Annotated in this window: 54 protein-coding genes (1 of these 54 running past the window's edge); 39 read left to right on the forward strand and 15 right to left on the reverse strand. The window is 68.3% G+C overall.

Annotation, left to right across the window (positions count from 1 at the left end):
- From H0523_RS11650 to H0523_RS11725, 16 genes are all read left to right on the forward strand, one after another.
- Positions 1-1,255, forward strand: a 1,255-nt coding sequence (locus H0523_RS11650) for a response regulator (protein WP_257225110.1), incomplete at its 5' end; no start/stop codon positions are given.
- A gap of 15 nt (positions 1,256-1,270) precedes the next feature.
- Positions 1,271-2,116, forward strand: coding sequence for a CheR family methyltransferase (locus tag H0523_RS11655; RefSeq protein WP_054428860.1), 846 nt, complete (start codon positions 1,271-1,273; stop codon positions 2,114-2,116).
- Positions 2,113-2,724, forward strand: a complete 612-nt coding sequence (locus H0523_RS11660) for a chemotaxis protein CheB (protein ID WP_054428861.1) — start codon at positions 2,113-2,115, stop codon at positions 2,722-2,724. Before H0523_RS11655 ends, H0523_RS11660 begins: the two co-directional genes overlap by 4 nt.
- Before the next feature lie 20 nt (positions 2,725-2,744).
- Complete coding sequence (locus H0523_RS11665) at positions 2,745-3,881, forward strand: hybrid sensor histidine kinase/response regulator (RefSeq protein ID WP_054428862.1); 1,137 nt, start codon at positions 2,745-2,747, stop codon at positions 3,879-3,881.
- A gap of 194 nt (positions 3,882-4,075) precedes the next feature.
- Positions 4,076-4,621 (forward strand): RNA polymerase sigma factor, encoded by a 546-nt coding sequence (locus H0523_RS11670; RefSeq protein ID WP_054428863.1) that lies wholly within the window; start codon positions 4,076-4,078, stop codon positions 4,619-4,621.
- Positions 4,618-5,289, forward strand: coding sequence for an anti-sigma factor (locus tag H0523_RS11675; RefSeq protein WP_054428864.1), 672 nt, complete (start codon positions 4,618-4,620; stop codon positions 5,287-5,289). The genes H0523_RS11670 and H0523_RS11675 overlap by 4 nt, the downstream gene beginning before the upstream one ends.
- Before the next feature lie 59 nt (positions 5,290-5,348).
- Positions 5,349-6,248, forward strand: coding sequence for an alpha/beta hydrolase (locus H0523_RS11680; RefSeq protein ID WP_054428865.1), 900 nt, complete (start codon positions 5,349-5,351; stop codon positions 6,246-6,248).
- Between the two features lie 2 nt (positions 6,249-6,250).
- A complete protein-coding gene (locus H0523_RS11685; RefSeq protein WP_054428866.1) occupies positions 6,251-7,015 on the forward strand; it encodes a hypothetical protein in 765 nt (254 codons plus the stop codon).
- A 68-nt stretch (positions 7,016-7,083) separates the two neighbouring features.
- A complete protein-coding gene (locus H0523_RS11690) occupies positions 7,084-8,016 on the forward strand; it encodes an acyl-CoA desaturase (RefSeq protein WP_054428867.1) in 933 nt (310 codons plus the stop codon).
- Positions 8,017-8,018: 2 nt separating this feature from the next.
- The gene (locus tag H0523_RS11695; protein ID WP_054428868.1) at positions 8,019-9,284 is read left to right on the forward strand and encodes an NAD(P)/FAD-dependent oxidoreductase; all 1,266 of its coding nucleotides are present in this window, start codon (positions 8,019-8,021) and stop codon (positions 9,282-9,284) included.
- The gene (locus H0523_RS11700) at positions 9,281-10,057 is read left to right on the forward strand and encodes a DUF1365 domain-containing protein (protein WP_054428869.1); all 777 of its coding nucleotides are present in this window, start codon (positions 9,281-9,283) and stop codon (positions 10,055-10,057) included. The genes H0523_RS11695 and H0523_RS11700 overlap by 4 nt, the downstream gene beginning before the upstream one ends.
- Positions 10,054-11,328, forward strand: a complete 1,275-nt coding sequence (locus tag H0523_RS11705; RefSeq protein ID WP_054428870.1) for an SAM-dependent methyltransferase — start codon at positions 10,054-10,056, stop codon at positions 11,326-11,328. Before H0523_RS11700 ends, H0523_RS11705 begins: the two co-directional genes overlap by 4 nt.
- Positions 11,328-11,840, forward strand: a complete 513-nt coding sequence (locus H0523_RS11710; RefSeq protein ID WP_054428871.1) for a DUF2878 domain-containing protein — start codon at positions 11,328-11,330, stop codon at positions 11,838-11,840. The genes H0523_RS11705 and H0523_RS11710 overlap by 1 nt, the downstream gene beginning before the upstream one ends.
- Complete coding sequence (locus H0523_RS11715) at positions 11,837-12,604, forward strand: DUF1295 domain-containing protein (RefSeq protein WP_054428872.1); 768 nt, start codon at positions 11,837-11,839, stop codon at positions 12,602-12,604. The genes H0523_RS11710 and H0523_RS11715 overlap by 4 nt, the downstream gene beginning before the upstream one ends.
- A gap of 11 nt (positions 12,605-12,615) precedes the next feature.
- Complete coding sequence (locus H0523_RS11720) at positions 12,616-13,698, forward strand: SAM-dependent methyltransferase (protein ID WP_054428873.1); 1,083 nt, start codon at positions 12,616-12,618, stop codon at positions 13,696-13,698.
- 10 nt (positions 13,699-13,708) lie between these two features.
- Positions 13,709-14,224: a lipocalin family protein gene (locus H0523_RS11725; RefSeq protein WP_054428874.1), complete on the forward strand. Its 516-nt coding sequence runs from the start codon at positions 13,709-13,711 to the stop codon at positions 14,222-14,224.
- Between the two features lie 47 nt (positions 14,225-14,271).
- On the opposite strand, the gene H0523_RS11730 is transcribed toward H0523_RS11725, so the two are convergent.
- The 7 genes from H0523_RS11730 to H0523_RS11760 form a co-directional block, all read right to left on the reverse strand.
- The gene (locus H0523_RS11730; protein WP_054428875.1) at positions 14,272-16,545 is read right to left on the reverse strand and encodes a TonB-dependent receptor; all 2,274 of its coding nucleotides are present in this window, start codon (positions 16,543-16,545) and stop codon (positions 14,272-14,274) included.
- A gap of 127 nt (positions 16,546-16,672) precedes the next feature.
- Complete coding sequence (locus tag H0523_RS11735; protein ID WP_054428876.1) at positions 16,673-17,674, reverse strand: siderophore ABC transporter substrate-binding protein; 1,002 nt, start codon at positions 17,672-17,674, stop codon at positions 16,673-16,675.
- A complete protein-coding gene (locus H0523_RS11740; protein ID WP_054428877.1) occupies positions 17,671-18,447 on the reverse strand; it encodes an iron ABC transporter ATP-binding protein in 777 nt (258 codons plus the stop codon). Before H0523_RS11740 ends, H0523_RS11735 begins: the two co-directional genes overlap by 4 nt.
- Entirely contained in the window at positions 18,444-19,391 is a 948-nt protein-coding gene (locus H0523_RS11745) for an iron chelate uptake ABC transporter family permease subunit (protein ID WP_054429253.1), read from the reverse strand. The genes H0523_RS11740 and H0523_RS11745 overlap by 4 nt, the downstream gene beginning before the upstream one ends.
- Positions 19,391-20,332, reverse strand: a complete 942-nt coding sequence (locus H0523_RS11750; RefSeq protein ID WP_054428878.1) for an ABC transporter permease — start codon at positions 20,330-20,332, stop codon at positions 19,391-19,393. Before H0523_RS11750 ends, H0523_RS11745 begins: the two co-directional genes overlap by 1 nt.
- Positions 20,332-22,101, reverse strand: coding sequence for an ABC transporter ATP-binding protein (locus H0523_RS11755; protein ID WP_054428879.1), 1,770 nt, complete (start codon positions 22,099-22,101; stop codon positions 20,332-20,334). The genes H0523_RS11750 and H0523_RS11755 overlap by 1 nt, the downstream gene beginning before the upstream one ends.
- Positions 22,095-23,894, reverse strand: a complete 1,800-nt coding sequence (locus tag H0523_RS11760; protein ID WP_054428880.1) for an ABC transporter ATP-binding protein — start codon at positions 23,892-23,894, stop codon at positions 22,095-22,097. Before H0523_RS11760 ends, H0523_RS11755 begins: the two co-directional genes overlap by 7 nt.
- Positions 23,895-24,034: 140 nt before the next feature.
- On the opposite strand from H0523_RS11760, the gene H0523_RS11765 reads away from it, so the two are divergent.
- Positions 24,035-24,655, forward strand: coding sequence for a TetR/AcrR family transcriptional regulator (locus H0523_RS11765; protein ID WP_054428881.1), 621 nt, complete (start codon positions 24,035-24,037; stop codon positions 24,653-24,655).
- A gap of 13 nt (positions 24,656-24,668) precedes the next feature.
- Here H0523_RS11765 and H0523_RS11770 read toward each other — a convergent pair whose 3' ends face one another.
- Positions 24,669-25,613, reverse strand: coding sequence for a LysR family transcriptional regulator (locus H0523_RS11770; RefSeq protein WP_054428882.1), 945 nt, complete (start codon positions 25,611-25,613; stop codon positions 24,669-24,671).
- Positions 25,614-25,748: 135 nt separating this feature from the next.
- Between H0523_RS11770 and H0523_RS11775 the strand changes: the two genes are divergently transcribed.
- The 11 genes from H0523_RS11775 (at position 25,749) to H0523_RS11825 (ending at position 36,798) form a co-directional block, all read left to right on the forward strand.
- The gene (locus H0523_RS11775; RefSeq protein ID WP_054428883.1) at positions 25,749-26,603 is read left to right on the forward strand and encodes an oxidoreductase; all 855 of its coding nucleotides are present in this window, start codon (positions 25,749-25,751) and stop codon (positions 26,601-26,603) included.
- A 147-nt stretch (positions 26,604-26,750) separates the two neighbouring features.
- Positions 26,751-27,359, forward strand: a complete 609-nt coding sequence (locus tag H0523_RS11780) for a TetR/AcrR family transcriptional regulator (protein ID WP_054428884.1) — start codon at positions 26,751-26,753, stop codon at positions 27,357-27,359.
- Positions 27,356-28,576, forward strand: a complete 1,221-nt coding sequence (locus H0523_RS11785; protein WP_054428885.1) for a multidrug effflux MFS transporter — start codon at positions 27,356-27,358, stop codon at positions 28,574-28,576. Before H0523_RS11780 ends, H0523_RS11785 begins: the two co-directional genes overlap by 4 nt.
- A gap of 67 nt (positions 28,577-28,643) precedes the next feature.
- Positions 28,644-29,318: a lysozyme inhibitor LprI family protein gene (locus tag H0523_RS11790; RefSeq protein WP_054428886.1), complete on the forward strand. Its 675-nt coding sequence runs from the start codon at positions 28,644-28,646 to the stop codon at positions 29,316-29,318.
- A gap of 29 nt (positions 29,319-29,347) precedes the next feature.
- A complete protein-coding gene (locus H0523_RS11795; RefSeq protein WP_054428887.1) occupies positions 29,348-29,755 on the forward strand; it encodes a VOC family protein in 408 nt (135 codons plus the stop codon).
- Positions 29,756-29,890: 135 nt separating this feature from the next.
- A complete protein-coding gene (locus H0523_RS11800; RefSeq protein ID WP_054428888.1) occupies positions 29,891-30,442 on the forward strand; it encodes a carboxymuconolactone decarboxylase family protein in 552 nt (183 codons plus the stop codon).
- Between the two features lie 11 nt (positions 30,443-30,453).
- Entirely contained in the window at positions 30,454-31,248 is a 795-nt protein-coding gene (locus H0523_RS11805; RefSeq protein ID WP_054428889.1) for an ABC transporter ATP-binding protein, read from the forward strand.
- Positions 31,245-32,072, forward strand: a complete 828-nt coding sequence (locus H0523_RS11810) for an ABC transporter permease (RefSeq protein ID WP_054428890.1) — start codon at positions 31,245-31,247, stop codon at positions 32,070-32,072. Before H0523_RS11805 ends, H0523_RS11810 begins: the two co-directional genes overlap by 4 nt.
- A gap of 9 nt (positions 32,073-32,081) precedes the next feature.
- Positions 32,082-33,041 carry an ABC transporter substrate-binding protein gene (locus H0523_RS11815; RefSeq protein WP_054428891.1) on the forward strand — a complete coding sequence of 320 codons (960 nt, stop codon included), beginning with the start codon at positions 32,082-32,084 and terminating at the stop codon, positions 33,039-33,041.
- Positions 33,042-33,212: 171 nt separating this feature from the next.
- Positions 33,213-34,520 carry a chloride channel protein gene (locus tag H0523_RS11820; protein ID WP_054428892.1) on the forward strand — a complete coding sequence of 436 codons (1,308 nt, stop codon included), beginning with the start codon at positions 33,213-33,215 and terminating at the stop codon, positions 34,518-34,520.
- Positions 34,521-34,530: 10 nt separating this feature from the next.
- The gene (locus H0523_RS11825; RefSeq protein WP_054428893.1) at positions 34,531-36,798 is read left to right on the forward strand and encodes an FdhF/YdeP family oxidoreductase; all 2,268 of its coding nucleotides are present in this window, start codon (positions 34,531-34,533) and stop codon (positions 36,796-36,798) included.
- A gap of 45 nt (positions 36,799-36,843) precedes the next feature.
- On the opposite strand, the gene H0523_RS11830 is transcribed toward H0523_RS11825, so the two are convergent.
- Positions 36,844-37,941, reverse strand: coding sequence for an alpha/beta hydrolase (locus H0523_RS11830; protein ID WP_054428894.1), 1,098 nt, complete (start codon positions 37,939-37,941; stop codon positions 36,844-36,846).
- Between the two features lie 152 nt (positions 37,942-38,093).
- Here H0523_RS11830 and H0523_RS11835 point away from each other — a divergent pair, with 152 nt between their 5' ends.
- Genes H0523_RS11835 through H0523_RS11845 form a run of 3 tightly spaced genes read left to right on the forward strand, consistent with a single transcriptional unit; the run spans position 38,094 to position 41,871 of the window.
- A complete protein-coding gene (locus tag H0523_RS11835) occupies positions 38,094-38,576 on the forward strand; it encodes a sigma-70 family RNA polymerase sigma factor (RefSeq protein WP_054428895.1) in 483 nt (160 codons plus the stop codon).
- Positions 38,573-39,532: a FecR domain-containing protein gene (locus H0523_RS11840; protein ID WP_180180060.1), complete on the forward strand. Its 960-nt coding sequence runs from the start codon at positions 38,573-38,575 to the stop codon at positions 39,530-39,532. Before H0523_RS11835 ends, H0523_RS11840 begins: the two co-directional genes overlap by 4 nt.
- A gap of 47 nt (positions 39,533-39,579) precedes the next feature.
- The gene (locus H0523_RS11845) at positions 39,580-41,871 is read left to right on the forward strand and encodes a TonB-dependent siderophore receptor (protein WP_180180061.1); all 2,292 of its coding nucleotides are present in this window, start codon (positions 39,580-39,582) and stop codon (positions 41,869-41,871) included.
- Positions 41,872-41,908: 37 nt separating this feature from the next.
- Here H0523_RS11845 and H0523_RS11850 read toward each other — a convergent pair whose 3' ends face one another.
- The 4 genes from H0523_RS11850 to H0523_RS11865 form a co-directional block, all read right to left on the reverse strand.
- On the reverse strand, positions 41,909-44,524 hold the full coding sequence (locus H0523_RS11850) for a fimbria/pilus outer membrane usher protein (RefSeq protein WP_082404307.1): 2,616 nt from the start codon (positions 44,522-44,524) through the stop codon (positions 41,909-41,911).
- Positions 44,525-44,606: 82 nt separating this feature from the next.
- Positions 44,607-45,335 carry a fimbrial biogenesis chaperone gene (locus H0523_RS11855; RefSeq protein WP_231689720.1) on the reverse strand — a complete coding sequence of 243 codons (729 nt, stop codon included), beginning with the start codon at positions 45,333-45,335 and terminating at the stop codon, positions 44,607-44,609.
- Between the two features lie 92 nt (positions 45,336-45,427).
- On the reverse strand, positions 45,428-45,964 hold the full coding sequence (locus tag H0523_RS11860) for a fimbrial protein (protein WP_054428898.1): 537 nt from the start codon (positions 45,962-45,964) through the stop codon (positions 45,428-45,430).
- Between the two features lie 191 nt (positions 45,965-46,155).
- Positions 46,156-47,265 (reverse strand): fimbrial protein, encoded by a 1,110-nt coding sequence (locus tag H0523_RS11865; protein ID WP_054428899.1) that lies wholly within the window; start codon positions 47,263-47,265, stop codon positions 46,156-46,158.
- 262 nt (positions 47,266-47,527) lie between these two features.
- Between H0523_RS11865 and H0523_RS11870 the strand changes: the two genes are divergently transcribed.
- On the forward strand, positions 47,528-48,913 hold the full coding sequence (locus H0523_RS11870; RefSeq protein ID WP_180180062.1) for an EAL domain-containing protein: 1,386 nt from the start codon (positions 47,528-47,530) through the stop codon (positions 48,911-48,913).
- A 294-nt stretch (positions 48,914-49,207) separates the two neighbouring features.
- A complete protein-coding gene (locus tag H0523_RS11875; RefSeq protein WP_156333531.1) occupies positions 49,208-49,384 on the forward strand; it encodes a hypothetical protein in 177 nt (58 codons plus the stop codon).
- Positions 49,385-49,630: 246 nt separating this feature from the next.
- Here H0523_RS11875 and H0523_RS11880 read toward each other — a convergent pair whose 3' ends face one another.
- Entirely contained in the window at positions 49,631-50,509 is an 879-nt protein-coding gene (locus H0523_RS11880; protein ID WP_054428901.1) for a DUF4272 domain-containing protein, read from the reverse strand.
- 316 nt (positions 50,510-50,825) lie between these two features.
- On the opposite strand from H0523_RS11880, the gene H0523_RS11885 reads away from it, so the two are divergent.
- The 4 genes from H0523_RS11885 (at position 50,826) to H0523_RS11900 (ending at position 55,133) form a co-directional block, all read left to right on the forward strand.
- The gene (locus H0523_RS11885) at positions 50,826-51,500 is read left to right on the forward strand and encodes a lysozyme inhibitor LprI family protein (protein WP_054428902.1); all 675 of its coding nucleotides are present in this window, start codon (positions 50,826-50,828) and stop codon (positions 51,498-51,500) included.
- 488 nt (positions 51,501-51,988) lie between these two features.
- A complete protein-coding gene (groES, locus tag H0523_RS11890) occupies positions 51,989-52,276 on the forward strand; it encodes a co-chaperone GroES (RefSeq protein WP_006221616.1) in 288 nt (95 codons plus the stop codon).
- Positions 52,277-52,313: 37 nt separating this feature from the next.
- Positions 52,314-53,954, forward strand: a complete 1,641-nt coding sequence (gene groL / locus H0523_RS11895; RefSeq protein ID WP_006391317.1) for a chaperonin GroEL — start codon at positions 52,314-52,316, stop codon at positions 53,952-53,954.
- Positions 53,955-54,155: 201 nt separating this feature from the next.
- Positions 54,156-55,133, forward strand: coding sequence for a YihY/virulence factor BrkB family protein (locus H0523_RS11900; RefSeq protein WP_054428903.1), 978 nt, complete (start codon positions 54,156-54,158; stop codon positions 55,131-55,133).
- Between the two features lie 47 nt (positions 55,134-55,180).
- Here H0523_RS11900 and H0523_RS11905 read toward each other — a convergent pair whose 3' ends face one another.
- Positions 55,181-55,666, reverse strand: coding sequence for a MarR family winged helix-turn-helix transcriptional regulator (locus H0523_RS11905; protein ID WP_054428904.1), 486 nt, complete (start codon positions 55,664-55,666; stop codon positions 55,181-55,183).
- A gap of 123 nt (positions 55,667-55,789) precedes the next feature.
- Here H0523_RS11905 and H0523_RS11910 point away from each other — a divergent pair, with 123 nt between their 5' ends.
- Entirely contained in the window at positions 55,790-56,323 is a 534-nt protein-coding gene (locus H0523_RS11910) for a sigma-70 family RNA polymerase sigma factor (RefSeq protein ID WP_054428905.1), read from the forward strand.
- On the forward strand, positions 56,313-56,942 hold the 5' portion of the coding sequence (locus H0523_RS11915) for a FecR family protein (RefSeq protein ID WP_054428906.1). 366 nt of this gene lie beyond the right edge of the window; the window shows 630 of its 996 coding nt (coding positions 1-630); the start codon lies at positions 56,313-56,315; the stop codon falls past the right edge of the window. Before H0523_RS11910 ends, H0523_RS11915 begins: the two co-directional genes overlap by 11 nt.

Here is a 56,942-nt window from a genome sequence, read left to right on the forward strand (position 1 = left end):
CGCCGCGCCCGCCCCGGCGCCGGTGGCCGAGCCCGCCCAGCCGGAGCCGGAGCCGTCCCGCGACGCCGGCCGCACCATCCTGGTCATCGAGGACGATGAACGCTTTGCCGCCATCCTCGGCGACCTGGCGCGCGAGATGGGCTTCGGCTGCCTGGCCGCGCACACCGCCACCGACGGCCTGGCGCTGGCGGCGCAGCGCCGGCCCGACGCCATCGTGCTCGACATCAACCTGCCCGACTTCTCCGGCCTGGGCGTGCTGGACCAGCTCAAGCGCAATCCCCACACCCGCCACATCCCGGTGCACATTGTCTCGGTGGCCGACTACGCGCAGGAGGCCATGGGCCGCGGCGCCATCGGCTACGCGCTCAAGCCGGTCAAGCGCGAGGAACTGACGCAGGCGCTGCGGCGCCTGGAGGCCAAGTTCACCCAGAACGTGCGGCGCGTGCTGGTGGTGGAGGACGACGACCGCCAGCGCGAAAGCGTGCGCGAGCTGCTGGCGCGCGACGACGTCGAGATCGTGCCGGCCGCGACCGCCAGCGCCGCCCTCGACCTGCTGCGCGAGACCACCTTCGACTGCGTGGTCATGGACCTGAACCTGCCCGACATCAGCGGCTACGAGCTGCTGCGCGAGATGGCCGAACAGGAAAGCGTGTCGTTCCCGCCCGTGATCGTGTACACCGGCCGGGCGCTGTCGCGCGATGAAGAGCAGCAGCTGCGCCGCTTCTCCAAGTCGATCATCATCAAGGACGCGCGCTCGCCCGAGCGCCTGCTCGACGAGGTGACGCTGTTCCTGCACCAGGTCGAGGCCGACCTGCCGCCGCAGCAGCGCCAGATGCTGGAGCTGGCGCGCAGCCGCGACAGCACGCTGGAAGGCCGCACGGTGCTGGTGGTCGAGGACGACGTGCGCAACGTGTTCGCGCTGTCGAGCATCCTGGAGCCGACCGGCCTGCGGGTCGAGATCGCGCGCAACGGCCGCGAGGCCCTCGAAGCGCTGGATCGCGTCGGCGTGGACGGCCACCCGGCGATCGACCTGGTGCTGATGGACATCATGATGCCCGAGATGGACGGCTACACCGCCATGCGCGAGATCCGCACGCGGCCCGAGTGGCGCCGCCTGCCGATCATCGCGCTGACCGCCAAGGCCATGAAGGACGACCAGGAGAAATGCCTGGCCGCCGGCGCCAACGACTACATCGCCAAGCCGCTGGACGTGGAGCGGCTGCTGTCGCTGGTGCGCGTCTGGATGCGCAAGTAGCGCGGCCCCGCGACCATGCCCCAGTCCCCACCGAACAAGGCGCAGACCGACGATATCGAGCAGCGGCTGCTGCTCGACGCGATCTATCACCAGTACCACTACGATTTCCGCGCCTACGCGCAGGCCTCGCTCAAGCGGCGCCTGCAGAGCGCGCTGTCCCACTTCGGCTGCAAGACCCTGTCGCAGCTGCAGGACCGCGTGCTGCATGAGCCTTCGGTGTTCACCGGCCTGCTGCAATTCCTGACGGTGCAGGTCAGCGACATGTTCCGCGACCCCAGCTACTTCCGGGCGCTGCGCCGCGAAGTGGTGCCGATCCTGCGCACCTATCCCTCGATCAAGGTGTGGGTGGCCGGCTGCAGCGCCGGCGAAGAGGTCTATTCGCTCGCCATCCTGCTGCACGAGGAAGGCCTGCTGGACCGCGCCCTGATCTACGCGACCGACATCAACCCGCAGGCGCTGCGCGCGGCCGAACAGGGCGTGTTCGACCTGGAGCGGGTCGCCGCCTTCACCCGCAACCACGCCGAGTCCGGCGGCCACGGCTCGCTGTCCGACTACTACACCGCGCGCTACGGCCGCGTGGTGTTCGACAAGCAGCTGCGCGAACACATGGTGTTCTCCGACCACAGCCTGGCCACCGACAGCGTGTTCGCCGAGGTGCACCTGGTGTCGTGCCGCAACGTGCTTATCTATTTCGAGCGCGATCTGCAGAACCGCGCGCTGCGCCTGTTCCATGACGCGCTGGTGCATCGCGGCTTCATGGGCCTGGGCTCGCGCGAATCGGTGCGCTTTTCCGCCCAGGCCGACGGCTTCGACGACTTCGTGCTCGAAGACCGCATCTACCGCAAGAAGGCGGGCCTGTGAGCGCCCCGACGCCGGATCGCCGCGACGCGGCGGGCGCCTGGGACGCCATCGTCATCGGCGGCTCGTCGGGCGCCATCGAGGTCCTGAACCTGCTGCTGCCCGCCCTGCCGGCCGGCCTGCGCGCGGCCGTTATCGTGCTGCTGCACCTGCCGCGCGACCGCCGCAGCCTCTTGGTCGACATCTTCCGCGACCGCTGCGCGCTGCCGCTGTGCGAGGCCGAGGACCAACAGGCGATCCAGCCGGGACAGCTGTATTTCGCGCCGCCCGACTACCACCTGCTGGTCGACCACGGGCCGCGCCTGGCGCTGTCAATCGGCCCGCTGGTGCATTTCTCGCGGCCGTCGATCGACGTGCTGTTCCAATCCGCCGCCGACGGCTACGGCGAGCGGCTGCTGGGCATCCTGCTGTCGGGCGCCAATGAGGACGGCGCCGCCGGCCTGGCCGCGATCCACGCCGCCGGCGGCCGCGCCGTGGTCCAGGCGCCGGACACCGCCGCCGTGCGCGCCATGCCCGACGCCGCCCTGGCGCGCATCGACGCCCCCCTGGTCCTGGCGCCTGACGCCATCGCGGCGCTGCTGTCGCAATTGCCCGCGCAGCCGCGGCCCTGATCCCCCTACTCCAAGACACCATGCTATTGACACCTGCCAAACCCTCGGACGACCGCATCAAGTGCCTATTGGTCGACGATGTGCCCGAGAACCTGGTGGCGCTGGAGGCGCTGCTGGCGAGCGACCGGGTCGACGTGCTCAAGGCGCAGTCGGGCCCGCAGGCGCTGGAACTGCTGCTGAACCACCCAGACGTGGCGCTGGCGCTGCTCGACGTGCAGATGCCCGACATGAACGGCTTCGAGCTGGCCGAGCTGATCCGCGGCAGCGAACGCACCCGCCACATTCCGCTGATCTTCATCACCGCCGGCTCGCGCGAACAGAACTGGCAGTTCCGCGGCTACGAGAGCGGCGCGGTGGACTTCCTCTACAAGCCGGTCGACCCCTACATGCTGCGCAGCAAGGCGAACGTGTTCTTCGAGTTGCACGAACGCCGGCGCGCGCTGGCGCAGCAGCTGGAAGCGCGCACCGAGGCCCTGCGGGTCAACGACATGTTCATGGCCGTGCTCAGCCACGACCTGCGCACACCGCTGCAGGCCGTCATCATGGGCGCCTCGATGCTGGAGCGCCAGGGCGGCGACGCGCGCGTGGTCAGCCTGGCGCAACGCATGCTGCAAAGCGGCGAGCGCATGAAGCACCTGATCGAGGACCTGCTCGACGTGACGCGCATCCGCCAGGCGGGCGGCCTGGCCCTGGCGCCCGCGCGCATCAGCATGGAAACGCTGGTCAGCCGCACGCTGGATGAATTGCGCACCGGCTTCGCCGACCGCCAGATCGAGGCCGAATGCCACGGCGACCCGGTCGGCGACTGGGACGGCGAGCGCATCGCGCAGGTGCTGGCCAATCTGCTCGGCAACGCCCTGCACCACGGCGCCCGCGACGTCCCGGTGCGGGTCGAGGTGGACGGCTCCGCCGCCGATCGGGTGGTGGTCACGGTCAGCAACGGCGGCAGCATTCCCGCGGAACTGCTGCCGCAGCTGTTCAACCCGTTCCGCAGCGGCGCGCGGCCGGCCGGGGGCCATCGCGGCCTGGGCCTGGGGCTGTTCATCGCGCAGCAGGTGGCGCAATCGCATGGCGGCCGCATCAGCGCCGAATCGCGCGACGCCATCACCCGCTTCCGCGTGGCGCTGCCACGGCAGGCGTCGACCGCTCAGGGTTGAGGCCCGGCCCCGCGCCCCATGAGCCCCGCGCGCCCGGGCCAAGGCGGCGCGCATCGCCGGATCGGGGACCTGGACCGCGCAACGACGCCGGAGTTTTCGGTAGTATGTCGCCATGGTGCCGCGGCGCGTTCCCGCCGCCGCCCCCCTCCCGCGCATTCTGCGGCCGCACGCCAATGTGACCCCGGATATTCGTCATGCCCGACCCGATACGTCTGCAGGCCTTGATACAGGATTGCGCGCGCGGCCAGGAATCCGCGCTGGCCGAACTCTATCGCCAAACGTCCCCGCATCTGTTTGCCCTCGCCGTCCGTATATTGCGACGAAGCGACTGGGCGGAAGAAGTCCTCCAGGACAGCTTCATCAATATCTGGCGCAACGCCGCCCGCTATTCTTCGGAACAGAGCCAAGTCATGACCTGGATGACCCGCATCGTGCGCAACCGCTGTATCGACCTGCTGCGCAGGCCGGACCTGGAGCGCCCGGACGCCGACGGCGAACTGACGCTGGCCTGGGCGGATGACGCGCCCGGCCCCTTCGAGCGCCTGCAGACCGACCAGGACGCCCGGCGCCTGGCCGACTGCCTCAAACAGCTGGAAGGCCAGCAGCGCGCGGCCATCGCGCTGTCCTTCTTCGATGACCTGAGCCACAGCGAGATCGCCCGGCGCCTGCAGGCGCCGCTGGGCACGATCAAGAGCTGGGTGCGGCGGGGCATGGAACGGCTCAAGAGGTGCCTGTCATGAACTACCGCGATCCGCAATTGCGCGCCCGGCTGGCGGCCGACTATGTCTCGGGCGCCATGCGCGGCGGCGCCCGCCGCCGCTTCGAGGGCCTGATGGCCGCCGATGCCAACCTGCGCCGGCAGGTGCGGGGCTGGGAAGACGACATCTACCCCCTGCTCTGGTCGCTGCCGGGCAGGACGCCGCCTGGCCGCGTCTGGCGCGCCATCGAATCGCGCCTGCGCCCCGGCGCCGCCCCCTGGTGGCGCGGCCTGGCGTTCTGGCGCATCGCCAGCGGCGCGCTGGCCGCCCTGCTGGTGGCCGGCGTCGTCATCTACCCCATGCAGGTGGACCGCGCCGCCCGCGCGCAGCTGATGGCCGTGCTGCAAAGCCCCGAGGCGCAGGCCATGCTGGTGGTGCGCGCCGATGAAGCCGGCGGCCTGCGCATCCAGGCGCTGCAGAACCTGGCCACGCGCGCCGGCGACAAGGCGCTGGAACTCTGGGCCATCCCGCCCGGCCAGGCGCCGCAGTCGGTCGGGCTGGTGTCGCCCGAGGGCCTGACGGCGCTGCGCCGCGCCCAGGGCCTGGCCGGCGTGCAGCAACTGGCCATCACGCTGGAACCGCCGGGCGGCTCGCCCACCGGCGCGCCCACCGGACCGGTCATCATGAGCGGCGACGTGCTCAGGATCTGACCCGCATCCAACCCGGGCCCCGGCCCGTATAGAGGGGTGTCCCCGTTGCGGAGCACCCCATGTCTTCCTGGATCGGCCCGGGCCCGCGCGGCCTGCTGGAGATGCTGCTGGCGGCCGGCCTGGCGCTGTGCCTGCTGGCCGCCTGTTCGCCCCTGACCCTGCTCAACGGCGCGGTGCCCGACGGCGCCAGCCGCGCCACATCCGGGCTGGCCTATGGCCCGCTGCCGCGCCAGCGCCTGGACATCCACGCCCCGCTGAACGCCGCCGGCGCGCCGGTGGTGGTGTTCTTCTACGGCGGCAGCTGGCGCAGCGGCGAACGCGCCGACTACCGCTTTGCCGGCGACGCGCTGGCCTCGCGCGGCATCATTGCCGTCATCGCCGACTACCGCCTCTACCCCGAGGTCGCCTATCCCGAATTCCTGCGGGACGCCGCGCTGGCGGTGGCCTGGATTCAGCGGCATATCGGCGCCTATGGCGGCGACCCGGGCCGGCTGTTCGTGGCCGGCCACAGCGCCGGCGGCTATATCGCCGCCATGCTGGCGCTGGACCCGCGCTGGCTGCGGGATGCCGGCTCCGCGCCTGGCACGCTGGCCGGCTGGATCGGCCTGGCCGGCCCCTACGACTTCCTGCCGATCACCGCGCGCGACGTGCGACCGGTCTTCCTGTTCCCCGACACGCCGGCCGATTCGCAGCCCATCCGCCACGCCAGCGCCGCGGCCCCGCCGGGCCTGCTGTTGACCGGCGCCGCCGACACCGAGGTGGACCCGCAACGCAACAGCGCCGCCCTGGCGCGCACCCTGCGCGCCGCGGGGGCCTGCGCGCGCCTGGTCGAGTACCCCGGCCTCGGCCACAAGCTGCTGGTCGGCGCGCTGGCGCGGCCCCTGCGCTGGCGCGCGCCGGTGCTGGACGACATCGCCGCCTTCGTGGCCCGCCCCTGCGCGCCCTCTCCAGGAGAATGACCATGCGCCCCGACCTGCCGCTGGCTCTGCTGCTTGCCCTGATCCTGCCGCTGGCACCGCTGGGCGCCCAGGCGGCCAACGAACATTACCTGGGCTACGCCTATGCCGCGCACGGCGGCGCCGAGCGCTACCGCGAGGAGCACTGGGTCGTCAGGGACGGCGCGCGGCAGACCCGGCTGGTGCTGTACCGCTGTCCGGACGGCGCCGCCTTCGCGCGCAAATGGGTGCGGGGCGGCGTCGACGATCCCGCGCCCGATTTCGCGCTGTTTGACCAGCGCGACGGCTACCGCGAAGGCGTCAGCAGCCGCGGCGCCGAGCGCCACGCCTACGTGCAGGCGCGCGCCAGCGCCACCACGCGCAGCCAGGCGCTGCCGCCGGCCGAGGATGCCGTGATCGACGCCGGCTTCGACGCGTGGCTGCGCGCGCACTGGGATCCGCCCGCCACGCCCTTGCGGTTCCTGGTGCCCAGCCGGCTGGCCCTGATGCCGCTGGAGGTCCAGGCGCGCGATGTGCCCGGACAGCGCGAGCGCGTGTTCCGGCTGCGGCTGGATGCCTGGTACGGCTTCGCCGCGCCCCCGCTGCGCGTGACCTACGACCGCGACAGCCGGCGCCTGCGCCGCTTCGAGGGCCCCAGCAACCTGCGCGACGGCAACGGCGGCACCCAGACCGTGCGGATCGAGTTCCCCGCCGACGCCGAACTGGCCCCGCCCACGCAACAGGACATGGACGCCGCCGCGGCCACGCCGTTGACGGGGCGTTGCGACTAAGGGTTTTCACTAGCGCATCCAGCCGGCGCGCCCGCCCGTATATCCCCGCAAGCCTCGAACAGGACACGATGATGCGCCCCGAACTCTCTCGCTGGACCGCCTCGATGCGCCGCTGGGTCGATACCCAGGCGGCGAGCGCGTCCGACGGCCCGCCCGACCGCATCGACTGGACCCGCGCCCTGCCCTTCGCGCTGCTGCACGCGGGCTGCCTGGGGGTGATAGCGACCGGCGTGTCGCCGGTGGCGCTGGCCGTGGCGGCGGCGCTCTACGTCCTGCGCATGTTCGCCCTGACCGGCTTCTACCACCGCTATTTCTCGCATCGCACCTTCCGCACCTCGCGCGCCATGCAGCTGGTCTTCGCCATCCTCGGCGCCTCCTGCGCCCAGCGCGGTCCCCTGTGGTGGGCGGCGCACCACCGCCACCATCATCGCCACGCCGACGACGACCAGGACCTGCACTCGCCCGCCCGCCACGGATTCTGGTGGAGCCACATGGGGTGGTTCCTGACGCCGCGCGCCTTCGCCACCGACCTGGCGCGCGTGCCGGACCTGCGCCGCTACCGCGAACTGCGCTGGCTCGACCGCTTCGACGCCGCCGTGCCCATCGCGCTGGCGCTGCTGTGCTACGCCCTGGGCGCCGCGCTCGAACGCCTCGCCCCCGGCCTGGGCACCAGCGGACCGCAGATGCTGGTGTGGGGCTTCTTCATCTCGACGGTGGCGCTGTTCCACGCCACCGTCACCATCAATTCGCTGGCGCATCGCTACGGCAAGCGCCGCTACGACACCGCCGACGACAGCCGCAACAACGCCTGGCTGGCGCTGCTGACCTTCGGCGAAGGCTGGCACAACAACCACCATTTCTATCCCGGCTCGGCGCGCCAGGGCTTTCGCGCCCGCGAAATCGACCTGACCTGGTACGGGCTGCGCCTGCTGGCGGCCGCCGGCCTGATCTGGGACCTGAAACCCGTGCCGGCCTGGGTGCTGGCGCGCGCCAAGGAATGACCATGCGCATCGCCATCATCGGTTCGGGCATCGCGGGGCTGGTCTGCGCCTGGAAGCTGGGCCGGGACCATGATGTGACGCTGTACGAGGCCAATGACTACCTGGGCGGCCACACGCACACCCACGACGTCGAGCAGGACGGCCAGCGCTACGCGGTCGACAGCGGTTTCATCGTGCACAACCCGGTCAACTACCCGCATTTCACGGCCATGCTCGACGAGCTGGGCGTGTGCTCGCAGCCCACCACCATGAGCTTCTCGGTGCACCAGGAGGCCAGCCGCCTGGAATACAACGCGACTTCGCTCGACACCCTGTTCTGCCAGCGCCGCAACCTGCTGTCGCCGCGCTTCCTGGGCATGGTGCGCGACCTGCTGCGCTTCTACCGCGAGGCGCCGGCGCTGCTGGCCGGCGACGAGCCCGGCCCGACGCTGGGCGAGTACCTGGCACGGCACCGCTACGGCCAGGCGTTCCAGGCCGACCACCTGATCCCGATGGCGTCGGCGCTGTGGTCCTCGCCCGCCGCGCGCATCCTGGAATTCCCGGCTCGCTACCTGGTGCAGTTCATGGCCAACCACCAGATGCTGCAGGTCGACCCGCGGCCCCAATGGCGCGTGGTGCAGGGCGGGTCCAGCCGCTACATCCGCGCCCTGCGCGAGCGCTGGAACGTGCGGGTGCGCCTGAACTGCCCGGTGTACCAGGTCACGCGCCAGGCCGACGGCGTCACCCTGGCCTCGTGCGAGGGCCGGCCGCGCTACGACCAGGTGGTGTTCGCCTGCCACAGCGACCAGGCCCTGAAACTGCTGGCCGCGCCCAGCGCGGCCGAGCGCGAGGTGCTCGGCGCGATCACCTATCAGCACAACGACGTCGTGCTGCACACGGATGCGCGCTTGCTGCCGCGCCACCGCAAGGCCTGGGCGGCGTGGAATGCCTACGTGCCGGCCGATCCCTCGGCGCCGTGCTCGGTCAGCTACTGCATGAACCTGCTGCAGGGCCTGCAATCGCGCCGGCCGTTCATCGTCACGCTCAATCGCGGCGACGCCATCGATCCGGCGCGGGTGCTGGCCCGCATGCGCTACCACCACCCGGTCTACACGCTGGCGTCGGTGGCCGCCCAGGCGCGCCGCGACGAGATCTCCGGCCGCCAGCGCTGCTGGTACGCGGGCGCCTACTGGGGCTGGGGCTTTCACGAAGACGGCGTGGCCAGCGCGTTGGACGTGGTGCGCGGCATCCAGTCGCGCGCCGCGGCGCTCTCGGCGGAGGCCGCATGAACGGCCACAGCGCCCTGTACGAAGGCCGCGTGACGCACCGGCGCCACGTGCCGCATGCGCACGGCTTCAGCTACCGCATGGCGCAGCTCTATCTGGACCTGGACGAGGTCGACCAGGTGTTCAAGGACCGCTGGCTGTGGTCGGTGGACCGGCCCAACCTGGCCGAATGGCGCCGCCGCGATTATCTCGACGGCGATGCCGGACTGCCGCTGGCGCAGGCCGTGCGGGCGCGGCTGCGGGCCGACCTGGGCGAAGCGCCGGCCGGACCGATCCGGCTGCTGGCCCATCCGCGCTACGCCGGCTATGTCTTCAACCCGGTCAGCTTCTACTACTGCTACGAAGCCGACGGCGTGACCCTGGCCGCCATCCTGGCCGAGATCACCAACACGCCGTGGAAGCAGCGCCATTGCATCGTCCTGCCGGTCGAGAGCGCCGACCGCCGCGGCGACGCCATGGCCTGGCGCTTCGACAAGCGCTTCCACGTCTCGCCCTTCATGCCGATGGACTGCGTCTATGACTGGCGCTTCAACGCGCCGGGCGAGGACCTGCGGGTGCATATGCGGGTCAACCGCCAGGGCCAGCCGCAATTCGACGCCCGCCTGCACCTGCAACGCCGCGCACTCGACGGCGCGGCGCTGGCGCGCCTGCTGTGGCGCTTTCCCCTGATGACTCTGCAGGTCATCGGCGGCATCCACTGGCAGGCCTTGCGCCTCTGGCTCAAACGCAACCCGATCCACGACCATCCCGGCACGCCCGACGGAGAACCGCAATGAAAGCCATGACGCCATCCGAACAGGCCGCCATCGCGGCGACCCGCCCGCCCGGCGCGCTGGAGCGCCTGCTGCGCAAGCGCCTGTTCGCCAGCCTCTCGACGCTGACCGGCGGCCGGCTGGCGATCGAGGACAGCCTGGGCAGCGCCACGCTCGGCCAGGGCGAGCCGGTGGTGCGCCTGACCATCCGCGACATGGCCTTCTACCGCCTGGTGGCCACGCAGGGCAGCGTCGGCGCGGGCGAGGCGTATGGCGACGGCATGTGGACCTGCGACGATCTGGTCGCCCTGGTGCGCCTGCTGGTGCGCAACCGCGACACGCTGGACGGCATGGAATCCGGGCTGGCGCGCGTGGCCGGCTGGTTGCTCAGGCGCTGGCATGCCGGCAACCGCAACACCCACGAAGGCAGCCGCCGCAACATCGCCGCGCACTACGACCTCGGCAACGATTTCTTCTCGCTGTTCCTGTCGCCCGACCTGATGTATTCATCGGCCCTGTGGGCCGGCGCCGACGACACGCTGGAAGAGGCGTCGCGGCGCAAGCTCGACACCATCTGCCGCAAGCTCGAACTCGGCCCGCGCGACCGCGTGGTCGAGATCGGCAGCGGCTGGGGCGGTTTCGCCATCCATGCCGCGCGCCACTACGGCTGCCACGTCACCACCGCCACCATCTCGCGCGAACAGCACGCCCTGGCGCTGGCGCGGGTGCGCGCCGCCGGCCTGGACGATCGCGTCAGCGTGGTGCTGCAGGACTACCGCGACCTGCAGGGCCGCTACGACAAGCTGGTGTCGATCGAGATGATCGAGGCCATCGGCGCGCAATACCTCGAGACCTATTTCGCCAAGGTCACCGACCTGCTCGCGCCGCACGGCCGCGCATTGATCCAGGCCATCACCATCGAGGACCACCGCTACCAGCAGGCGCTGGGCGAAGTGGATTTCATCAAGCGCCACATCTTCCCCGGCAGCTTCATCCCCTCGATCGAGGCGATGCTGCGCGCCAAGACGCGCGCCAGCGACCTGGCCCTGGTGCACCTGGAGGACTTCGGCCTGTCGTACGCGCGCACCCTGCAAGCCTGGCGCCAGCGCTTCCTGGCGCACCTGCCCGAAGTGCGGGGACAGGGCTTCGACAGCCGCTTCTGCCGCCTGTGGGAGTTCTACCTGGCGTACTGCGAAGGCGGCTTCCGCGAACGCTCCATCGGCGTCTCGCATCTGTTGCTGACCCACCCCGGCGCCCGCGGCACGGGCGAACGCTGGGTCCAGGCGGGTGTGTGATGCGCTTCTGGGCCAACCTGCTCGGCTACCAGCTGGTCTGGTTCAGCGCCGTCATCGGCGCCGGCCGCGGCCTGGCCTGGCCGGGCGTGGCCTCGGCCCTGGTCTTCATTGCCGCGCAACTGGCCTGCTCGGTCACGTGGCGCGCCGACCTGAAGCTGGCCGCCGCCGCGCTGCTGTGCGGCTGCCTGCTCGATGGCGCGCTGTCGGCGCTGGGCTGGTCGGTCTACGCCGCCGATGCCTGGCCCGCGCCGCGCTGGATCCTGGCGCTGTGGGCGGCCTTCGCCCTGACGCTGAATCATTCGCTGGCCTACCTGCGGCCGCGCCGCTGGCTGGCCTGCGGGTTCGGCGCCATCGGCGGGCCATTGGCCTACTGGGGCGCCGCGCGCGGCTGGCAGGCGGTGCAGTTCGACGCGCCCGCCTGGCGCGCCGTTGCCGCGCTGGCGCTGGGCTGGGGCCTGATCCTGCCCGCGCTGACCCGCTGGGCGCAGCGCTGGACGCGGGAGGCCGCATGAATCCCCTGTCGCAATGGCTGATCATCGCCGTCGTCATGGTCATCGCCATGGCGCTGGCCTGGGCCTGGCAACGCCGCCACGCCAACGCGGGCATCGTCGACGTGGTCTGGGCCGCCGGCATGGGCGCCAGCGCCCTGCTGGCCGCCGCCACCGGCCAGGGCGACTGGGCGCCCCGGGCCTGCCTGGCCGTGATGGCCGGCGTCTGGTCGCTGCGGCTGGCCTGGCATCTGTGGCGGCGGGTCCGGCAAGGCGAGGACGGCCGCTACCGCGCGCTGCGCGAACACTGGGGCGGTCATCAGGGCAAGTTCTTCGGCCTGTTCATGTTCCAGGCCGGGCTGGTGATGCTGTTCAGCCTGCCTTTCCTGGCGGTGGGCACGAGCGCCGCGCGCGGCCTGCCCGTCGCGCTGGGCCTGGCGATCTGGCTGGCGGCGCTGGCCGGTGAAGTCATCGCCGACCGCCAGCTCGACCGCTTCCGCGACGATCCGGCCCATCGCGGCCAGACCTGCCGCGACGGCCTGTGGCGCTACTCGCGCCATCCCAACTATTTCTTCGAATGGTGCCATTGGTTCGCCTACGTCGCGCTGGCCTGGGGCTCGCCCCTGGCCTGGCTGGCGTGGCTGGGCCCCGTGCTGATGTACGTCTTCCTGCGCTGGATCAGCGGCATCCCCTTCACCGAGCAACAGGCCCTGCGCACGCGCGGCGACGACTACCGCGCGTACCAGCGCCGCACCTCGGCCTTCTTCCCGTGGTTCCCCAAATCCTGACGAGGCCCGCCATGACGACCGCCAGCCTGCACGACCTTCCGCTTGCCGCCGACCGCCCCGCGCCCGGCCTGCTTGGCCTGGCCGAACGCGGCCTGGTGCCCGACGCGCTGCTGCGCCTGGGCATCCGCCGCCTGTGCGCCGAACGCCTGGCCGCCGAATACGCCGGCGGCATCGACGCCTGGACGGCGCGCAACCAGGACCTGATCGCGCGCCTGCGCGCCAGCGCGGTGGCCATCCACACCGACGCCGCCAACGCCCAGCACTACGAACTGCCGACCACGTTCTTCCAGCTCTGCCTGGGCGCCCGCATGAAGTATTCCGGCTGCCTGTATCCGACCGGCGCCGAGACCCTGGACCAGGCCGAGGCCGCCATGCTGCGCCTGTACGGCGAACGCGCCGAGCTGACCGACGGCCAGGACATCCTGGAACTGGGCTGCGGCTGGGGCTCGCTGACCCTGTGGATGGCCGAACACTATCCCAACGCCCGCATCACCGCCGTGTCCAACTCGGCCACCCAGCGCCAGCACATCGAAGCGCGCTGCCGCGAACGCGGCTGGGCGCACGTGCGCGTCATCACCTGCGACGTGAACACGCTGGCGTTGCCGGCGGCCGCCTACGACCGCTGCGTCTCGGTGGAGATGTTCGAACACATGCGCAATTACCAGGACCTGCTGGCGCGCATCGGCCAATGGCTGCGCCCCGGCGGCAAGCTGTTCGTGCACATCTTCGCGCACCGCGAGCGCGCCTATCCGTTCGAGACCGAAGGCGCCGGCAACTGGATGGGACGCCACTTCTTCACCGGCGGCATCATGCCGGCGGCCGACACGCTGCTGCACTTCCAGCGCGACCTGCAATTGCAGGAAAAGTGGTTTCTCGACGGCACGCACTACGCGCGCACGGCCAACCACTGGCTGGCCAACCAGGACGCCCGCGCCGCGCAGGCCCGGGCGGTGCTGGCGCAGGCCTATGGCCCGCAGCTGGCGCCGTTGTGGCACCAGCGCTGGCGCATGTTCTGGATGGCCTGCGCCGAGCTGTTCGGCTACGACGACGGCCAGCAATGGGGCGTGGCCCACTACCGCTTCACGCGCCCCTGAGGAGACCGCCATGTTGCGCGCCCTGTGTATCGCCGCGATGGGCCTGCTGGCGGGCTGCGCCGGGCCCGCGCCCATGCCGCCCGTGGCCCATGTCGACCTGCCGCGCTTCATGGGCGACTGGTACGTCATCGCGCACATCCCCAGCTGGCCCGAGCGCAACGCCTACGACGCGGTCGAAAGCTACCGGCCGCTGCCCGATGGCCGCATCCAGACCGACTTCCGCTACCGCAAGGGCAGCTTCGACGCCGAGGTGAGCACCATGCACCCGGTGGCCACGGTGCGGCCGGACACCGGCAACGCGGTCTGGGGCATGCAGTTCATCTGGCCGATCCAGGCGGAATACGTCATCGCCTACCTGGACGACGCCTACCAGACCACCATCATCGGCCGCTCCAAGCGCGACTACGTGTGGATCATGGCGCGCGTTCCCTGCCTGAGCGATGACGCCTACGCGCAGCTGGCCGAGCGCGTCGCGGCGCTGGGCTACACGGAACCGCTGCGCAAGGTGCCGCAGCGCTGCCAATAGGCGAGACCGGCCCGCGACGCCGCCAAGGGGCCGGCGGCTTGCCATCGTCAGAAGTCCATCGACGCCGACAGCATGAAGGTGCGCGGCGCGCCCAGCGCCAGGCTCGACAGCTGCGGCATGCCCCAATACGCCTTGTTGGTCAGGTTGTTGACGCTGGCCCGCAGGACCAGCGGACGGTCGACCACCCTGGTGGCGTAGCGCGCGCCGACGTCATAGGTGGTGCGGCCGGCCACCGACAGCGAATTGTCGGCGCTGATGTACTGCTTGGACACCGCGGTCGCGTTGGCGGTCAGCGTCAGCCCCTGCACGGCCGGCACATCCCACTCGATGCCCAGCTTGCCCTGCAGCTTGGGCACGCCGGTCGCCTGCCTGCCCTCGTTGACGGCCAGCGCGGCCTTGGTGACCTTCGGGTCGATGTACGCCACGCCGCCCATCAGGCGCACGCCGCGCAGCGGTTCGCCGAAGAAGCCCCATTCCACGCCCCGGTTGCGCTGTTCGCCGCCGAACGAAAACACGTTGGTGACGGGATTGGTGTAGCTGCTCGGCCGCGTGATCTCGAACACGCTCAAGGTATGGGTGAAGTCACCGAAGTCGACCTTGATGCCAGCCTCCTTCTGCTTGGTCTTGTACGGCGCGAACAGCTCGCCGGCGTTGGCGGCGGTGACCGGCGCCGTCTGCCCCTTGCTCAGTCCCTCGATGTAGTTGGCGTACAGCGAGACATTGTCGGTGGCCTTGAACAGGATCGCCGCCGCGGGCGTGGTGGCGCTGGCGTCATAGCGGCTGGTGCGCGCGCCCGTGGCCACATTGAAGGTATCCGAACGCACCTCCTGGCGGCGCGCGCCCAGCGTCAGCTGCACCCGGTCCTCGGCGAACGACAACGTGTCCGCCAGGCCGTAGCTGATCAGGCGCGTCTCGGTATGCAGGATCGCCGGCCAGACGCCATCGACCTCCGGCCCCCAGACCGGCTTGTAGATGTTGGTGGTCCAGTCCGCGCCCGGCACCGAGCGGCGGCCGTAGTCGCGTTCGGTATCGGTGTAGTAGGTGGTGTTCAGCACCCACTGGTGCTTGATGCCGCCCGTCTGCAGCTTGCCCTTGACCCCAGCCTCCCCGGTGGTCTTCCTGATGTGCATGTTCAATTGGCCGATGGTGGTGCGCAGGTCGCCCGCGGCATTGAGCACCTGAGCGGAGATGGCGCCGTTGTAGGTGTACTCGGACCGGCTGGTGCCGACCGCGGCGTACGCCATCAGGTTGTCGCTCAGGTCGACTTCGCCGCGCACCATGGCGCCGCGATCGCGGTTGTGCACATACGCCCAGTCCGGGTTCAGCAAGGTGTCGGCCTTGGGCGGCCTGGGCACGGCCACGCCGGGCGCCAGGTTGATGCCGCGGGTCACGCCGTCCACGCGCTCGTCGCTGTCGTACAGATCCGCCGACACGCGCACGCGCTCGCTGCGCCAGTCCAGCCCCACGGCGGCCAGTTGCGCCTTCTTGTCCTGGTCCTTGATCGCGCCGGCGCCATCGCGATAGACGCCGTTGAAGCGGATGCCGAACTGCTTGTCCTCGCCGAAGCGGCGTCCCATGTCCAGGTGGCCGCCGAACTGCGCGTCCGACATGTAGGTCGCGGTCAGGCGCGTCAACGGCTCATCGCCGGCGCGCTTGGGCACCAGGTTGACGGTGCCGCCCACCGAGCCGCCCGGCGGCATGCCGTTGAGCAGGGCCGACGGCCCCTTCAGCACCTCGATGCGCTCGAACATTTCCGGCGTGGTGCGGTAGTACGGCGCCATGCCGAACAGTCCGCCGAAGGAGATGTCGGTGGTGCTGGAGCTGAAGCCGCGGATCGAGTAGTTCTCGCTCCAGGCGCCGGTGACGCCGTTGCTGAACACCGACGGGTCGGTGCGGGCGATCACGTCGGTGATGTCCTGGGCCTGCAGGTCCTGGATGTACTTGTCGGTATAGCTGATGACCGAGAACGGCGTGCTCATGAAGTCCCGCTCGCCCAGGAAGCCGGCGCGGCCGCCGTACGTGACCTGGCCGCCGGCATAGGGCGCGGCGGGCTCCTCGGACTGGCCCGTGACGCGTACCGCCGGCAGCGTCTTGACCCCGGCGCCGGACTCGCCCGCTGGCGCCTGCGTCGCCGTTTCGCTGGTTCGGGCGCGGCCATCGACGGCCTCCTGGGCCAGCGCGGCAGGGGCCGCGGCCAGGGCGGCGCCGGCCGTCAGGCCGAACAGGGCCGCGGTCAGGACATTGAAGGGAAAGACGGTCCTGGCATTCGCGGCGTGCGATGAAGGACGTGCGACGCGGCCGCTATGGCGACGTTTGCTCATGGGATGCTCCGTTCGGTTGAGCGTGGGTTGGCCTTCATCGGTTTTCTGCACTGCGAATGAAAACAATGAAGCGAATGGGAATCGTTAATCAATAAAATCCGGGGCGCCGAAGCGCCGGCCGCTCGAGTCAGTCGCGGTAGCCCTGCATCACGTCGTCGATCACGATGCGCAGCGAATTCACGCTGGCGGCGGTGACGTACCAAGCCTCGGCATCGGCAAAGACCACGCGGCCGTTCTTCCAGGCGGGCGTCTGGCGCAGCAGGGGGTTGCCCAGCGTCTCGGCGTTCAGGACCGGCCGGCGTTCCATCACGGCGGTGCGGTCCACCACGTAGATGACATCGGGATTGGCCTGCTGGATGAACTCGCTCGAGATCGGCTGGCCATGCAGGCCGGCCTCGCCGCCCGGGCCGGCCGGTTTCACGCCCAGCGCATTGAAGACGAAGCCGTAGCGGGACTGCGTGCCGAAAGACGTGAAGGCGCCGTTGTTGTGCAGCACGATCAGCGCCTTCTCGGGACGGTCCTGGATCAAGCGCCTGGCTTGCTGCACCTTCTCGTCCAGCGCCGCCGCCTGCTGGCGCGCCAGGTCTTCCTTCTCGAAGATCCGCCCGAGCGTCATCAGGTGGTCCTTGATGACCTCGATGTGATTGACCTGGCTGTCGCGGTAATCCACGTCGAAATGGATCGTCGGCGCGATCTGGCTCAGTTCCTTGTAGTGGTTGGCCTGCAGCGACGTGATCAGGATCAGGTCCGGCTTGGCCGCGTGCACCCGCTCCAGGTTCGGCTGCACGATCGCGCCCATATCGCGCACGTCCGGCGCGTCCTTGTATTGCGCCAGGAAGTGCGGCACGAAATCCTTCGGCATGCCGGCCACGGGCACCCCCAGCAGGTCCAGGAAATCGACCTCGTTCATGTCCAGCGCCACCACGCGCTGCGGCCGCTTGTCGATGACGGTGGTGCCGAGCTTGTGCTGCACCGTGACGGCCGCATAGGCCGGTTGCGCGGCGGCGCTGGGCGCATCGGGCGCACGCGCGGCCTGGGGCGGATCCGCCGCCTCCCGGCCGCAGCCCTGCACCGCGATCGTGGCGGCCGCCAGCAGGGCCAGCGCCCAGGATCTGTGCTTGAAGGTCATGTCAATTCTCCCGATGGGTTGAAGTAGTTGCACAGGCGTCCGCGCGCGCCGTGCGTGATCTCGAAATCCAGCCCATACAGTTCCCGCAAGCGGTCCTCGGTCACGACCTGCCGCACCGTGCCGGCGCAATGCACCGCGCCATCCTTCATGGCGACGATGTGGTCGGAGTAGCTGGCCGCGAAGTTGATGTCGTGCACCACCAGGATGACGGTGCGGCCGTGCGTGTCGCACAGGCGGCGCAACGCCCGCATGATCTGCACGGCGTGTTTGATGTCCAGGTTGTTCAGCGGCTCGTCGAGCAGCAGATAGTCGGTCTGCTGGGCGATGGTCATGGCCAGGAACGCCATCTGCCGCTGGCCGCCGCTCAACTCGTCGAGATAGGCCTGCCGCAGCGGCCCCAGCGACAGGAACGCGATGGCCTCGTCGATCACCCCCCGGTCCTGCGGCGTCAGCGCGCCGCGGCTGTAGGGGAAGCGCCCGAACGCCACCAGTTCTTCCACCGTCAGGCGCAGGTTGAAATCGGGCGACTGACGCAGCGTGGCGACGCGCTTGGCGTAGTCGCCGATGCGAATACCCGACACGTCGCGGCCGTCGATCAGGATGTCGCCACGGGTCGGCTCCAGCAGCCGCGCCATCATCATCAGCAAGGTTGTCTTGCCGGCGCCGTTGGGGCCGATCAGCGAGGTCAGCCGCCCCGCCGGAAACTGCGCGCTGACGTCGGACAGCACCGCCCGCGCGCCATAGTGTTTGGAAAGATGCTTGACGGTAATCATGCAGTGCCCCGCGCCCGCGCCATCAGTGCCAGGAACCAGGCGCCGCACACCAGGTTGACCAGGATGCCGACGGTGGTCCGATAGTTGAAAAGATGCTCGACCGCCAACTGGGCCAGCAGGAACAGGCCGATCGCGATGGCGCAGCCGGTGGGCAGGGTGACCCGGTGGCGACGCGTGCGCGCCAGCGCATAGGCCATGTTGGCGACGAAGATGCCCATGAACGCCGTGGGTCCCAGCAGGCTGGTCGATACCGCGACCAGCGTGGCGATCAGCGCCAGATGCCGCCGCACCTGGCGCTGATAATCCACGCCCAGCGACATCGCCTGATCGCGTCCGAGCGACATCACATCCAGCGTCGGCAAGGTCTTCAGGCCGGCCAGGCACACGCCCGCCACCAGCAGGCCCGACACCAGCAACTGCGCCGGTTCGGTCTTGTTGAACGACGCCTGGGAGAACCCCAGCAGGATCGAGAACTCGCCGGGGCTGGTCTTGAGCTGCACGAACTGCGTGAAGGTGCCGATCACCATCGTCAGCACCAACCCCACCAGCAGCAGGAAATAGACGTTCTGCCGGCCCTGGCGGAACAATCCGCGATGGATCAGCCACGAATAGCCCAGCATCACCGCCACGGACAGGAAGAAATTGCCGTTCGCCCCCAGCAGCACCAGGCTCTGCGCCCCCAGCGCCAGCACCAGCAGCGATTGCAGCAACAGGTAGACCGCCTCGTAGCCCATGATGGCCGGCGTCAGGATGCGGTTGCCCGTCAGCGTCTGGAACACGATCGACGACCAGGCGATGGCCACGCCGCCGATCAGCATGGCCGCCAGCCGCGCGAGCCGCTTGGGGATGACGTAGTCGAAATCGAAGCCGGCGCCCAGGAACAGGAACGCCAGCGCCAGGGCGATGACGAGCAGCCAGGCCAGTTGCCGTGGAGCCCGGCGCATCATCGGTGCTTCCAGAAGATCAGCGCCAGGAACAGGAGGCCGCCCAGCCCGCCCGCGGTCAGGCCGATCGGCACCTCGAACGGGTGGATCAACAGGCGGCCAAGCACGTCGCAGGCCAGCAGCAACGACGCGCCGCCCAGCGCCACCACCGGCAGGGTGCGGCTCAGGTTGTCGCCGTAATGCAGCGCCACCAGATTCGGCACCACCAGGCCGACGAAGGGAATCGCGCCGACCGTGATGACCGTGGCGGACACCGTCACGGCCACCAGCATCAGCCCCAGCGCCACGGTGGCGCCATAGTTCAGCCCCAGGCTCGACGCCACGCCCTCGCCCATGCCCAGCACGGTGAAACGGTGCGCGTACAGATACGTCAACGCGACGATCGGCAGGATCAGGTAGATGATTTCGTAGTTCCCCTGCACGATCCGGGAGAAATCGCCCAGCATCCAGCCCTGCATGCTCTGCAGGATGTTGTGGCGATAGGCATGGAACTCGGCCAGCGCGCTCAGCACGCCGCCGTACATCAGGCCGATCACCGGCACCAGCACGGTGTTCTTGAACTTCACGCGGCGCACGATCGCCACGAAGAGCAGGCTGGCGGCCAGGCAGAACGCCAGCGCGAACAGCATCCGCACGGTCGCGCCGGCGGCGGGCGCCAGCGTCAGCGACACCAGGATGCCGAACTTGGCGGCGTCCAGCCCGCCCGAGGTGGCGGGTTCGACGAACTTGTTGCGCACCACGTGCTGCAGGATCACGCCGCAGACCGACAGCCCCACGCCCGTCAGCACCAGCGCCGCCAGGCGCGGCAGCCGGCTCGCCGTCAGCGTCAGCCAGGCGTCGCCCGACAGCGACAACACCTGCGACCATGCCATCTGCCGCGCGCCCACCAGCAGCGACGCGCCGCACAGCACGATGAACACGCCGATCAACCCCGCACGCATCAGCCGCCCGCCTCGTCCGGCGCCGCGGCGGCGATGCGCCAGCCCTTGGCGGCCCGACGCTGCGCCAGGAATCGCGCATAGCGCCCCTGGCTCGCGCGCAGCAGCGTGGGCGACCCCTGTTCGACAATGCGGCCCGCTTCCAGCACCACGACCTGGTCGGCCATCGCCACCGTGGAGAGCTGATGGGCAATCACCACCAGCGTGCAGCGGCCGCGCAACCGCGCCAGCGCCTCGGTGACGACGATCTGGTTCTCGGCATCCAGCGCCGCGGTCGCCTCGTCCACCAGCAGGATCGGGGCGGCGCTGATCAAGGCGCGGGCAATGGCGACGCGCTGGCGTTCGCCGCCGGACAGGCGCGCGCCGCCCTCGCCCACCGCCGTGTCCAGGCCTTGCGGCAGCCGTTCGGCAATCGCCGCCACGCCTGCCTGCCGCGCGGCATCCATGACCTCGGCGTCGCTGGCGTCCGGCTTGCCGACGCGGATGTTGTCGGCGATGCTGCCCGAAAACAGATAGTTGTCCTGGAAGATCTGGCGGATCTGGCCGGCCAGGCGCGCGCTGGCGATCTGCCTCACATCGACGCCGCCGACGCTGACGCTGCCCGCGGTCGCGTCGAAAAAGCGGGCGATCAGCCGCGCCAGTGTGGTCTTGCCGGAACCGGACTCGCCGATCAGGGCGACCATGCTGCCCGGCGCGATGCGCAGCGTCACGCCGCGCAATACGTCCGCTTCCTCCGGCGCGTAGCGGAAGTCCACCTCGCGCAGTTCGATCGCGCCATCGCGCGGCGCCTGCGGCGTCCCGGGCTCCGGCAGCGGCTGCACCGCGAACAGCGCCGCGATGGCATCGAGCTGGCCGCGCGCGCCGCGCAGCACTTCGCCATAGCCCGCCACTTCCAGCAGCGCGTCGACGTAGCGGGCCGCCAGCACCAGCGAGACAATGACCGCCGCGGCCGCGCCGGGCGCCAGCGGGCCGCCCGCGAGATCGTTGGCCCACCACACCGCCGCCATCAGCATGGCGGCGAATGCCGCCTGCGCGGCCCAGGCATTCAGGACGGCCGACCCCGCCGACAACCAGATCAACCGCGCGCCGGCCTGGCGCTGGCGTTCGACCGCCTGCTCCAGCAAGCGCAGGCCACCGCCGTCGCCATTGAACGCGCGCAGCACGGACTGCGCCTGGGCGAACTCCACCACGCGCTGGCTGGCATCGGCAAAGCTGCGATGGAACGCGTCGTCCGCCCGCCGCGACATGGCGGCCGTCAATGCCAGGACGCCGGCCAGCAGCGGCAGCGCCAGCAGCGCGATCACGCCCAGCAGCCAGTGCTGCGCGAACAGCGCCACCACCAGCACCATCGGCGTCACGATCCCGGTGAGCACCGGCGTGAACACGTGCGCGGGAAGCTGGGCCACCGCCATCATGCCCTGCGTGACCACATGCCCCAGACGCGCCGTGTTCGCCGGCGTGAACCATCCGACCGGCAACCGCGCCACGTGCTCGCCCAGGCGATGGCGGCCGCTTTGCAGGATGGCCACGCCCACGCGCACGCCGGCCCGCTCCACCTGGCGCCGCAACAGCCAGCAAACCGCCACCTCGGCCGCGAGCAGCGCCAGCCAAGGCGCCATCCGCCGCACGTCGCCGTCGAGCAGATGGATCAGCACCGGCGCCAGCGAGGCGATGGCCACCCCGCACAGCACGCCATAGGCGATGGCCATCCCGGCATAGCGCCGCAGCACGGACGCCTCCTTGCCCAGCAACAGCAGGAACGTCTTCAGCATGACGCCCCCGCCTGTTCCGCCGCCACGTCGTAGCCGCCCAGCGCCCACAGCCGGGCATAGCGGCCGCCCTGCGCCAGCAGCGCGTCGTGCCGGCCCTGCTCGACGATGGCGCCGTCCTCCAGAACCAGAATGCGGTCGGCGTGCATCACCGTATCCAGCCGATGGGCGATCACCATCAGCGTGCGCCCTTGCGCGAAACGCGACAGCGCCTCCTGGATCGCCACCTCGTTGCCGGCATCGGCCGCCGCCGTGGCCTCGTCGCACACCAGCACCGGCGCGTCGAGCAACACGGCGCGCGCGATGCTCACGCGCTGGCGTTCGCCACCCGACAGTTGGGCGTCCTCGCCGACCACCGAGTCGTAGCCGCGCGGCAGCGCCAGGATGCGTTCATGGATGTTGGCGGCGCGCGCGGCGGCCTCGACCTCCTGGCGGCTGGCCGCCGGCCGACCCAGCGCGATGTTGTCGTGGATGCTGGCGTGGATCAGGCGCACTTCCTGCAACACGAAGCCGATGCGCCGGTAGAGCTGCGTGGTCTCGATGTGCCGCAGGTCCACCCCGCCCAACGTGATGCGCCCCTCGGCCGGATCGAAGAACCGCAGCAACAGCCGCGCCAGCGTGGACTTGCCCGCGCCCGACGTGCCGACGACGGCCGTAACGGTGCCGGGTTGCAGCGTGAAACTGATGTTCGACAACGCCGGGCGCGCCTCGCCGTAGGCATAGCCGACATTCTCGAAGCGCACCTCGTGGCCGGCCGGCGTCTCGCGCCGGCCGCTCCCGGGCGCTGCCAGCACCGGTGTCCGCAGCAGCGCCAGCACGCGCTGCGCGGCGGCCGTGGCGCTGCCCAGGTCGTGCAGCAGCGTATGCAGCAGCAGCACCGGCGCGCAGATGCCCGGCGCCACCAGCGCGAACGGCAACACGTCCACCGGCGCGATCCAGCCCAGGCCGACGAACACGGCGCCGCTGGCCAGCACCCCCCCCAGCACCGTGACCGGAGCGATCATGGCGTGCGCATGGGCCATCGCCGCCACCAGCGGACGCGTGAAGCGGCGGAAGGCCTCGGCGAGTCCATCCACGGCCTCGTGGTAGCCGCGATGCGCCTTGCCATCGACGCCGAACGCCTTGACCACCGGCATCCCGCCGACGAACTCGACGGTCGCGCCGTTCAGGCGCTCGAGCCGGGTGACGAAGGTCTGCATCTCGGCGCCGCCGGCCTTCATGGCGCGGCGCAGGAACAGGAAGAACCCCGGAAATGGCAGCAACGCCGCCAGCGCCATGCGCCAGTCCAGCGCGAACAGGTAGATGACCGACAGCCCGATGGCGCCCGCCGCGCGGCCCACCGCCGTGTAGAAATGCGCGGTCAGGCTGTGCAGCGTGGCGATGTCATCCTGCATCGCCTGCTTGACCTCGCCCGACGCGCGGCCGGTGAACCAGCCCAGCGGCGCCTGCGCCAGCCGCCGCGCCACGGCCAGGCGCAGGTGATGCGTGATGCGGTTGTCGGCCAGATGCGCGGTCAGCTCGCCGGCGGACACCAGCGCCATGCCGGCGAACAGGCAAGCCACGCTGGCGCCCGCCACCCACCAGAGTTCGGCCCGCCGCGACGCCTGGGCGGCATCCGCCGCATCGAGGCCGGCCAGCAGCAGCTGGGCGATGTGCGCGATACCCGCCAGCGGCGCCAGCGTCAGCATGGCGCCCACCGAGGCCAGCGCCGCCGCGGCGATCAGTTGCCCGCGGATCGGGGACAACACTTGCCTGAGCGGGCCAGGTGTGGCCGCGGCGACTGCGGACGTGCTCATGAAATCGGACTACCCAGATGTTGGTGATAATTATTTGCATGACTATAAACTAAATATTGAATTAGTTGCATTGCAATAAACTAAATAATCGTGCGCGGGTTAAAGTGACGGATAGCCGCCGCCACCACCAAGGACCAGACATGAACCCGCCAGAGCGCCGTCCGGCGCGGGGCCGCCCGCCCACCATCACCCTGGAGCGGATCGCCGACGCCGGCATAGCGATGGGCTTGCCCAACCTCACCTTCGTCGGCGTCGCCGCCGCGCTGGGCGTCAGCCACATGGCGCTCTACAAGCACGTGCCGAGCCTGGAGGCGCTCAAGCGCCTGATCGCCGAGGAGATCTTCAAGCGCTGGCAGATCCCGCAAGCCAGCGGCAACGACCGCGGCGGGCTGAAGGAATACCTGACCGTGTTCACCGCGTCGGTGCGCGAGTTCGTCAAGGCGCATCCGGGCGTGACGCCCTACGTGATCCGGCGGCTGGCGGCCACGCCGTCAATGATCGCCAAGATCGAGGGGCACCAGCGCCACATCGCCCATGCCTACGGCATTTCAAGGGAACAGGCGCGCATGCTGCTGGCGACCGTGGCGTTCCATTGCATGGCGGTGGCCGACACGGTGTATTCGGTAGCCGGCCTGGAACCGGTGGTCGAGGCGGCGCGCGCCGCCGAAGAGGCCGAGATGGAAGCGGAACTCGATCAGGGCATGCAGGCGCTGATCATCGGCGTGCTGGCGGTGTTGGAAAGCGAGACGCCGCGGACCTGACGCGGCGGGGCTGTCACGGCCCGCTTCGTCCTTGCTCCAGCTCGCCAGGCTCCAGGAAGAACTGGCGGTTCCCTTCCAGCCGCCCGACGATGAAGTCCACGAACGTGCGCACGCGCAGCGGCTGCTCGGTGCGGCGGCCGTAGTACAGGTAGATGCCCTCGAGATAGACCACGTGCCGCAGCAGCAGCGGCACCAGCCGGCCGGCGCGGATGTGCGGCACGGCGCTGAAGCTGCCCAGCTGGCCAATGGCCTCGCCCGCCAGCACGGTCTGGGCCTCGGCGTCGATATCGTTCATGCACAGCGCCGGCGTGATCTCGCGGTAGACCTGCTCGCCGTCGACCTGGAATGCCCACGGCGCGAGCTTGCCGGTGTTGGCGTGGATGTATCCGGTGCAGCGATGCCGCGCCAGATCGTCGATATCCGCGGGCGCGCCGTGGCGCGCCAGGTAGTCGGGCGACGCGCAGATCAGCAGCTGGATCGGCACCAGCCGCCGCGCCACGGTGCCCGCCGCCGGCAGCGAGCCGCCGCGAAAACCCACGTCGGCCCGGTCGGTGACCAGATCGGTGAAGCGGTCATCGAAATGCACATCGAGCTGCACGCCGGGATATTCGCGCGCGAACGCCAGCACGTGCTGCCACAGCATGCAGTGGATCAGCGCCCGCGGCGCGCTGATGCGCAGCGGGCCGTTGATCTCGTCGCCCGCGCGCCGCGCATCCGCCAGCGCGTCCGACAGCAGCCCCAGAGCCGGACTGGCATTGTCGAGCAGCCGCTGTCCCGCCTCGGTCAGGCTCAGCTTGCGCGTGGTCCGGCGCAGCAGCTGCACGCCCAGCGCTTTCTCCAGCTGCATCACCGCGTGGCTCGCCGCCTGCGGCGAAATGCCCTGGTCCACCGCCGCCTTGCGCAGGCTGCCCAGCATGGCGGTGCGCACGAAGATGGTCAGGGCGCGGACTTCATTCATGGCGGGTCTCCCGGCCGGCCGGGGCGGCCAATTGGCAAATAAAAGTTGTTTATCATTCTATTGAATAGCCGCTATTCGGAACACCCACGGCTCTCTACCATGCGTTTCACCCCATCCCCCTGACAGGAGAAACGCATGAACACCCCGACGAATTTCAAGAAAGTCTGGTTCATCACCGGCGCCTCGCGCGGCCTGGGCGCGCTGATCGCCAAGGCCGCCCTGGCCGACGGCAATGCCGTGGTCGCCGCCGGCCGCGATACCGCCGCCATCATCGAACGCCTGGGCCAGTCGCCCAGCCTGCTGCCGGTCGCGCTGGACGTGACCCGCCCCGAGCAGGCCCAGGCGGCGGTCGCCGCCGCGCTGGACGCCTTCGGCCGCATCGACGTGCTGGTCAACAACGCCGGCTTCGGCCTGCTGGGCGCGGTCGAGGAATCCAGCGACGCTGACGTGCGCCGCATGTACGACACCAACGTCTTCGGCCTGCTCAACGTGACCCGCGCGGTGCTGCCGGCCATGCGCGCGCGCCGCGCCGGCCATGTCATCAACATCTCGTCCATCGGCGGCTTCCGCTCGGGCGCCGGCTTCGGCGCGTACTGCTCGACCAAGTTCGCCGTCGAGGGGTTGACCGAGGCCCTGCGCGACGAGCTGGCGCCGCTGGGCATCCACGCCACCGTGGTCGAGCCCGGCTACTTCCGCACCGACTTCCTGGATGCCACCTCGCTGGTGGTCGCGCCGGGCGAGATCGCCGACTACGCGGCCACGTCGGGCCAGGTGCGCCAGAAGGCCGTGCACCTGAACCATCAGCAGCCCGGCGACCCCGTCAAATTGGCTGCGGCCATGGTCGAATTGGCCAACGCCGCCGAACCGCCGCTGCGCCTGCCGCTGGGCAGCGACACCCTGGCGGCCATCGCCGACAAGCAGGCCTACGTGGCCCGCGAGACGCAGGCCTGGGAAGCGCTGGCGCGCTCGACCGATTTCGCCGCGGGCTGAATCCGCCGCGCCTGCCCCCCTGCCGCGTGCCGCGTGTCAGGCACTAGACTACCGACCGGTAGTTAGTTTAAAGTCCGCCCACCTGAAGGCCGGCCATCAACGGCGCCCGCCCCCGGCCTTCAGCGGATCGACCAGGACTTCCCCGCCATGACACGCACCCCTTCCGTCCAGCGCATCCTCGACGCCGCGCTCGGCCACTTCGCCAACCAGGGCTACGATGGCGCATCGCTCGCCGATATCGCCGACACCGTCGGCATCCGCAAGGCCTCGCTCTATACGCATTTCGCCAGCAAGGACGCCCTGTACCGCGAGATCTTCACCGACGCGCTGGCGCTGGAAATGCAGCTGGCGCGGGACTGCTTCGACGCCGAGGCCGGCAACGCCCTGCCCGGCTCCGCCTATTGCGCCCATCTGGTCGGGCGCCATGGCGACTCCCTGCACCTGCGCTTCCTGCTGCGCGCCAGCTACGTCCCGCCCGAGACGCTCGAGACCGCCATCACCGCCGACTACGAAACCTATCTGGCGCAGTTGCGCGCGGACTTCGACGCCCGGCTGCGCGCCTGGGTCGGCAAGCGCGCCCGTCTGTCGAAGGCGGCCGCGGCGCGCTACGCCGAGGCCTACCTGGGCATGATCGATGCCGTGCAGGTCAAGCTGGTCTACACCAATGCCGATCAGGCGGGGCAGCGGCTGGCCGCCATGCAACGCCTGCAGGCCGACGCCCTGGCGCACGCCATCGGGCCGGAGCGCGCGGCATGAGCGGCGCCGCCACGACCCAACGCGGCGGCCTGATCGGCGCCGGCCTGATCCTGCTGCTGGCGCTGCTGACCGCGCTCGACGCCATGGCGATCGACATGTACCTGCCGGGCATGCCCGCCATCGCCGAGGACTTCGGCGTATCGGCCGGACGCATCCAGCAGACGCTTTCCGTATTCCTGGCGGGGCTGGCCATCGGCCAGGCCCTGTACGGCCCGCTGCTGGACCGCTACGGCCGCCGCCTGCCGCTGCTGGCCGGCGTGGCCATCTTCGTCGCGGGCTCGGTGATGGCGGCCCTCGCGTCGACGGTGGAATGGCTGCTGGCCGCCCGCTTCGTGCAGGCGCTGGGCGCGGCGGCGGGCCTGGTGACGCCGCGCGCCATCGTCGCCGACCTGTGCGGCGTGACCGAGTCGGCGCGCATCTTCTCGCTCTTGATGCAGGTCATGATGATCGCCCCCATCGCCGCGCCGATCCTGGGCGGCAGCCTGCTCGCGCATGGCGGCTGGCGCGGCATCTTCTGGGTGTTGGCGGGCCTGGGCGCGGCCGGACTGGCGTGGGGCTGGCGCGCGCTGCCCGACTCGCTGCCGGCCGAGCGCCGCGCGCCGCTGCATGCCGGCGCCATCCTGCGCGCCTATGGCCGGCAGCTGCGGCATCCGGCCTTCATGGCCTATACGCTGGCCGGCGGCTTCATCCTGGGGTCGCTGTTCAACTACATCAGCGCGTCGGCCTTCGTGTTCACCGGCCACTTCGGGCTGAGCGCCACGCAGTTCAGCTATCTGTTCGCCGGCAACTCGGTGGCGCTGGTGCTGGGCGGCATGATCAGCAACCGGCTGCTTGACCAAAGACGCTCCGCCGCTGCCATCCTGCTGGCGGGCATCGCGGCACACGCGCTGGCGGGGCTGGTCCTGTTCCTGCTGGCGCGGGCCGGCCAGGCGTCGTTCGCCGTGTACGCGGGCCTGCTGGCCGTCGCCGTCGGCGCGCTCGGGCTGGTCTTCGGCAACCTCACCGCCCTGACCATGAGCCACGCCGGCAAGCAGGCGGGCGTGGCGTCGGCGCTGATGGGCACGCTGCACTACCTGATGTCGGCCGCCATCGGCTACTCCGTCAGCCTGGCGCCGCAAGGGCCCGCGCTGCTGCCGCTGGCGATCTGCGCCTGCGGCGCGCTGGCCGCGGGCCTGTGCATGATCGCCATGGCGTCGGCCAAATCGCAGCACCGGTAAACTGAGCCGGCTTCCCGGCGCCAACGATGCCGGCCGAACGTTCACGCAATCCGGAGAGCTTCATTCCATGATCCGTCATCTGGTCTCTGCCGCAGCCCTCGCCGTGGCAGGCAGCGCCACCGCAGCCAGCCCCTCCTTCAACTGCGCCAAAGCCACCACCCCCGTCGAAAAATCCCTATGCGCCAACTCGGCGCTGGCAGACCAGGACGCGGCCATCGCGCAGCAATACAAAGCGGTGCGCGGCAAGCTCGACGCCGAGGCCGCCAAGTCGCTGACCAACGACCAGCGCTACTTCCTGGCGGTGCGCGACCAGATCTATGCCGACCCCTACTCCGGCAGCACGCCGGCCAAGGCGATCGGCGCCAGCATGCGGTCCCGCCTGGCGTTCCTGAAGGCCATCAACCCGCAGCCACCCGCCGGCTTCGTCGGCAAGTGGAAGAACATCGAAGGCGAAATCGAGATCAAGCAGGGCGCCGATGGCCAGTTGTTCGTGGAAGCCAACTCGGCCCAGCCCTACAACGGCCGCTGGGTCTGCGACCTGAGCGGCAAGGGGGTCGTCTCCGGCGACAGCCTGCACGTCACCTACCAGGATGGCCCGCCCTGGGTGCTGTCGCTGACGCGCCGCGGCGCGGTGCTGGCGGCCCGCGAGATACCGCCCCCCGGCGTCAAGCAGGACGGCTTCGGCCCGCCCTTCTGCGGCATGAACGGCAGCCTGGGCGAGGACTGGTTCGCGGTGCGCTGACCAACGACAACACGCAAGGAGCACGCATCATGTTCAGTCATATCACCGTCGGCGTCAGCGACCTGGCGCGCGCCTCGGACTTCTACGACGCCATCCTCGAGCCGCTCGGCCTGCGCCAGCGGCCGGTCACGCCGGACGGCGGTCCCGCATCGCGCTGCTGGATCGTTCCCGGCGCGACATTGCCGCGCTTCTATGCCTATGCGCCGTTCAACGGGCAACCCCCGAGCGCCGGCAACGGCAGCATGGTGGCTTTCCTCGCACCCGACGCACAGGCAGTGGACCGCGCCCATGCCGCCGGCCTGGCCGCGGGCGGCGCGGATGAGGGAGCTCCCGGTCCCCGGCCGCATTACGGCGACGGCTACTACGGCGCCTATCTGCGCGACCCCGACGGCAACAAGATCCATCTCGTGTATCGCGGGGATCTTCCCCGGCGTTGAGGTATCACATATCGCGATAACGGAGTTCATATGACCGCCGCGGCCGCGGCGGTTATATGAATATGGGACATATGTATTTCTCCCGGCGCGCCGCGCTGGCTAGGATGCAGGCGTCAGTCAATCACCGTATCCATCGTGTCCCGCCTTTCTCCCCCGGATCCGAGCAAGCTCGATCCCGACACCGCCGCCCTCTACCAACAGCTGCTCAAAGACTACGGCCCCTACGCCAACATGCTTGGCGCGTTCCTGCCGCGGCCGCCGGCGCTCAGGCATCTGTTCTCCTATCTCGTCGCGTCCAAGAAGGATGGCCTGATTTCGCCGCGCCATCTCGAAATCGCCTTGCTGGCCGCCTCCAAGGCGCATGCCTGCCACTACTGCGTGGCGCTGCATGAACCCAAGCTGGCGTCGCAGGGCATTTCGCAGGAGGCCATCGACCGCCTGCTGGAACCGCAGGTGCCGGGCCTGGACGACCATGATCTGGCCGTGCGCGACTACGCCGTGGCGGTGACGCTGGACGCCGCGCGCATCAGCGACGAACTGCGCGCCCGCGTCAGCCGCTATTACGACGAAGCCGGCGTGGTCGAATTGACGATCCGCATCGCGCTGTGCAGTTTCTTCAAGCGATTCAACGAAGCCCTGGAAGTGCCGGCCGAAGACGTGGTGGCTTTCGAACTGTCGTCCACCTGAGCGGGTCCCGCATGTCGAGCGTTTCCGTTCCCAAGCTGCAGGTCCGCGGCATCAGCAAGCATTTCCATGGCGACCAGGGCAGCGTGCAGGTGCTGGACGACATCAGCCTGGAGGCCGCCAGCGGCGAATTCGTCAGCATCATCGGCCCCTCGGGCTGCGGCAAATCCACCCTGTTCAACATCCTCACCGGCCTGCTGGAGCCCGACAGCGGCAGCATCGCGCTCGATGGCAAGCCGGTGGCCGACCTGCGCGGCCGCGTCGGCTACATGCTGCAGCGCGACCTGCTGATGCCCTGGCGCACGGTGCTGGACAACGTGATCGTCGGGCTGGAAGTGCGCGGCACGCCGCGCGCCGAATCGGTCGAGCGCGCCCGCGAATACCTGCACACCTTCGGCCTGCTGCAGTTCCAGGACAGCTACCCCAAGGCCCTGTCGGGCGGCATGCGGCAGCGCGTGGCGCTGGCCCGCACGCTGCTGCCCGATCCCGACGTGCTGCTGCTGGACGAACCCTTCTCCGCCCTGGACTACCAGACGCGCCTGTTCCTGGAAACCATGCTCGCCGACACGGCGCGCAGGCAGGGCAAGACCGTGGTGCTGGTGACGCACGACATCGACGAAGCCATCGCGCTGTCGCAACGCATCTTCGTCCTGAGCGCCCGGCCCGGCCGCCTCAAGCGCGTCCATGACATCGCGCTGGGCGCGCAGGCATCGCCGCTGGCGGCGCGGCGCGATCCGCGCTTCTCTTCCTATTTCGACACCCTCTGCCAGGAACTGGACATCCAGACCGGGCAGGCGGAGGCCGCATGAGCACCACCCTGTCCACGCCCGCGCCCGCCGCGCCGCGTCCGCGCCGCTTGCGCCCGCCCGTGCTGGTCGCCCAGCTCGCCATCCTGGTCATCCTGTTCGGCAGCTGGGAACTGGGCGTGCGCGCGGGCTACATCAACGGCTTCCTGTTCGGCTCGCCGGCCGGCGTGGTGGACGCCGCCTGGAAGCTGATCCGCTCCGGCGAACTGGCCGAACATGCGGCCTACACGCTGTGGGCGTCGGCCCTGGGCTTCGTGGTCGGCACCGCCCTGGGGACCGTGCCCGGCCTGTCGCTGTGGTATTCGCCCTACGCCGCCAAGGTAGTGGAGCCGATCCTGGTGGCCATCAACAGCGTTCCCAAGATCGCCTTCGCCCCGCTGGTCATCCTGTGGTTCGGCACCGGCGTCATCTCCAAGGTGGCGCTGTCGATCTCGCTGACCGCCATCGTCGCGCTGCTGGCCGCCTTCCAGGCCGCCAAGGACACCGACCCGGACATCCAGCGCATGATGGTGTCGCTGGGCGCCACCAAGGGCCAGGTGTTCGGCAAGGTGGTGGTGCCCGCCGCCCTGCCCTACATCATCAGCACCTTCCGCATCAATATCGGCTTCGCGCTGGTCGGCACCGTGGTGGGCGAATTCATTTCGTCCAAGTACGGCATCGGCCACGTCATCTTCGTGGCTTCGTCGCTGTATGACCTGAACACGGTCTGGGTCGGCATCTTCACGCTCATGCTGCTGGGCTTCGTGCTCTACGCCGGCGTGGACATCGCCGAGAAACGACTGCTGCGCTGGAAAGACCAGACCTACGCCACCCAATTCAAACTCTGATCCCGCCCCATGAAGCGTACCCGCCTGGCGCTCGCCGCCGCCCTGTCTCTTTTCAGCCTGGCCGCCCACGCCAACGACAAAGCCGTGGTGTCCGCGGCGTTCAAGTCGGTCTTCTACCTGCCGGTGTACTTCGCCGAAGAGCACGGCTATTTCAAGGAAGAAGGCCTGGACGTACGCATCGACGTCGCCTCGTCCTCGACCAACGCCCTGGCCGCGGTCATCTCCAGGAGCGCCGACTTCTCGCTGCATGGCCCCGAATGGACCGCCATCTCGTTCGGCCGCGGCGCGCCCGTCAAGGTCGTGGGCGGCACGCTCAACCGCCTGGGCGTCTGGCTGACGTGCAAGTCCTCCTTCGCCTTCAAGGACTTCACCAGCCTGAAGGGCGCCACGGTCGCCACCGGCGCCATGCCGACCACCAGCACCTCGGCCTTCCTGAAGATCGTCCGCAAGGCCGGCCTCGATCCGAAGCGCGACCTGAACCTGCTGGAAGTGCCGTTGGGCAACGAGGTCGGCCCGCTGGCGGCCGGCCAGGCCGACTGCGCCGTGCTGTACGAGCCGGGCGCCTCGCAGGCCGAGGCCCAGGGCTACAAGGTGGTGTCCGCCTTCTCGCGCGAGATCGGCCCCTACACCTTCTCGGCCATCTCGACCCGGCAGGATATCGACCCCAAGGTGTCGCAAAAGCTGGTCTCGGGACTGGACCGCGCGCTCAAGGCCATCCGCAAGGATCCCGAGGCGGCGGTGCAGAGCGGCCTGAAGCTGTTCCCCAACCTGCCGCCCGAGGTGGTGCGCAAGTCGGTGACGCGCCTGATCGAGGACGGCGTGTTCGCCGACTCCGTGGCCATCCCGCCGCAGGCGCTGACCGATGCGCTGCAGACGCAGGTGGACCTGGGCAACCTGGACAAGATCCCCGCCGATCCGCGCTGGCTGGACCTGGACTGGGCCAACCGCATCGCGGGCAAGGCCTACTGAGCGCTGGCGGCGCCGAGCCCGCCGCCGGGCGCGGATGCGGGCCGGCGATCCCCCCGGCGGCCTGCCCCCGCCGGCTCTTAACAATTCGTTGACGCCACCCGGCCTACAGTCCATCATCATCAATCGAAAGCGGGCCCCCGCCGCTCGCCGTCGACAGGAGCCCATCCTGGTATGAATGAAGCGCCGGCTGACGATCCCCCCGCATCCCTCCCCCGATTCCTGCTCGCCATCCTCCTGACCGGCCTGACCGCCGGCCTGGGCGGCATGCTGCTGGGCATGTTGCTGCACGCCGTGCAGCACCTGGCGTACGGCTACAGCCTGGACCGCATCGTCGGGACCGAAACCTTCCTCCAGGGCGTCGAAGCCGCCAGCGACGTCCGCCGCCTGGCGGTGTTGATGCTGTGCGGCCTGGTGGCCGGCGGCGGCTGGTGGCTGGTCTACCGCTTCGGACGGCCGCTGGTCAGCGTGACACAGGCGGTGCAGGACCCCGCCGCCCGCATGCCGGCCAGGACCACCCTGGCGCATGCCCTGCTGCAGATCGTGACCGTCGGGCTGGGATCGCCCCTGGGGCGCGAAGTGGCGCCGCGCGAGGTCGGCGCGCTGGCGGCCGGCGGCGTATCGGCATGGCTGCGCCTGCCGCCCGACCAGCGCCGGTTGATCGTCGCGTGCGGCGCGGGCGCGGGCCTGGCCGCCGTGTACAACGTGCCGCTGGGCGCGGCGCTGTTCGTGCTGGAAGTATTGCTGGGCACGTTCGCGTGGCCCGCGGCGGCCGTGGCACTGGCCACATGCAGCATCGGCGCCGTCGTCGCCTGGATCGGGCTGGGCAACGAAATCCAATACGCGGTGCCGCCGATGACGGCGGGCGCCAGCCTGATCGTCTGGGCGGTGCTGGCCGGGCCGGTCTTCGGCGTGGCGGCGCACGCTTTCGTGCAACTGACATCGGCCGCGCGGCGCCAGGCGGCGCGCGGCTGGCGGCTGCCGCTGGCGGCACTGGTGAACTTCACGCTGATCGGCGTCCTGGCGGTCTTCCTGCCGGCGCTGCTGGGCAACGGCAAGGGCCCGGCCCAGCTGGGCTTCAGCAGCGAACTGACCCTGGGCATGGCGGCCCTGCTGCTGGTGTTGAAGGTGGCGATCACCAGCGGTTCGCTGCGCGCCGGCGCGTCCGGCGGCCTGCTGACGCCGGGCATCGCCATCGGCGCCCTGCTGGCGGTGGTGCTGGGCGGCGCCTGGAACCTGATCTGGCCCGACGCGCCGCCCGGCGCCTACGCCGTGGTGGGCGCGGCGGCCTTCCTGGCGGCCTCGATGCGCATGCCGCTGACGGCCACCGTCCTGCTCCTGGAATTCACGCGCGTGGACCAGGGGTTCCTGGTGCCGATGATCCTGGCGGTGGCCGGCGCCACCGCCACCCACCATTTTTGCGCGGCCCGGACCGCCCGGACGCCGGCAGCGGCTGGCGCGCCGCTGCGCGGCTCGACATGAAGAGGCTCACATGACATCACGCAACCTGACCGGCATCCAACGCTACGACGCGCCCGCCGGCGGCTGGGGCGCGCTCAAGGCCACCGCGCAAGCCATCGCGGACCAGATGCGGATCGCCGAGGCGCCGGTGCTGCTGTTTCGCACCAACAAGCCCGACGGTTTCGACTGTCCCGGCTGCGCGTGGCCGGACAAGGCCCACACCTCGACCTTCCAGTTCTGCGAAAACGGCGCCAAGGCCGTGACCTGGGAAGCCACCAAGAAACGCGTGACGCCGGAATTCTTCGCCGCGCACACCGTGACCGAGCTGCTGACCTGGTCCGATCACGACCTGGAAGACGCCGGCCGGCTGACGCACCCGCTGCGCTACGATGCCGCCACCGACACCTATCAGCCGATTGAATGGGACGCCGCGTTCCAGCACATCGGGCGCACCCTCGCCAACCTGTCCGATCCGGATTCGGTCGAGTTCTACACCTCGGGCCGCGCCTCGAACGAAGCGGCGTTCCTGTTCAGCCTGTATGCCCGCGAGTACGGCACCAACAATTTCCCCGATTGCTCGAACATGTGCCACGAGGCCACCAGCGTCGGGCTGCCGCAGACCATCGGCATCGGCAAGGGCACGGTATCGCTGGACGACTTCGACGCCTGCGACCTGATCATCTCGATGGGCCACAACCCCGGCACGAACCATCCGCGCATGATGGGCACGCTGCACGAATGCGCCCGCCGCGGCGTGCCCATCATCGTCTTCAACCCGCTGCGCGAGCGCGCGCTGGAACGCTTCGCCGATCCGCAGAACCCGATCGAGATGGGCACGCTGGGCTCGACCCGCATCGCGTCCACGTACTACCAGGTGCGCGTGGGCGGGGACGCCGCCGCGCTCAAGGGCATCATGAAGGCGCTGCTGACGCTGGACCGGCAGGCGCCCGGCGCGATCGACCACGCCTTCATCGCCGAACACACCCACGGCTTCGACGCCTACGTCGCGGACCTGGACGCCACCGCGTGGGCCGACATCGAGTGCGCCAGCGGGCTGACGCGCGCCAACCTGGAGCAGGTCGCCGCGGCCTACGCCAAGTCCAACGCCACCATCGTGACCTACGGCATGGGCATCACCCAGCACGCGCGCGGCACCCAGAACGTGCAGCAGATCGCCGCGCTGCTGCTCATGCGCGGCAACTTCGGCCGGCCGGGCGCCGGCATCTGCCCGCTGCGCGGCCACTCCAACGTGCAGGGCAACCGCACCGTCGGCATCACCGAGAAGATCGACCCGGTGATGTTCGACAACATCGAGAAGACCTTCGGCTTCCGGCCGCCCGAGCGCCACGGACACGACGCGGTCGACGCCATGAAGGCGATGGTGAACGGCGACGCCCGCGTGCTGATCTGCCTGGGCGGCAATATCGCCATGGCGCTGTCCGACACCGAACAATGCGAGACGGGCATGCGCCGGCTGGACCTGGCGGTGCACATGAACACCAAGCTGAACCGCTCGCACCTGCTGATCGGCCGCGACGCCATCATCCTGCCGGTGCTGGGCCGCACCGAAAGCGACGTGCAGGCCAGCGGCGCGCAATCCATCACCGTCGAGGACTCGATGTCGATGGTGCACGCCTCGCGCGGCAAGCTCGCGCCGGCCTCCGAACACCTGCGGTCCGAACCCGCCATCATCGCCGGCATGGCGGCGGCGACGCTACCGGACACGCGCGTGCCGTGGCTCCACCTGGTCGAGGACTACAGCCGCATCCGCGACCTGATCGAAAAGGTCTACCCGGACTTTCGCGGCTACAACGAACGCATCCTCAAGCCGGGCGGATTCCGCCTGCCGCTGCCGCCCACCGAACGCATCTGGAAAACGAAGTCGGGCAAGGCCGAGTTCCTGCCGTTCAAGGGCCTGCAAGAGGATCCGGGCGCGGTCGCGGCGGGCGCGCTGACGTTGACCACGCTGCGCAGCCACGACCAGTACAACACCACCATCTACGGCCTGGACGACCGCTATCGCGGCGTGTTCGGCCGGCGCGACGTGCTGTTCATGCATGCCGACGACCTGGCGCGCCACGGCCTGAAGCACGGCGACAAGGTGGACCTGCACAGCGGCCTGCCGGGCCAGGCGCACCGCCACCTGCAACTGACCGCGATCGCCTACGACATCGCGCCCGGCTCGGTCGGCGCCTACTACCCCGAGGCCAACAACCTGTGCCCGCTGGACTACCAGGACAAGCAGAGCGGCACGCCCAGCTACAAGTCGATTCCGGTGGTGATCAGGAAGGCCGCGTGACGCCTTGCCCGCCGCGCGCACCAGCGCAGGCGGGCGCCCCTGATCTCATCGCCCGACCACCGGGCAGCTCGCCGGCAGCGGCCGGTCGAACAGCACCGCGATGCCGCATGCCGAGGTGAACATCCCCAGGTTGTCATGGCCCACGCCCGGCACTTCCACGACCTTCTGGTTCAAGCCGGCGGGATGCCTGCGCGTCAGGTAATCGAAATAGGCGCGGCCCCGCTCCAGCCGGTTGGGGCCTTGCGCCATGCCGCCGCAGGAGCGGTCGATGAAGTGGGTGTAGGGATCGGTGTCCGCCTGGCCCAGCAGGTACACCACGTTCCGCGCGGCGTATCTCGATTCCACCGCCGCGGGGTCCTGCGAGGCGACATAAGGCGGACCGCCTTCGAGCTGGTACTTCCATCTGGTCGCGGCGGGACAGGCGCCGCCGGCCGGCAACGCGGGGCGGTCATCGCTGAAGTACACGTAGCTGGAGGGATTGGCGACCACGTAGCGCAGGGGAATGCCGCGCCGCGCCAATGCGCCGCCGCCCCGCCCCACGGCCGCATAGCGTTGCAGGATCTGCGCGCCCGCGGAATGCCCCATCACGACCACGCGCTTCAGGGCGGGATAGCGCTTCTTGTCCGCGAAGTGATCCAGCAGCGCGTCGATCGCCTCGAACGAGCTGAGCGGCGCCGGACCGATGGCCGGCTCGCCGCTTTTCCAGCCTTCCTGGGTCCACCTCAGGGTCTGCGCCGGCATCGAGAATTTCTCGACATCCGGCGCGGTCAGGAACTGGGGCGCGACGACCATCACGCCGCCCGCCGACCGGCCCGCCCCCGCCACGATCTCCTTGCCGGTGCCGAAATACGTATCCGCGTTGCGCAGCGTGCCATGGATCACGATCATCACCGTCGAGATCGTCGGCGCCGGCGCATGGATATCGGCGGAGGCATAGAGCGGCAACGCGCCTTCTCCGGCGGCGCCCTTGACCGCCAGCGCCTGGTCCGCCACGTGTTTCACGGGCGCCTCCAGCTTCGACGCCTTGGGTGCGGCAGGCGCGACAGGCGCGGCCTGGCGCGTGCCACAGCCAGCCGCCGCCAGCAGCAGCGGGCCGCACAACAGGCTCCATTTGATAACCGAAAGGCACTTTGCCGCTCTCATGGGTCCACTCCTGGTCGACTGCGAAGACTGACGATTGGCAGGGATTATGCCCCCGTCTCCTGTTTGCCACGAGTGCTGGCGAACCGGTATGGCTACATGCTACGCTTTGCCACCCGGAATCAGCACCCGCCGCTTTTTTTTGGCATTTTTCCATGCGCAAATTCGCGGAGCTATACGAACAGAATCATTCCTGGCTGAAGGCTTGGCTCAGAAAGCGCCTTGGCAACCCGGACACCGCCGCCGACCTGGCACACGATACGTTCGAACGCGTATTGACCAAGCCTCCCGCCGAGGAACTGAACGAGCCTCGGGCCTACCTCACCGTGGTCGCCAAGGGCCTGGTCGCGCATTGGTATCGCCGCAAGGCGATCGAGCAAACGTACCTGGATGCACTCGCGCTTGAACCCGAAGACTACGTTCCTTCAGTCGAGTCCCAGGCGGAAATCCTGGAGCGCCTGTTCGAGATCGATGCCATGCTGAGTAAACTTCCGGGCAAGGCCCGAGAGGCCTTTCTGATGTCCCAGGTCGATGGACTGACCTACCAGGAAATTGCCGACAAGCTGAACGTATCGCTTAGCACCGTGAAGCGTTACATGGTGATGGGTTTCGCTCAATGCCTGGCCACTCTGACATGACACAAGCAACGACCCGAGCCAACCTGATCCAGGAAGCGGCGACCTGGATGATGCGGCTTTCCGACGAAGGCGCCACCGAGGCCGACTGGACGGCCTGGCGTCAATGGACGCAGCAAAGCGACGAACACCGCAAGTACGCGCACCTGACGGAATCGCTGACGGCGAAGCTGCAGACCGTGCCGGGAAGCGTCGGCCGCGCTGCGTTGAACGCGCCCAAGGCCGCGGCAAGACGGACGGCGCTCAAGACACTTGCGTTCCTTTTGCTGGCCGCGCCGACGGGCTACGTGGTCACCCGCCTGCCCTGGCAAGCCTGGAATGCCGAGTACCGCTCCAGCACCGGCGAACAGCGCCTGATCGCGCTGCCGGACGGCGGCACCTTGACACTGGACACCGCCAGCGCGGCCAATGTCGTCTACGACGATCAGCGTCGCAGCGTGCAAGTCGTGGCGGGCAGGGCCTACATCGTCACGGCCGCCGACAGCGCCCAGCCGCCCCGGCCGTTCCTGGTACAGACCCGGTTTGGACAGGTGCGCGCCCTGGGCACACGTTTCGAAGTGCAGTTGGGCGACCGCGAAGAGCAGGTCGCCGTTTTCGAGGGCGCGGTGGAGATCACGCCGAAAGATTCCGCGACCTCGGCACAGGTTCTGCAGGCCGGATGGAAAACGACGTTCACGCGGAACCAGGTGCAACCGGCGGCGCGTTCACTCTCTCAGGCCGATCCGCTCTGGCTGCAAAAGCGCATCCAGGTCGACAACGTGCCGCTGGGACAATTGATCGAGGAACTGGGACGCTACCGGCCGGGCATCCTGCGCTGCGACCCCGACGTGGCGGCGCTGCCCGTTTCGGGAACGTACCGCCTGGACGATACGGACCTTGCGTTGCGGTTGCTGGCCGAGGCGCTGCCGGTCCGCGTCACGCGGCGCACCGCCTACTGGGTCACGGTCGGTCCCCGCTAGGCCGAGGCCGCATGCGTTCCTGCCGGCCCGCCGCGGCACTGCCACCCTTGAGGCTACCGCTGAGGCGGGTCCTGCTCGCCAGTTTCCTGGCGACAGCCTGTGCCCTGCCAGCCATCGGTCACGCCCAACCGCGAGCGGCCATCCCTGGGCCTGCGGTCTTTTCCATTCCCGCCGGGCCGCTGTCGGCCGCGCTGGATCGATTCGCCAATGCCGCCGATCTCTCCCTGTCCTACGATCCCGCGCTGATACGGGACAAGCACAGCCCTGGCCTGTCCGGCGCCTACACCGTCGATGCGGCGTTCGCGGAATTGTTGCGCGGTACCGGCCTGACCGCGACGGCATTGGGACAGGCCGGCTATGTATTGCGGACCACCGCAGCGGCAAAGGACGGCGTTTCGGGGGCTGCCACGTTGCGTCCGGTGCAGGTCGAGGGCATTCCGCCTGAAGAAGGCTATGCCGCGTCGACAAGCACTCTGGCCACCGGAACCGACACGCCGATCAAACAGATCCCCCAATCCATCCACATACTGACCCGGCAGATCATCGAAGACCAGCAGCCCCAGACGCTCTTCGATTTGCTGCGCAACGTGCCGGGCGTCAGCAACAACCCGCAGTTCTACGGCTTTGACAACGACGCCTACGACATGCGCGGCTACGGCTCGCGCCTTCTGCTGGACGGCATCGCGCCACAGTTCGGCTTCCGTATCCCCGCCATCGGCGTGGAACGGGTGGAAGTGCTCAAGGGCATTGACTCGGCGGCGATGGGCGATATCACCCACGGCGGCGTGGTCAACGTCATGCTGAAGCGCCCGCAGGCCGAGTCCGTCCGGGAAATCCGCGCGGAGGCCGGATCCCGGGGCCGCGCGGGAGTGTCGATGGATGTCGCCGGCACCGCGCCCGACAACACCCGCCTGCAGTACCGCCTGATTCTTTCGACCACCCGGGCGGACGGCAATACCGCGGGGTACCGGGGGTTGCGTGAAACCTACCTTGCTCCCTCTGCCGCGTGGGACGACGGTACGACGCGCATCGAACTGGGCCTGCAGTATTCGCAGGGCCGCCTGCCGACAAGCCCTTTCACGGTCACGGTGAACGGACGCCCGGCCACGTTGTCCGGCCCTATCGCCAACGCGGATGATCACACGAACTACGAACAAACCCGCCCATACTTCGCACTGCGCCAGCAACTGAACGACAACTGGTCTTTCAACGGCAGCGCCAGCGTCACCCGGCAGCGCCATACGGAATACGCCTACCGGCTGGGGCCCGCCAATCCGCAGGGCGGGGCCTACTACCTGCCATTCCGCGAGGACAGCAGCCAGCGCAACACCGTCGTCGACGGCCATCTGCAGGGCAGGTTCGACACCGGCCGCGCCACCCACGACGTCACGACCGGCCTGTCCTATTACGCAAGCTCGGTCGACACCACGATCGCGTCGGGGGATCTTTTCCCGGGCAACGTCTTCTCCCCCCGGGTCCCGTTCCCGTCTTCGGACATCACGCCCAATATCGAGCGCCTGTCCAATTCGCCGCTGCGCTCCTCGCGCGCCTATGCCCAGGATTTCATGACCCTGGACAAGCGCTGGCATGTGATGGCCGGGATTGCGCTGAATCAATTGCCGCAAGAGGGCGGACCGACCGAGCGCGCCTGGACGCCAAAGCTGGGCCTGAGCTTCGACGTCTCAGACACGATGTCGCTCTACGGCGCGTACTCGCGCGGCTTCTCCACCTACCAGCCCGCGGCGCAAGGCACCGCGAGCGTACGGCCCATCCGCAGCAAGACCCTCGAAGCGGGAATGAAGTTCGACTGGCCCGACCGCCCGCTCAACGCGTCCATTGCCCTTTTTCAGACATCGCTCGACCATTACCTCGAACCCATACCGGACTCTCCCCTGTACCGACAGGTTGACAGCGGCAGAAGCCGAGGATTGGAACTCAGCCTGCAGGGTCAATTGACGGCAGCCTGGCAAACCGTCGCCAGCTATACGTACACGGACTTCCGGCCCGCGGCCAACCAGGTGAATCCCATACCCAGGCACATGGCCAGCCTGTGGGCCAAATACACGTTCCTGGACCCGGCCTGGAGCGGTTGGGGTCTGGGCGCCGGCGTGTATGTACAGAGCGGATATGCCGGCGACGGCCAGGGATTCGGCGACTTCCGCATCGCGGGGCAGGCCCGCACCGATGTCAGTCTGTTCTACCGTCGCGACCGTTTCAGCGCCACCCTGGGCGTGCGAAACCTGTTCGACCGGACCCTGTACGCCGGCCATGCCGTGGCCACACGCATCTACCTGGATCCAGGGAGAACGGTGCTGCTGACAACGGCCTACCGGTTCTGACGTCACCGTCGCCGCCCCCAACGCCCGCCGACGGCGCTCACTCGCAGCGACTGTCTACGGCCGTCCACATCCGCGCGGCCGGCGCCGGCGGCGTCGCCGGCAACGTCACCGCCAGGCGGCATTGGCCGCCCTCGCCTTGCGCCCAGACGACCCGGTACGTCGACGCCCCCGCCGCCGCGTTGCGCAGCAGCAGCCGGCCGGCCTGCGCCACCGTGCCGACGTCGTTGCCCGCCGAGTCGACGACCCGTGCGCCGAACGGCACCGGGTCGCCGCCGGACAACCGCGCCCGCACCAGCACGGCCTGGCCGCCGCCCTCGGTCTCGAACGTCACCGGCACGACCGCGCCCGCGGTCGGCGCCACGTGCTGAATGGTCGACTTCAGCGCCACGCTCAAGGGCAGGCCCTTGGGATCGACTTCGATTTCATTGCTGGCGAACGGTGTCAGATTGGAGACGACCGCGCGGCCCCAGGGATCGATGCGCAACCCGCTGCCGCTGGCCACCCGCGCGCCGGCGGCATGCCGGGCTTCGACCACGACGGCGGTATCGCCCAGCGCGGGCGTGAATACGACGCCACCGCCATATGCCACCACGCCTCCCGACACCGTGGCGCCATACTGCGAGAACCCGCGTCCGCCCGATGCATTTGCCGCCATGGTGGCGTAGGGCGATGCGTAAGCCGCGCTGCCCCCCGCCACGGAGGACGCTGCCGCCCCCCCCAGGCTGCGACTCGCATTCACGCCATAGGTCAGGGCGCCGTCCTCGCCCGTCGCCCCGGTGACCGACTGTTGAACATCGGTGCGGCCGCGGAAATTGTTCTGCACGTTCGTCGAGGCATACAACTGCCGTGCGCCGCTGCCGATGGGGATGCCGATATTGAGCATCGCCACGTTGTCCCAGCGCTGCGATGAGGCATCGTACTGACGGGCAAGCGACAGGCCGGCGCTGACCCGGCCGATGCTGGTGCTGTAGCCCGCCTGGAACTGCGTGTCCCGGCCCGGGCGGTTCCAGTAGTCCTGCGAAGACCCGCTCAGGTAGAAAGATCCCCAGCCCGACGGCAGCTGCTGATTCACCGTCAATTGCAGACGGCCGCGCAGGAATCCCCCGGTCGGATTGCCGCCGGAGAGACTGTCGGCGCTGTCGCGGCGGGCGTCGCGGTCGCCGTGGCGCAGCGACATCGCATCGCGCAGGTCGAGATAACCGCGGCTGGAGTAACGGTAGGCCGCCACGGTGATGTTGGTGTCGGTCGGCGCGATCAGCTTGCTATACGACAAGCGCACGCTGTGACCGGATCGCTTTCCTTGCGCGCCCAGCTCGGCGCGCGACTGCGTCGCGTCCAGGCCCACCGCGCCCCACTCCAGGTTCAACGCCACGCCGGCCATGCCCGCGGCGTAATCGCGGCTGGCGATCACGCCGCCATAGCCCGTCAGCATGTTGGTGAATCCGTGCTGCAGCGTGGCCTGCATCACATAGGGCCGATCGCCTCGCATCAAGGGATCCCGGTACGCGCCCGCCACCAACCCGTAACGGGTCACGCCGGGCCGCAAGGCATTCACCGCCGCCGCATAAGGCACGCTCGCCTGGTGCACACTGCCATCCGCCTCCGTGACCTCGACGATCAACTCGCCGCCATATCCCATCGGATACAGGTCGTCGATGACGAAAGCCCCCGGCGCCACGTTGGTTTCATAGATGACGCTGCCGTTCTGCCGCACGCGCACCACGGCATTGCTGCGCGCGATACCTGTCACGCGGGGCGCATAGCCGCGCTGGCTCTGCGGCAACATCCGGTCATCGGTCGACAGTTGCACGCCGCGAAAGCCGAAACTGTCGAACAGCGCGCCGTCCGTGTACGCGTCACCCATCACCAACTGGCTGCCCATCGACCGGATCGCGCGCTGCACGTTCGTCTGCACGCTTCGATAGCGCGAATCCGCGGCGGAGCCGGTCGTCAGGTTGCCGCTATGGCGCAGGCGCCAGGGCCCGGCGTTCAACCCGCCGGACAGTCCCAGGTATCCCTGCGACACCGCATGCCCCTGCTGGTCGGACCGGAAATAGTTGGCGTTGTACTGCAACAGGCCGGCGGGCACGCCGTCCGTCCAATAGCGCGGGTCGATGTAGCCGCGCGGCTGGCGCTTCATCGCCGCCTGCGGGACCGTCACGTCCAGCCGCTGCTCGCCCGTATCGAAGGCCGCCGTCGCGCCGGGCACCCAGGCATCGACCGGCGCACAGGCCTGCGGCGTCTCCCTGCCCGGCGCCGCAGCCGGAATCGCGCCGCCCGCCCGCGCGTCAACCGCATTCAAATCGACGCCGGCGCGCTCGAGCAGCTCCCGATCAAAGCAGGGCAGCGCATTGCCGTGGCGAGCGCCGACCGGCTTGAGCGTGACCTGGACGCTCCCCAACTGCATGCCATTGACGGAAAGATCCGCTCGATACGTACCCGGCGCGGCGACGTTGCCGCGGTTGTAGCGGGCCAGGTCCACGGGCGCGCCGCGGTTCACGAGGAACTGCGGATTGAATTCCACCTCGGCCATCTGCATGGGTTCGCCCTCGGCCGCCCCGAACGCTTGCGCGGTTGCCAGAGCCAGCAGGGCCGCCAGGCGGCATGGGTGCGGCACGCGCCGCGCGTCATTCTGTGTTTTTCTCGTTTTCACGGCAATCCGCCATCGACAGGACGCACGGCTCCCCGACGCGCCGACAGCGCGCCGTGATCCGACATCAATCAGGGAAAAAGGATCAGTGCATGACGCGGGGCCGCGTCGAGGCCTCGCCAGTAACGAGGCCGCCGTAATCGTTCACGACTTCGTAGCGCACCTGGACGCCCGCCGGCGCCGTAAGCCTGCCCTTGAGCGGCACCCGGCGCGTTTCGCCCGGCGCCACCATCAGGCCGTCATCGAACAAGGCCTTTTCGCCGCCAGCGGCGGCCTGGATCGTCGTGAACGTCACGTGATAGGCGCTGGGGTTGTGCACGCTCAGCACATAGCCGCCGGCCTCGCCATCGAGCGACCACACCGCTTGCGCCGGCGCATCGACCGCCTGCCCCGGCAACTGGCCAGGCCGGAAGAACACTTTGATCCGCGAGCGGAACGCGAACTGCAGATGATTGGCGGTCTGCGCATCCGACGGCTTCGGCGGAATCTCCAGCACGTTGAGCCAAAAGACGGACTCCCGGTCCTGCGGCAACGGTTCCCCGGTATAGGCCACGCGCAACGTCTGGCCTTTCTCGGGATCGATGCGCGATACGGGCGGTGTTATCAGGAATGGCGCGCTGGCCTCGGACGGTGCGGCGTCCGCATCGCCGCTATCGGCCCAGACCTGCACCAACGCGGGGGTCTTGCCTTCGTTGGACAGCTTGACGGTGACCTCCTGGTCGCCCGCCGGATAAACGACACGCGTGCCCGAGATCACGACGGACGCCACGGCCGGAATACTGATCGAGGCCAGCGCAGCGGCGGCGAAGGCCAACGAACGGAACAGAAAAGTACGCACGATTTCTCAACTCTTTTCGTCTTGGAGGACCATGCCGGCGCAGCGCCCGCCGCGCCGGCGCGCCCGCCTTACTGATAGGCCAGCGTGTACGTGACCGTGGTGGTGACCGGGCCGGCATCCACCGCGCCCGCCGCGAAGTACTGGGCAACGTACGACAGCGTGGCGCTGCCGCCGGTGAGGTTGACCGGCGCGCTGTTCTGCGCCGCCGCGGCCGCGCCGACAACAATGGGCGTGTTGTCCCCCTTGTTCAGCAACTGCACCTCGACGTTGGCGGCGCCGCCCGCGGCCGTGTTCTTCAGATTGCCGTTCGGGCGTACCGTGCTGCCGGGCTCGAAATACGTCGACACCTTCGTGGCGGAGCCGGTACAGTTGGTCAGCGAAATGCTGAACGCCGTGGGCCCGGCGGTCGCGCCCGGATTGGCCAGGCGCGTCTTCGACACGGAAGGCAAGGTCACCGTGAAATCGCCATTGTCCTGGCCGTTGATCTTGCAGGTGGTGTCCGTGATCGAACCGTTGAACGTGATCGTGCCGTCGACGGCGAACGCCGATTGCGATGCCAGCGCGCCGACAGCCAGGAACAGAGCGGAATAAAGAGAAGTCTTCATATCAATGAGGGATAGTGAGCCAGGAGAGGAGAGAACCGGGCAGCGCTCCCGTGTCGCTGCTTCTGCGTTGCAGGTTCTGTCTGGTAGGCCACTTGAGCCGATCAAAAAGGCTCAGACTCGAACGGATTAATTTGTAACGGCCATCGCGCCCAGCGTTCGCCGCGCGAAATGGCCGGCCGCCCCCGGGCGGCTTAACGGTAAAGCAACGTGAAAATCAGCGTGCCGTTCGCAGTCCCTGGCTTGATAGCCGCCCCTGTCTGGACATAGGACGCATAAAAGTCCGCACTGTAGGAGCCGCCCGTTGCCGGCGCGTACTGGGCGACTTCATACCCAGGCGCTCCGAACGCCATCGGCTTGCCATTCGACACGCTGACGAGCTTGAGCCCCAGCCCCTGCGCCGTCGACTCCGCGCTCAGGGCGATGACGCCGTTGTTGGCGTCAACGACGCCCGATGGCGCGCTGAATTGCAGCCCGATGCGCTGCAGCCCGGCAGGGCAGTTATTGATGGGGACCGAGAATTTGACCCTGGGGGTCTCCGAGCCGACCCCCTTGAACGACTTCGTTGTGTACTGGCCCAGCGGCACGGTCACGTTCGACGTGGTGCAACTCTTCACGGAGACGGCTACGGCGTTGACCCGAAAAGACGCATTGGGCCCCGGGCTGACGATGGGGTTGTTAATGTCGGCCCCTCCCATGATGGGGCGCGTCAGCAGCACGTCGCCGGGCAGGGAGACCATGCCCGGCTGGATATCTCCGGTTTTGACCAACATGGCGGTCATCGCATTGAAGCCGTACGGTTGCCGGCCATTGTTGTCCGGACCGGCGCAGGTCCGCCATCGCGATCCGCCGTTTCCCGTCATATCCACCCGTCCGGCCGGCGGTTGCGGGCCGCAGCCCCCGACGACAAACTGCCCGGAGAACGCAATGCCGACCCCTGGCAGGTTGGTCGCATGGACCTTGTAGGTCCCGCCGCCATTGGCGGGGTTCTGAACCGTCACGTTGGTCTGTGTCAGCCCCACGATGCGGATGTCGATGCCCGCGACCGAATTGGCCGTGATATCGCACGCATAGATGGTGTTCATTCCCGTCCAATCGGCCGTCGCCAGCAGCGTTCCCACCGGCGCATCGCGGGGCACCGAGATCGCGCTGGGAAACGTCACTGAAAAGAGTCCGCCATTCGCGAGCGTGCACGTCGTTACGGCACCTGCCTGTAACGGCGCGCCGAAGAAAAGGATGATGGCCAGCGCCGCAAGCCAGCGCAACGGCGCGGCACGGGGTGGCAGAAGCGGGGTACTGAACATGGATTGCCCTCTTGGCGACGCTTTGAAATCAGTGGAATCGCGACCCGGTCGGAAGTGCTTTCGAGCCGCTTGCCCTGGGATGCCACTTGAGACGCGAAAAAAGGTTCATTGCGCGCCCACATCGAACGCGCCCGCCTCCCGCAGGACCCGAGCCGATTTATCTGGTTACATATTTTTCGGCAAAAGCACGGACCTTTTCGTTGCGCTGAAGTGGCATACCCGGAGAAGCCGCACCGCGGTCCACTACAAGCGAAAGGAAATCATGGCGACGAAGTCCCGCCCAATCTCAAGAACACCGCGCCAAGGCGCTTCCGTCGACCGGCGTCATGAGACCTTCGGCCGCCAGAAAGAACCCGTGCCCGACCTCCTCGCAGCCGGGCAAGCCGCCATGCGCCCCACCGATGGCAATCCGTCGGCGATCCTGCTTGCGCCCTATACGGCGGTGCGCGCGGCGTGCATCTATATTGACGGCCTGCCCGATCTGTTCGCGGCCTACGGCACTGCCTGCGTGCAGCGAGCCATCGATCGTGCATTGCCCGAACGGCTGGCCGCCATCGGCATTGACGCCCATCGCATTGCACGTATCGGTCAACATGCCGTTGTCACGCTGGCGGACCACGCGCCGCCCTGCTCGCCCGACGATGATGTGCTGCTTGAGCGGATCAAGGCGGCCGTCTCCTGCGAGCCGCTGGAGTGCGAAGGTCACCGCATCCTGCTCAAGGTACTGGTCACCCTGGGGGTGCCCGAGACCTGTCTGGAGGCGTCTCCGTTCGATACGGCGCGCTATCCCGCTCACGCCTGGCCCCCGCTGCCGGAAACCACCCAATCCCTGAACGCGCGGCTCACGGCGTTTCGCAACGACATGGACATGGCGACGGCGTTCTTCGACGATGTCCATTCCGGCCATGTCACCCTGGCCTTCCAGCCCGTCATCGTGTCGTCGAGCCTCCGGGTGCCGCTCTACCACGAAGCCCTGCTGCGTCGCATCGACGGCAACACCGCCACGACTTGCTATCCCGTCATCCAGGCGCTGGAACGGCTGGGCCTTGTCGCCCGACTGGACCGCAGCGTGCTTTGGACCGCCATCGGCCTGCTTGAACGCCACCCGGATATCTGCCTGGGAGCCAACGTATCGGCGCTGTCCTTGCAGCACGACGGTTGGTGGCGCGTCCTGCAGGATTATCTGGCGAGAAATCCCGGGATCGCCGAGCGCCTGACGCTCGAAATCACCGAGACCAGCGCCATCACCAACGCCGAAGAGGCGGCCAATCTGTTGTTGTCATTGCGCGTGATGGGCTGCCGGATTGCCCTGGACGACATGGGCGCCGGCTACAGCACCATCAGCTTCCTGGCCGCAACGCGCCCGAATATCGTCAAGATCGACAAGACCTTCGTGACCCAGACGGAAGGCAAGCGCCAGCCCCAGACGCTGCTCAAGCACTTCGTGACACTGTGCTCGGACCTGAGCGCATGCGTCATCGCGGAAGGCATCGAAACCGAAGCTGACGTCGCCGCCGCCACGCAGGCGGGCGTGCACGCGCTGCAGGGCTACCATCTGGGACGCCCGGAGTTGGCGCCCGCGTGGCTGGTCGGGCCGGCCTGTGTCAAGGACAGCTTCGCGCACGACCATCGGACCTGGCAGGCATGAAATTGAATGAGCGCCGACAACCAGGTGGGCGGTGGAATCGTGCGGCGATGGGCTCCGCCCCCCCGTGGCGGCGCGGGAGAGATGTCTTGTCTTTATGTATGGTTTTTTTGCTGCAAAATCTCTCTCAGAAAGACATACAAATCAAACGATTCAAGCATTTGTATGGATAGCTGAGGTAGAATTTCCATTCTTGTATGGGATTTTTCTATAAAATCTGCCTTCTTGTATGGAAATGGGCGCTCGCCGCGCCCGATGTGCCTGGATGCGCAGAGGCCGGCCCACAGGTCGTAAACAATGCTGCTGAAGCAGCGTTTTGAGGAAATGATGAATTTTTGGGTCCCCGTAATCTTCGGTACGTTCAAGCTCCTCGTGTTGGGCACGGGCATGTTCCTCGCCATCAAGTCGCATTACGACGGAGAAAAGAAGGACAAGGAAAAGCAGAAGGCGCAAGAGGAGACGAAGGCTCCGTAGTGGAGAGCTGGATGCTGCCGGGGACGTCCCGATCGAGACGCTCGATGCGGCCATCATGCGCGAACGTCATTGACGGAATGGAATTTGATGCGGATACACGCTAGCCCCCCGCAATGGCAGTCGGCATCTGGGCGGAAGCGCGCTTTCTAGGCGGATGGAGAAACTGGACGAACAGTTCTGCGAAGCGGCAGCATGAGACCGTCCATTGCGTTGAAGAGGATAACGATTGTAAGTCGCTGCGGGACGTCAGGTATTTACAGGCACGTCGTCCCACGACTCGCCGTAGCCCACCATCCAGCTCAATGCATAGCGGCGCTCCGTGACCACGCCAGCGTCCAGGTGGGCGGGGGTGGGTCGACCGCGCAGTTGTGCGTCGTGCACGTGCCAGTGCTCATCCTGCAGTCGGTGTTCCTCGTCCGCCACCTCATCGAGTGACCGCAGACACGCATTGGCGACGAAGTCGGCCGGAGCGGCTTTGGCCACTTGCACCAGCGGGATCGCCCAGATGTCCGCACGCTGGCAAGACGGCGGCAGCTCAGGCATGCCGCCCAGGGCCCACGCCAGCGGCACGATGGCCTCGGCGCGCCAACTGAAATTCACAAGGTCCTGATGCGCAGGCCGCTGCGCTTGTCCCAGGTAGAGGGCTTCTGCCGGGGAAAGCAATGCGATGACATCGTTTTGCTCGGCCCAGGCAATGCCTTCCACCGCAACGTCTTCACGTTCATCGGCACGCCACACCACGGCGATCAATGCCAGCAGTCGCTGCGCCACTTGCTCTGCGGTGCGGAACTCCGGTTCACGCCATTGACTCACTGGCGGCGGGCTCAACAGATTCCGCAACGATTTCTCGATGATCAGGTCGCGTTCATCGGGCCTCTTCTGGCAGACGGAGAAGAGAATGAAAAGAGGCCATCGCCACTTGCGGCCCGCGCCGTCCGTCCACACGATCCGTGAGTGCGTTGGGTCGCCGTACCAAACGCCCCGGACGCGAGGGCGGCGGGCATCGGGCACATGCCGGCCCACGGCCAGCAGACAATCCTTGCTGAACGCGATCAAGTCATTCTTGATGGCGTTCCGTTCGTTCTGCCGATCCCACCAGCGACGGAAAATATTGGGGGTTCTCATCGTGCGAACTGTAGTTGCCTATCTGAATGGCCAGTCCCGCCATCACGCATAGTAATCATCTTTCCGACCTGTGCTGCTCCACGAACATAGCCTCTGCGCCTGAACAAGATAGAAGGCCGCATCACCCTCCTGTTCACACAATTGCTACTTTTCAAATTGAGCGACCAAATTTCCAGGTTTGTTGAACTTCTACAGGAGATGTATTGTGCTGTACGCAAGATACCATCGACATACAACCTGAGAAGTTAGGATCATGACCCAGCCGCATTCAACACGCCCACCCGCTTACGCACGGAAGACACGGTATGCACATGCGATGAAGCTGCTCTTTACGTTGGGCCTTGCAACGCTATGGACTGGCGCCCAAGCCGCCAGTTTTGATTGCAACAAGGCCGTGAGCGCTACGGAAAGGTTGATCTGCAGCGATGCCGAGACATCCGCGCTGGATGGAAAATTGCACGGGGCCTATGAAACGGCACTCGCCGCAACCGATGCCTATGGCAAGAAAGAGTTGGCCAAAGAACAGCGCAACTGGATTAAATACGCTCGTGACATTTGCCAAGACAGCGCCTGCCTGCGGCAAGCATACACAACCCGCATCGCTATGCTGGCGCGTAATGAGAAACATATTGCCAATGGCGAGGTGTACTCAGACTGCAAGCTGCCGGGCAACCAAACCGAATGCGTTAATGTTGTGCCGATTCGCGATCCCAACTCCCGTGTTGAATCGTTCAACCAATCGTTGGCGCAGCAGAAGCAAAGCGGCCGAATCATCGGTTGTAGCCAGCTGGTTGACCTACCGGTTGGCGTCGCTGGGGGTAATCACAGTTTTGGCGGCTCCTGCGTATTGCAGGAAGGTACGCAGCGCAAGAACGTGAGGATCTGCAACGACGATATGTTCGGGCATTTCCAAGTAGAGCCGTCCACGCCACAAGATGTCTCAGACAAGCGCTTGGTCGACTTTACTTACGCGCAATGCTATGGCGGTTGATGGTAAGCCCCCGGGCCTATCCGTGATTTTGTGTGCGAGGCATATCATGAGGACTAAGGATCATGGATATGCCGATGACGAAGATACGCACAGCAGCCGCCCAGGCGGCGGCCCGTGGGCCGCTGCCTGAAGTACCGGCCGAGGCTGCCTGAGAAACGGCGCGTCACCCTGAACTTGACGCAGGAAATCGGACCTCCAGAGGCGAAATCCGGCTGGAGGCCGTGCCAGTCCTTGCATATCGAAGATTCTCGATTCCCAAACCGGATGACGTAAATCCCAAGTTGGGTGAATTTCGACACCTGATATTAGGGACGAATGCTTCCGCACAAATTCCAGGATCCCCCCCTGGCCATATGTAACAGCGGCCTGCCCCCCCCTTGAACCCCGCGACATCATCCCTATAATTAGCACTCGACTCCGGTGAGTGCTAACAGTCCTCCCGGGCCTAACCGATCATTCACTTTCTTCTTTAGTAACAGGAGTTCCTCATGGCCTTGCGTCCCCTGGGCGATCGCGTGATCGTCAAACGCCTCGAAAACGAGCGTAAGACTGCGTCGGGCATCGTCATCCCCGACAGCGCCGCTGAAAAGCCTGACCAAGGTGAAGTCGTGGCCGTCGGCCCCGGCAAGAAGACCGAAGACGGCAAGATCCTGCCGGTCGACCTGAAGGCTGGCGACAAGGTTCTGTTCGGCAAGTACGCCGGCCAGTCCGTCAAGGTTGACGGCGAAGAACTGCTCGTCATCCGCGAGGACGAAATCCTCGCCGTGGTCCAGTAAACCCTGCCTCAAACGAATTTTCGAAGGAAGCTAACAAATGGCTGCCAAGCAAGTACTGTTCGGTGACGACGCCCGCGTGCGCATCGTCCGTGGCGTGAATGTCCTCGCCAACGCCGTCAAGACCACCCTGGGCCCCAAGGGTCGCAACGTCGTGCTGGAGCGCTCGTTCGGCGCCCCGACCGTGACCAAGGACGGCGTCTCCGTCGCCAAGGAAATCGAACTGAAGGACAAGTTCGAGAACATCGGCGCCCAGCTGGTCAAGGACGTCGCCTCCAAGACCTCCGACAACGCCGGTGACGGCACCACCACCGCCACCGTGCTGGCCCAGGCCATCGTTCAGGAAGGCCTGAAGTACGTTGCCGCCGGTTTCAACCCGATCGACCTGAAGCGCGGCATCGACAAGGCCGTCGCCGCCGCCGTCGCCGAGCTGAAGAAGCAATCCAAGCCGGTCACGACCAGCAAGGAAATCGCCCAGGTTGGCTCGATCTCGGCCAACAGCGACTCCTCGATCGGCCAGATCATCGCTGACGCGATGGACAAGGTCGGCAAGGAAGGCGTCATCACCGTCGAAGACGGCAAGTCGCTGGAAAACGAGCTGGACGTCGTCGAAGGCATGCAATTCGACCGCGGCTACCTGTCGCCCTACTTCATCAACAGCCCGGAAAAGCAAGTCGCCGCGCTGGAAGACCCGTTCGTCCTGATCTTCGACAAGAAGATCAGCAACATCCGTGACCTGCTGCCGGTGCTGGAACAAGTCGCCAAGTCGAGCCGTCCGCTGCTGATCATCGCCGAAGACGTCGAGGGCGAAGCCCTGGCGACCCTGGTGGTCAACAACATCCGTGGCATCCTGAAGACCACCGCCGTCAAGGCGCCTGGCTTCGGCGACCGCCGCAAGGCCATGCTGGAAGACATCGCCATCCTGACGGGCGGCACGGTGATCTCCGAAGAAACCGGCATGTCGCTGGAAAAGGCCGGCCTGGCTGAACTGGGCCAAGCCAAGCGCATCGAAGTGGGCAAGGAAAACACCACGATCATCGACGGCGCTGGCGACAGCAAGTCGATCGAAGCGCGCGTCAAGCAGATCCGCATCCAGATCGAAGAAGCCACGTCCGACTACGACCGTGAAAAGCTGCAAGAACGCGTGGCCAAGCTGGCCGGCGGCGTTGCCGTGATTCGCGTTGGCGCTGCCACCGAAGTCGAAATGAAGGAAAAGAAGGCTCGCGTCGAAGACGCCCTGCACGCCACGCGCGCTGCGGTGGAAGAAGGCGTTGTGGCCGGCGGCGGCGTGGCTCTGCTGCGCGCCAAGCAAGCCATCTCCGACCTGAAGGGCGACACGCCTGACCAGAACGCCGGCATCAAGCTGATCCTGCGTGCCGTCGAAGAACCCCTGCGCACCATCGTCACCAACGCCGGCGAAGAAGCCAGCGTGGTGGTCAACACCGTGCTGCAAGGCAAGGGCAACTACGGCTACAACGCCGCGACCGGCGAGTACACCGACCTGGTCGAGCAAGGCGTGCTGGATCCCACCAAGGTGACCCGCACCGCCCTGCAGAACGCCGCCTCCGTCGCCAGCCTGCTGCTGACCGCCGAAGCCGCCGTTGTGGAACTGGCCGAAGACAAGCCCGCTGCCCCGGCCATGCCCGGCGGCATGGGCGGCATGGGCGGCATGGACTTCTAAGTCCCGCTTCCCCTGCAAGGCCTCCCCGGCTCCGGCCGGGGAACGCAGTACCCCGAAAGACCCCCGGACCTTCGCCCCGGGGGTTTTTCTTTTTGTGGACCGGCCATCGCACCAGGCCTCGGAACGTTTGCCAACAAGTTCATGGTTTCGCGCCGGCGCATGCGTCCCTACAATGAAGGCTCCCTAGCCCGAGCCAGCCCCATGCGCCTTCCCAATAGCCTGCGTGCCCTGCGTCCGTCGGAGATCGGCGGCCTGTTGATGGATTCCGCCAACCAGTGGTCGACCCATCGCGCCTCCAGCAAGGGCGCGGCGCTGGCCTTGTACATGGTGTTCTCGCTGGCGCCGATGCTGATCCTGGTGATCGCGGTGGCCGGCGCTTTCTTCGGCGAGGACGCGGTGCGTTCGGAGCTGTTCGCGTCGCTGCGCGACCTGACCGGCGAGCGCGGCGCCGAGGTGATCCAGACGGTGCTGGCCAGCGCCCATGAATCGGGCGGCGGCTGGATCGCGGCGCTGATCTCGATCTTCGTGCTGATCTTCAGCGCCACCACGGCCTTCGCCGAGCTCAAGGCCAGCCTGGACGACCTGTGGGAGGTGTCCGGCAACCAGAAGGGCGGCATCCAGGGCATGGTGCGCAGCCGCATGCTGTCGTTCGGCCTGGTGCTGGTGCTGGCGCTGTTCCTGCTGATTTCATTGACCGTGAACGCGGGCCTGGGCGCCGCGCGCAAGTACTACGGCGACCTGTGGACGGCGTCGGCCTTCGCCACGGCGGCCGACTGGGCGTCGAGCCTGTTTTCGTTCTCGGTGGTGGTGGCGCTGTTCGCGGTGATCTTCAAGCTGCTGCCGAGCGCGCGGATCTCCTGGCGCGACGTGATTCCCGGCGCCATCGTCACGGCGGCGCTGTTCCTGGTGGGCAAGTGGGGCATCGGCGTGTACCTGAGCCGGGGCGCGGCGGTGTCGGCCTACGGCGCGGCCGGGTCGCTGATCGCGTTGCTGCTGTGGATCTATTACTCGGCGCAGATCTTCTTTTTCGGGGCGGTGTTCACGCGGCAGTTCGCGCTGCGCTTCGGCCGCGCGGCTCAGCCCAAGGCGCCCGCGGCCTCCACGGCGTCGAGTCCGGATTCGGCGCCGGCCGCGCCGGCATCCGCTCCCCCGGCATCACCGCCGTCGGACAGGCCTTAACCAGGCGCCGCCTCCTCCGATCCGCCAGGCGCGGGCCTTTCCCGCCCTCACGGCGCCTCGGACGATTCCAGCCCCGCCATCAGGCGCAGGCAGCGCAGGAACACGGGCCGCAGTTCCTCCGGGATCGGCGCCAGCACCTGCGCCTCCACCTGCGCATCACGCGGCAGCACCCGCGCCAGCAGCGCCATGCCCTCGTCCGTGATCTCCAGCGCATAGGCGCGGCCGTCCTCGGCCGAGCGCGTGCGCCGCACATAGCCCTTGGCGGTCATGCGGGCGATCATTTCGGCGAAGGAATTGCGGTCCAGCGCGATCAGTTCGGCGATGCGGCTCTGGGTCGCGCCCGGATTCTGGTGGACGGTGATCAGCAGGGCCTTCTGGCGCGGCGTCAGGTCCTCGTCCGGAAAGGCCTGCGCGAACAGCGCCTCGGCCCGGAAGTGGGCGCGGCGCAGCAGGTGCGAAGCCACCTGGGTCAGGTCGAATTGCTGAAGGGCCCGGGCGCTGGCCGGGCGGACGGATCGGGCGGGAGGAGTCATCGGGGATCCACGGAGTCGGCCCGCCGATTGTAGTGGGCCGGGAACCCTCGGGGCTGGCGCTGCCGGCGAAGGCACGTACAATCCGCAGGGTGATAACGATTCTCACTTCCTGATATATCCACCATGTCCGGACCGAACGTCCTGCCGGCCTTCCACAGTCTTTATGCGGCGCATCACGGCTGGTTGCGCGCCTGGCTGCTGCGCAAGCTGAAATGCCGTTTCCACGCCGAGGACATTGCCCACGACGCGTTCCTGCGCCTGCTGCGGCGTGGCGGCCTGGAAACTGCGGACCAGCCGCGCGCCCTGCTCGCCACCACGGCGAACCGGCTGGTGATCGATGAACGGCGCCGCCGGGACATCGAACAGGCCTACCTGGCGCTGCACGCCGAGCAGCACGCAATGGCCACGGAGGCCTCAGCCGAACAGGTCGCCATGGCCGTGCAGGCCCTGGCGGCGATCAGCCAGGCCATCGAGCGCCTGCCGCACAATGCGGCGCAGGCCTTTCTCATGAGCCTGTACGACGGCATGTCCCAACATGACATCGCGCGGGTCCTGCGGGTGTCGGAACGCTCGGTCAAGCTGTACATCGCCCAGGCCTTGCTGGCCTGCCACGACGTGCTGGCCGACTCGGCCCCACTCAGCGGCCATGCTGTTTGACGAGGCCGCCGGCCCGTCCGGCGAAGCGGCACTGCCTCGCGCCGCGCTGGAACAGGCGGCGCATTGGCACAGCGTGATGGACGGGGCTCCGAGCGCCGAAGAGACCCGCGCGTTCGAGCAATGGCGCGCCGCCCACCCCGATCACGAGCGCGCCTGGCAACGCATGCAGGCGCTGTGGGGCCTGCTGGCTGCGCCGGCTCGACAAGCTCCTGGGCCCCGCTTGAGCGCCCTGCTGCACGAAACCCGCGCGCGGCGCCGCAAGCGTCGCGGCCCGGCCGTGCGCGCGGCGGCGTTCGCCCTGGCCGCGTTGGCGCCTGCGTGGTGGGCCCTGCATGCCCAACTGCCGTGGCTGGCCGCCGACCTGCGCAGTGGCGTGGGCGAACACCGCACGATCGAACTGAGCGACGGCAGCCGCCTGACGCTCAACACCGACAGCGCAGTCGACATCGTCTATAGCGCACAGGAACGCCGCATCGTACTTCGGCAGGGCGAGATCCTGGCGGAAGTGGCACCGGGCCAGGCCAGCCGGCCCTTCGTCGTCGACACCCGCGACGGCAGCGCCACGGCGCTGGGCACGCGCTACATTGTCCGCCTGCTGCCCGATGCCACCCGCGTGACG

It is taken from the genome of Achromobacter insuavis (genome assembly GCF_902859645.1).
GTDB classification, from domain to species: Bacteria; Pseudomonadota; Gammaproteobacteria; order Burkholderiales; family Burkholderiaceae_B; genus Achromobacter; species Achromobacter insuavis.

Bases quoted from the DNA above. Each gene is read 5' to 3' on its own strand.
- H0523_RS11655 (WP_054428860.1), top strand. From the start codon at position 1,271: ATGCCCCAGTCCCCACCGAACAAGGCGCAGACCGACGATATCGAGCAG.
- H0523_RS11665 (WP_054428862.1), top strand. From the start codon at position 2,745: ATGCTATTGACACCTGCCAAACCCTCGGACGACCGCATCAAGTGCCTA.
- H0523_RS11670 (WP_054428863.1), top strand. From the start codon at position 4,076: ATGCCCGACCCGATACGTCTGCAGGCCTTGATACAGGATTGCGCGCGC.
- H0523_RS11675 (WP_054428864.1), top strand. From the start codon at position 4,618: ATGAACTACCGCGATCCGCAATTGCGCGCCCGGCTGGCGGCCGACTAT.
- H0523_RS11680 (WP_054428865.1), top strand. From the start codon at position 5,349: ATGTCTTCCTGGATCGGCCCGGGCCCGCGCGGCCTGCTGGAGATGCTG.
- H0523_RS11685 (WP_054428866.1), top strand. From the start codon at position 6,251: ATGCGCCCCGACCTGCCGCTGGCTCTGCTGCTTGCCCTGATCCTGCCG.
- H0523_RS11690 (WP_054428867.1), top strand. From the start codon at position 7,084: ATGATGCGCCCCGAACTCTCTCGCTGGACCGCCTCGATGCGCCGCTGG.
- H0523_RS11695 (WP_054428868.1), top strand. From the start codon at position 8,019: ATGCGCATCGCCATCATCGGTTCGGGCATCGCGGGGCTGGTCTGCGCC.
- H0523_RS11700 (WP_054428869.1), top strand. From the start codon at position 9,281: ATGAACGGCCACAGCGCCCTGTACGAAGGCCGCGTGACGCACCGGCGC.
- H0523_RS11705 (WP_054428870.1), top strand. From the start codon at position 10,054: ATGAAAGCCATGACGCCATCCGAACAGGCCGCCATCGCGGCGACCCGC.
- H0523_RS11710 (WP_054428871.1), top strand. From the start codon at position 11,328: ATGCGCTTCTGGGCCAACCTGCTCGGCTACCAGCTGGTCTGGTTCAGC.
- H0523_RS11715 (WP_054428872.1), top strand. From the start codon at position 11,837: ATGAATCCCCTGTCGCAATGGCTGATCATCGCCGTCGTCATGGTCATC.
- H0523_RS11720 (WP_054428873.1), top strand. From the start codon at position 12,616: ATGACGACCGCCAGCCTGCACGACCTTCCGCTTGCCGCCGACCGCCCC.
- H0523_RS11725 (WP_054428874.1), top strand. From the start codon at position 13,709: ATGTTGCGCGCCCTGTGTATCGCCGCGATGGGCCTGCTGGCGGGCTGC.
- H0523_RS11730 (WP_054428875.1), bottom strand. From the start codon at position 16,545: ATGAGCAAACGTCGCCATAGCGGCCGCGTCGCACGTCCTTCATCGCAC.
- H0523_RS11735 (WP_054428876.1), bottom strand. From the start codon at position 17,674: ATGACCTTCAAGCACAGATCCTGGGCGCTGGCCCTGCTGGCGGCCGCC.
- H0523_RS11740 (WP_054428877.1), bottom strand. From the start codon at position 18,447: ATGATTACCGTCAAGCATCTTTCCAAACACTATGGCGCGCGGGCGGTG.
- H0523_RS11745 (WP_054429253.1), bottom strand. From the start codon at position 19,391: ATGCGCCGGGCTCCACGGCAACTGGCCTGGCTGCTCGTCATCGCCCTG.
- H0523_RS11750 (WP_054428878.1), bottom strand. From the start codon at position 20,332: ATGCGTGCGGGGTTGATCGGCGTGTTCATCGTGCTGTGCGGCGCGTCG.
- H0523_RS11755 (WP_054428879.1), bottom strand. From the start codon at position 22,101: ATGCTGAAGACGTTCCTGCTGTTGCTGGGCAAGGAGGCGTCCGTGCTG.
- H0523_RS11760 (WP_054428880.1), bottom strand. From the start codon at position 23,894: ATGAGCACGTCCGCAGTCGCCGCGGCCACACCTGGCCCGCTCAGGCAA.
- H0523_RS11765 (WP_054428881.1), top strand. From the start codon at position 24,035: ATGAACCCGCCAGAGCGCCGTCCGGCGCGGGGCCGCCCGCCCACCATC.
- H0523_RS11770 (WP_054428882.1), bottom strand. From the start codon at position 25,613: ATGAATGAAGTCCGCGCCCTGACCATCTTCGTGCGCACCGCCATGCTG.
- H0523_RS11775 (WP_054428883.1), top strand. From the start codon at position 25,749: ATGAACACCCCGACGAATTTCAAGAAAGTCTGGTTCATCACCGGCGCC.
- H0523_RS11780 (WP_054428884.1), top strand. From the start codon at position 26,751: ATGACACGCACCCCTTCCGTCCAGCGCATCCTCGACGCCGCGCTCGGC.
- H0523_RS11785 (WP_054428885.1), top strand. From the start codon at position 27,356: ATGAGCGGCGCCGCCACGACCCAACGCGGCGGCCTGATCGGCGCCGGC.
- H0523_RS11790 (WP_054428886.1), top strand. From the start codon at position 28,644: ATGATCCGTCATCTGGTCTCTGCCGCAGCCCTCGCCGTGGCAGGCAGC.
- H0523_RS11795 (WP_054428887.1), top strand. From the start codon at position 29,348: ATGTTCAGTCATATCACCGTCGGCGTCAGCGACCTGGCGCGCGCCTCG.
- H0523_RS11805 (WP_054428889.1), top strand. From the start codon at position 30,454: ATGTCGAGCGTTTCCGTTCCCAAGCTGCAGGTCCGCGGCATCAGCAAG.
- H0523_RS11810 (WP_054428890.1), top strand. From the start codon at position 31,245: ATGAGCACCACCCTGTCCACGCCCGCGCCCGCCGCGCCGCGTCCGCGC.
- H0523_RS11815 (WP_054428891.1), top strand. From the start codon at position 32,082: ATGAAGCGTACCCGCCTGGCGCTCGCCGCCGCCCTGTCTCTTTTCAGC.
- H0523_RS11820 (WP_054428892.1), top strand. From the start codon at position 33,213: ATGAATGAAGCGCCGGCTGACGATCCCCCCGCATCCCTCCCCCGATTC.
- H0523_RS11825 (WP_054428893.1), top strand. From the start codon at position 34,531: ATGACATCACGCAACCTGACCGGCATCCAACGCTACGACGCGCCCGCC.
- H0523_RS11830 (WP_054428894.1), bottom strand. From the start codon at position 37,941: ATGAGAGCGGCAAAGTGCCTTTCGGTTATCAAATGGAGCCTGTTGTGC.
- H0523_RS11835 (WP_054428895.1), top strand. From the start codon at position 38,094: ATGCGCAAATTCGCGGAGCTATACGAACAGAATCATTCCTGGCTGAAG.
- H0523_RS11840 (WP_180180060.1), top strand. From the start codon at position 38,573: ATGACACAAGCAACGACCCGAGCCAACCTGATCCAGGAAGCGGCGACC.
- H0523_RS11860 (WP_054428898.1), bottom strand. From the start codon at position 45,964: ATGAAGACTTCTCTTTATTCCGCTCTGTTCCTGGCTGTCGGCGCGCTG.
- H0523_RS11865 (WP_054428899.1), bottom strand. From the start codon at position 47,265: ATGTTCAGTACCCCGCTTCTGCCACCCCGTGCCGCGCCGTTGCGCTGG.
- H0523_RS11870 (WP_180180062.1), top strand. From the start codon at position 47,528: ATGGCGACGAAGTCCCGCCCAATCTCAAGAACACCGCGCCAAGGCGCT.
- H0523_RS11875 (WP_156333531.1), top strand. From the start codon at position 49,208: ATGCTGCTGAAGCAGCGTTTTGAGGAAATGATGAATTTTTGGGTCCCC.
- H0523_RS11880 (WP_054428901.1), bottom strand. From the start codon at position 50,509: ATGAGAACCCCCAATATTTTCCGTCGCTGGTGGGATCGGCAGAACGAA.
- H0523_RS11885 (WP_054428902.1), top strand. From the start codon at position 50,826: ATGAAGCTGCTCTTTACGTTGGGCCTTGCAACGCTATGGACTGGCGCC.
- groES (WP_006221616.1), top strand. From the start codon at position 51,989: ATGGCCTTGCGTCCCCTGGGCGATCGCGTGATCGTCAAACGCCTCGAA.
- groL (WP_006391317.1), top strand. From the start codon at position 52,314: ATGGCTGCCAAGCAAGTACTGTTCGGTGACGACGCCCGCGTGCGCATC.
- H0523_RS11900 (WP_054428903.1), top strand. From the start codon at position 54,156: ATGCGCCTTCCCAATAGCCTGCGTGCCCTGCGTCCGTCGGAGATCGGC.
- H0523_RS11905 (WP_054428904.1), bottom strand. From the start codon at position 55,666: ATGACTCCTCCCGCCCGATCCGTCCGCCCGGCCAGCGCCCGGGCCCTT.
- H0523_RS11910 (WP_054428905.1), top strand. From the start codon at position 55,790: ATGTCCGGACCGAACGTCCTGCCGGCCTTCCACAGTCTTTATGCGGCG.